Below are 57,149 nucleotides of genomic sequence, written 5' to 3'. Positions count from 1 at the left end.
CATGGGCTGAGCTGGTCGGACCGTTCCGGCAAGGACGTGCAGATCGTCTACATGGCCTACGCCGACATGAACCAGGCCCTGCTGGCTGGCAGCATCGACGCCATGTCGCAGTCCGAGCCGCAATCGAGCCAAGCCATCAACAAGGGCTTCGGCGTCGAGGTGGTCAAGCCGTACGACACCGAACTGGGCGAGCCGGTGCGCTCGCTGGTCATCACCGAGGACTTCTACAAGAAGAAGCCCGACGTCGCCCAGCGTCTGGTCAACTGTTTCGTCGAGGCGACGGCGACCTTCATCGCCAACCCCGATCTGGCCGAGAAGTATGTCCGCGAACAGATGTTCAAGGGCCAGATCTCCAGCCAGGACTTCAAGGACGCTATCGGCAACTCGCCCTACAGCTACGACCTGTCGGTCCATCACGTCCAGGTCACGACCGACATGATGCAGAAGTTCGGCGTCGGCCGCATGGACAACCCGCCGAAGGCCGCCGATTGGGTGAAGCTGGACCTGCTGGAAAAGGCGAAGGCCACCAAGGCGGCCGCGAATGACGCCGGTACCGGCACCGTGAAGGCGAACTGAGCCCCACCCAGCGGAAGGAGGACGCCCCATGTCCCAAGCCAAGCCCCGTTTCTCGCCCGCGGCCCTGCTGCGCGGCTCCCTGGTGCCGGTCCTGGTGATCGCGCTGTGGCAGATCCTGTCCACCTCCGGCCTGATCAACCCGGTGGTGCTGCCGTCGCCGGTGCAGGTGGTCGTGCGCTGGTGGGCCTATCTGCTGCCGACCGAAGCCTACGATCCGGCGCAATCCAGTTGGATCCTGTGGGCGCTGTCGGGCGAGATGCTGTTCGACGCCTGGTCCAGCCTGTACCGCGTGGTGCTGGGCTTCGCCGTCGGCGCCGGGCTGGCGCTTCCGCTGGGGCTCGCCATGGGCGGCAACCCGCGCATCTACGCGCTGTTCGACCCGCTGATGCAGGTGCTGCGGCCGATCCCGCCCATCGCCTACATCCCGCTGGCGATCCTGTGGTTCGGGCTGGGCAATGCGCCGGCGGTGTTCCTGATCGCCATCGGCGCCTTCTTCCCGGTGCTGATGAACACCATCGCCGGGGTGCGCCATGTCGACGGCATCTATCTGCGCGCCGCCCGCAACCTGGGGGCCGGCAAGCTGACCATGTTCCTGCGCGTCATCCTGCCGGCCGCCACCCCCTACATCCTGGCCGGCGCCCGGATCGGCATCGGCACTGCCTTCATCGTCGTGATCGTGTCGGAGATGATCGCCGTCAACTCCGGCCTCGGCTTCCGCATCCTGGAAGCGCGCGAGTTCATGTGGTCCGACAAGATCATCGCCGGGATGTTCACCATCGGCCTGCTGGGCCTCGCCATCGACATCGGCATGAACCGCCTGAACAACCACCTGCTGCGCTGGCACCGCGGTCTTGAGAATTGATGGGGAGGGGATGGAGATGACGCCCATGCTGAAGAGTGTTGCCGACACCACGCCCGTCACCGAAGCGGCGTCTGTGCAGATCCAGGTGCGCGGGGTGGAGAAGACCTTCGTCGTCGGGGCGCAGAAGATCGTCGCCTTGCAGAACATCGATCTCGACATCCGCAAGGGCGAATTCGTCTGCCTGCTGGGACCCTCGGGCTGCGGCAAGTCCACGCTGCTGAACGCGGTCGCCGGGTTCCAGCCGCCGACGACGGGGACCGTCACCGTCGATGGCCGCACCATCACCGAACCCGGTCCCGACCGCGGCATGGTGTTCCAGGAATATGCCCTGTTCCCCTGGATGACGGTGGCGCAGAACGTCGCCTTCGGCCTGGAGATCAAGGGAATGTCCAAGGCGGAGATCGCCGAGCGGGTGGAGTGGCTGCTGCAGAAGCTGCATCTGCAGGACTTCCGCAACCGCTTTCCCAAGGATCTGTCGGGCGGCATGCGCCAGCGCGTCGCCATCGCCCGCGTGCTGGCGCTCGACAGCCCGATCCTGCTGATGGACGAGCCGTTCGGCGCGCTCGACGCCCTGACCCGCCGCACGCTTCAGGACGAGTTGCTGCGCATCTGGGAGGAGGTCGGCAAGACCATCCTGTTCGTCACCCACTCCATCGAGGAGAGCATCTATCTGGCCGACCGCATCATCGTGATGACCTACCGGCCGGGCACCATCAAGCGCGACGTCGCCGTCGACATGCCGCGCCCGCGCGACGGCTCCGCCCCGGAGTTCAACCGCCTGAAGCGCGAGCTGTCGCAGATGGTGATGGAGGAGCAGCAGCGCTTCAGCCAGGACGAAATCCGCTCCGTCACCGCGGATTGACGGGAAGAAGGTTCAACCGGACAGGAAGGGGCGCCCCGCCGTGGGTGCCCCTTCTTCGTGTCAGAGCTTTGCCGCCTCTTCGCTCAGGCGCTGGCGCAGCCAGCCATGCGAGGGGGAGCCGGTGTTGCGGCGGTGCCAGATCATCGACATCTCGTAGTCGCCGATGTCGAAGGGCAGCGGGCTGGTCGCCAGCCCCAGCGCGTCGGCGTACAGACGGGCCAGCCGGGCGGGCAGCGAGGTCAGCATCGGCACCTGCATCAGGATCATCGGGATCGCCAGGAACTGGGTGGTCGAGGCGGCGACCCGCCGGCTGGTGCCGAGTGCCGCCAGCTCTTCGTCGATGAAGCTGGTCATCCCGCCGCGCAGCGACGGCATCAAATGCGGATAGCGGGTGTAGTCCTCCAGCCCGATCGGCGGGGTGACCGGCACGAGTTTCGGATTGTACAGACAGGCATGGGTTTCCCGGTAGAGCACCTGCCCGTCGTGCCAGCGCCGCAGATCCGGCAGATAGCCGATGGCGAGATCGAGGGTGCCGTCGTCCAACGCGTTCAGCATGGCGTCGGGGTCGAGGTTGAGCAGCGACACCGACACGCGCAGGTTGCCTTCCGCCGCATCGCGCAGGATGCCGGTCAGCAGGACCGCCTGCATGGAATCGGTGGTGGAGATGGTGAAGGTCCGTTCCTCCCGCTGGGGATCGAAATCCTCCTCCGCCGACAGGGCGCGGGCCGCACCCACCAGCAGGTCGCGCAGGGGCTCGGCCAGACGCTGGGCGCGCGGGGTCGGTTCCATCCGGTTGCCGGTGCGCACGAACAGCGGGTCGCCCACCAGCGTGCGCAGCCGGCCCAGCGCATGGCTGACCGCCGACTGGCTGACGCCCAGCGCCTCGGCCGCGCGGGAAACGTTGCGGGTCTCCAGCAGCGCGTCGAACACCTTTACCAGGTTGAGGTCGAGCGCAGGGTTATGAATAGCTTTCATGACGATATGAACCAAAGCGTTCTAGTTCATTGTGCACTGGACGGTGTATTCTGTCTAGCCAGCGCTGATCCAACAGCCATCAATCAAAAAAACCATATTCCGTAGCCAACGCCCGCAACCGGGCAGCGGACCTGTCGTCGTCCTTCCTCCAATCGTCGGGGCAGGCCGGTGGTTCCGTTCAGGGAGAAAGAGGCAAGAGCCATGGTTCGCATCAACGTCAACGGCGAGGAGCGTCAGGTCGACGTTCCCGAGGACATGCCGCTCCTGTGGGTTCTGCGGGACGAGCTTAACATGACCGGCACCAAGTTCGGCTGCGGCATCGCCCAGTGCGGCGCCTGCACCGTCCATGTCGACGGCACGCCGACCCGCGCCTGCCAGACCCCGGTCGGCATGCTGACGCCGGACAGCAAGATCACCACCATCGAAGGCGTCAAGGGCAAGGCCGCCCAGGCGGTCCAGGCGGCGTGGCAGAAGCTGGACGTCGTCCAGTGCGGCTATTGCCAGTCGGGCCAGATCATGAGCGCCGTGGCGCTGCTGACCGACAACCAGAACCCGACCGACCAGGACATCGACGCGGCGATGGACGGCAATGTCTGCCGCTGCGCCACCTATGTCCGCATCCGCGCGGCGATCAAGGATGCCGCCCAGACGATGAGGGCCTGATCCATGCTGCATCATCTGATCCGTCAGGCCGCACAGAATGGTTTTGGCGACGGGCTGTCGCTCACGCCGCTGCCCGCCCCGTCGCGCCGTGGTTTCCTGAAGGCCATCGGCGCCGGTGCCGGCGTTCTGGTGGTCGGCGCGCATCTGCCGATGCCGGCGCTGGCCGCCGAAGCGGCGCCCAAGATCATCGGCCCGGCCGACCCGCGCCCGCACGCCTTCGTCATCGTGGCGCCGGACAATACCGTTACCGTGCTGGCCAAGCATCTGGACAAGGGCCAGGGCATCGTCACCGGCATCGCCACCATTGCGGCCGAGGAGCTTGACGCCGATTGGGCCCAGGTGCGCGGCGCCTTCGCTCCGGCCGATGCCAAGCTGTACGCCAATCATTTCTTCGGCATCCAGGGCACCGGCGGCTCGACCGCCGTCGCCAACAGCTGGGACGAGCTGCGCATGGCCGGCGCCGCCGCCCGCGCCATGCTGGTTGCCGCCGCTGCCGTGCGGTGGAAGGTTCCGGCCGGCGAAGTGACGGTGTCGAAGGGCGTGGTCCGCCATGCCGCCAGCAACCGCAGCGCCACCTTCGGCGAACTGGCGGAGGAGGCATCCAAGCTGCCGGTGCCGCAGCAGGTCAAGCTGAAGGAGCAGAAGGACTATGTGCTGATCGGCAAGCCGGACCTGCACCGGCTGGACCACATCAGCAAGACCAACGGCACCGCCATCTTCTCGATGGACATCCGCCGCCCCGGTCAGGTGACGGCGGTGCTGGCGCGCAGCCCGCGCTTCGGCGGCACGGTGAAGAGCGTCGACGATGCCGCCGCCCGCAAGGTGCCGGGCGTCATCGAGGTGATCAGCCTGCCGGTCGGCGTCGCGGTGATCGCCAAGAATACCTGGGCCGCCATGAAGGGCCGAGAGGCGCTGACGGTCGCCTGGGACGATGGCAAGGCCGAGACCCGCGGCACCGACGCCATGCTGGCCGACTACCGCAAGGCGGCGGAAAAGCCGGGCTCGGTCGCGGCGAGCAAGGGCGATGCCGACAAGGCGATCGCCGACGCCAAGGCCAAGGGCGGCCATGCGGTGGACGGCGAGTTCGTCTTCCCCTACCTCGCCCATGCGCCGATGGAGCCGCTGAACGCCGTGGTGGCGCTGAACCCGGAGGGTGGCTGCACCATCTGGGCCGGATCGCAGTTCCAGACGGTCGAGCAGATGACCGCCGCCCACATCCTGGGCTGCAAGCCGGAGCAGGTGAAGATCGAGACCCAATGGGCCGGCGGCAGCTTCGGCCGGCGCGCCACCACCAACGCCGACTACATCGCCGAGGCGGTGATGATCGCCAAGGCCTATCCCAAGGCCCCGGTGCATCTGGTCTGGACTCGCGAGGACGACATCAAGGGCGGCCGCTACCGCCCGCTGTTCCTGCACAGGATCACCGCGGCGGTCGACGCCAAGGGTGCGCTCGTCGGCTGGAAGCAGCGCATCGTCGGCCAGAGCTTCATGGCCGGCACGCCGTTCGAGGCGGTGATGGTCAAGGATGGCGTCGATGCGACGATGGTCGAGGGCGCCTCGGACATGGCCTATCCGGTGGCGAACCTCGCGGTCGATGCCCACACTGTCGCCTCGCCGGTCACCACCCTGTGGTGGCGGTCTGTCGGGCACACCCACACGGCTTATGCCAAGGAGGTGATGATCGACCGCCTCGCCAAGGCGGCCGGCAAGGACCCGGTGGCCTTCCGCATGGAAATGCTGAAGGACCATCCGCGTCTGGCCGGCGTGCTGAAGCTGGCGGCGGAGAAGGCCGGCTGGGGCCAGCCCTTGGCGCAGGGCAAGGGCCGCGGCGTCGCCGTCCATGAGAGCTTCAACACCTATGTCGCCCATGTCGCCGACGTGACGGTCGATGCCAAGGGCCAGATCAAGGTGGACCGGATCGTCGTCGCCGTCGATTGCGGCGAGGTCGTCAACCCGGACATCGTCAAGGCCCAGATGGAGGGTGGTGCCGGCTGGGGCATCGGCCATGCGCTGCGCGGCGAGATCACCATGACCGAGGGCGTGGTCGATCAGGCCAACTTCGACAGCTACCTGCCGCTGCGGATGTCCGACATGCCGGTGGTCGAGGTCCACATCGTGCCGTCGCACGAGCGGCCGACCGGCGCCGGCGAGCCGGGCGTCCCGACCGTGGCACCGGCGGTGGCGAACGCCGTCTTCTCGGTGACCGGCCAGCCCTTGCAGACGCTGCCCTTCAGCCGGGGCGGCATCGTCAGCTGAGACGGGGCGGCTAAGGCGAGGCTTTGTCCGAGACTGCAACGATTCCGGCCGTCCGCGCGGCGGCCGGGATCGTTGCGGGCGGGTAGGCGGGCCAGCCATGGTCGACCAGCAGCTTCACTGCGGGATCCAGCCGCACAGGGCCGGCGGGGACAGGAGTCTCCGCCGGCCCTTTTTTGTCGGGTGCATCGAGATGCAGAAGCCGGGCGAGCTGCCGGTAATGGGTGTCCGTCAAGGGTGATGGGGGAAGCCGCGGTCCCCAAGGGTCTTTCCAGGGTTCTGTCGCGGCGGTCGCAGGCGTCAGCACCGTGAGATAGCAGGCCGCCCGCAGAACCCCTGCCATCAGCAGGACGGCCAGCGCCAGGATTGCCCAATGGCGGCGGCGCAGCCGCAGGGCGACCCTGTCGGTCTGCGGTGCCTGTTGGTCAACGGGACGGGTTCGGGCGGTCGCGGTCATGCGGGGCACAGCATGGCTCAAGCCGGTATCGGCCTGCCCGGCCTTTCCCGGCGAAATGCCGGGGCAGGGGGGGTGCCCCCCGCGTCCCGTCCTGACCGGCCGGCATTCTCCGTCCGGACAACAATCCCTGCCGCCTCCCCAGGAATTGCAACGGAGGCGACATCTCCGTCGGCGACGGGTTCAGGCAGGCCGGCGACGCCCGATTTCCGCCCGTACCTCGCGGAACCAGCGCAGCTTGTCCTCGAAGGGCAGGCGGGCGAGGCCGCTCGGCGACGGCACGACCACATCGGCGACGCCGTCGAACAGGCTGCGCTCCTGCACGCCCCAGGGCGCGTCGGGCAGGCCGGTCGCCGCCAGATAGACGCCCTTGCCGGTATAGGCCAGCACCCGCGGCCGGACGAAGCCGACGATCCGCGCCAGCCGCGGCACCCCGCCGCGCAGTTCCGCCCGCGATAGTTCGGCGGCGCTGGCGGTGGCGCGGGCGACGAGGTTGGTGGAGCCGAGCCCGATGGCCGGCAGGGTGATGTCCTCCTCCGGCCGGTAGAGGCGCGGCGTCAGCCCGGCCTCATGCAGCAGGCGCCAGAACTGGTTGCCGCGCCCGGCATAGTGATGGCCGAGCGCGCCGGAGCGCAGGCCGGGGTTGAAGCCGACGAACAGGCAGTCGAGCCCCGGCGCCACGATGTCCGGCAGCGGCCCGGCGGGAGGCGGCAATCCCGGCGGGGCCGGGGTCAGGGGCGGGGCCGGAACATCGTCGAACAGGTCCATGGCAATCGAATCCTCTCCGCAAGGGAGAGCAATATAGGACGCCGCCGCCCCGCTCAAAGCGAGGCGGCGACCGCGGGTGCGGGGGGGCTGCCGCGTTCATCCTGCAACAGGGCCAGGACGCGGTCGGTCAGGCGCAGGGCCAGCGCCACGATGGTCATGGTCGGGTGGTCGGCGCCCATGGTTGGGAAGACGGAACTGCCGGCGATGTAGAGGTTGCCGACGCCATGGACGCGCCCATCGGGATCGACCACGCCGTGGCGCGGCGAGTCATGCATCCGTGTGGTGCCCATATGGTGCCAGCACCAGCCGACGTCGGCCATCGTCGCCTCGGCCGTGTTCTCCCCGTCCTCCACCGTGATCAGACCGCGGCGCAGCAGGTCCTCGCGCAGCAGGCGCTGAGTTTCGCTGGCGCCCCAGCGGTCCTGCGCGGTCAGGCGCCAGTCCACCTTGGGCAGGTTGCGGCCGAACGGATCGGTGGCGTGGTCCAGCGTCACCCGGCTTTCTGGGTTGGGCACAGGCTCCAGCACCGTTTCCAGGGTGAAGCGGCGGGGCAGCCAGCCCGGATCGATGGTGCTGTCGAACAGCGCGTGGGCCAGCTGCGGCATGCTGCGCAGGATGCGCGGGCCGGCGTTGCGCAGCAGGCTCGCCGCCTCGTCCTCCGACACGCCGAAGCGGCGGCAACGGTGGCGCGACGGCAGGAGCCGCAGGTCGCGCATCGCCTTGAAGGCGTCCAGTGCCGCCGAATGGTAGGAGGCGACCAGATATGTCCGGGAATTGGGCAGCGCATGCCGTTCCTGGAGATCCTCGGTCGGCGACAGCGCCAGCGCGATCGACGGGTGCGGCCGCCGCAGCCGCCGCCGGGCGAGGCACAGGCTGACGTCGTAGAGCGTGCGGTGATGCCCCTGCCGGGTCAGGCGGATCGGCGAGGTCTTGAAGCGCGGGTGATCGGCGAAATAGCGGCCGACCAGATCGCTGCCGTTGCCCAGACCGGCAGCCTGCACCTTGTTGGACAGCAGCAGGATGCGCGCATTCTCGATGCCGCCGCAGCCCAGCACGAACAGCCGGGCGCCGACGGTGAAGCCGGGGCCGTCCAGGGTGCGGACCTGCACCCGCTCCACCGCCGTTGCCGAATGGTTGGTGTCCAGCCCGGTGACGTTGGCGTTCAGGAAGGCGGTGATGTTGGCGGCCCGTCCGATCTCGGCGCGATAGGCCTCGCCCATGCGGATCGGCGGGCTGAGCTGGGCGACGCGGTTCTCGAAGGCGCTGGCGCTGCCGTCCTCGTTCTCCACCGGAATAAGCTCGGTCTTCGGTCCGCGGACCTGCTCCATCCAGTAATCGCTGTCGTACTCGAAGGGGCCGAGGCCGAGCACGCTGTGCGAGCGCTCGTAATAGGGCATCATCGTGTCGCGCGGGATCGGCCAGCCGCTGCCGGGGATCCAGGGGCGCTCGGCGAAGTCAGTCCGCTCCAGCGGGCGGGAGAAGCCGCCCCAGCAATTGGTGCTGCCGCCGAGATAGCGGCTGCGCGCGGTGGTCAGCCGCTCATAGGGCAGGCCGACGTTGCGGCCGGCATACAGCGCCTGGGAAATGCCGTCGACCTCCAGCCCGCCGCCTTCCAGCAGGACGACGCTCAAGCTGCCGCCCGCCAGTTCGCGCGCGATGGTCAGGCCGGCGGCACCGCCACCGATCACGCACAGATCGCAGTCGATGTGCGTGCCGTTCAGGACATGGCGGGCATCACGAAGCAAGCGGGCCTCCGTACTGGGAACATAAGCATACCGGGGTCATCGGGGTCATAAGCCCCCCTTCTTGCCCCGGACACGTGGCCTAGACCGAGCACTCATTCGGATATACCCCCGGCGCGTCCCCCTTGGTCCGGAGGTCGCAAAAGCGCGGCACCCCGGACGAACCGGACGGCCCTCGACCGGGAGGGAACGACCGCCGCGCCCAACGGTTGAGAAGGGCAAGAGGGGTGCTTCGGCCCGGCCGCAGGCTTGGCCGCCCGGCACCGGAAACCTTGCAAGTCCCAATGCAATTCGAGGAACCGCCGCCATGAAACGCCACCATCTTCTCGCGACCGCCGCTGTGCTCCTGTTCACGGCGCCGGCACTCTCGCTGGCCCAGACGCCGGCCCCGGCCAAGACCGTGACCGAGAAGGGCCAGTTGGCGCAGCAGGACATGACCTTCGCCGAAAAGGCGGCGATCAGCGACATGTTTGAAATCCAGGCGGGTAAGCTGGCGCAGGATCAGGCGAAGGAACAGGGCGTCAAGCAGTTCGGCAGCCACATGGTGGCCGACCACACCAAGACCTCCGACGCTATGAAGACCATGGCCCGGGAAAAGTCGATGACCCTGCCGACCAAGCTCGATTCCGAACACCAGCAGAAGCTTGACAAGCTGCGCGGCCTGAAGGGCGACCAGTTCGATTCCGCCTATCTCCAGGGCCAGATGGACGCTCACCAGACCGCCGTCACCCTGTTCCGCCAGCAGGCGGAGAACGGCAAGGACGCCGACCTGCGGCGCTTCGCCGAACAGAGCCTGCCGACGCTGGAGCAGCATCTGCGTCAGGTCCGCGACCTGCGCCCGAATGTCGCTTCCGCTGCCGGCGGTGCCGCCCAGCAGAGCACCAGCTTTGAGAAGATGATGGGCAAAGATGTCTATGGCGAGAACGGCAAGAAGCTGGGCGACGTCGCCGACATCATCCTCGACGCCCAGAGCGGCAAGGCCACCCAGGTGATCCTGAACCGCGGCGGCGTGCTGGGCATCGGCGCCAAGCATGTGGCGCTGGACTACAACCTGCTGCGTTCCGACAGCGACCGCCTCGTCGCCCGGCAGGTGACCGAGGATCAGGTCAAGCAGATGGCGGAGTTCAAGTACGACGACACCACCGTCTCGCTGGGCAAGCGCCATGGCACCAGCAGCGGCAGCAGCGTCGACCACAACGCCACCGGCCACAACACGGGCGCTGCCGGCGGCGACGCGGCGCATGGCACTGCCAACAGCCTGGACAGCACCCAGCCGCGCAACCCTCAGTAATCCCGCTTGCCGAGGTCCGTTAGCGATTTCCCAAACCCAGCCGCCCGCCGCCGGGAGTCCACGTCCCGGCGGTCCGGGTGGTCAACCGATGGAGAACACGCCATGGCGAACGCCAGCAAGAAGCACATGAGCCCCAGCGGGCAGGGCAAGGGCACCGGCACCGGTGCCACCACCGACCTGCCGGCCGGCGCCATCGGCGACAACATGGTGCTGTCGAACCGCGACAAGTCCCGTCACTCCGACGCTCGCGGCCTGGACAGCAAGGCCGTGCAGACCGAACAGATGCAGGACCACGCCGCCAACCACAATCCGGACGACGACCGTCCCGAGCAATGACGGACAGGTCAGCCTGATGGCGCCTGTTGAGCGGGACCGGCTTGTGCCGGTCCCGTTTTTCATGTCTGCACCGCTGGAAGTGATCCGTCAGAACTGCTTCAGCAGCCGGTCGATGTAGTTGCGTTCCTCCTGCGGGCGCCCGTACTGGCCGGAGCGGCGGCGCAGCTCGTCGAGGATCTCGCGGGCGCGCTGGAGTTCCGACTGCTCGGGGATCTTCACGTCGTTGGAATCCTGCATGCCGTAGCCGGACGGACGGCGTCCGAGCGGGTCGCGGCCCCGGCCCTGGCGCGGCATCTGGCCCTGCTGGCCCATCATCGCCGGCCCGCCCTGGCCCATCATCTGCTGGGCCATCTGCTCGGCCATGCCCTGCATGCCTTGCTGAAGCTGTTCCATCGCCTCGGTCTGCGACGGAACCGCGGCACCGGGGGCGCCCTGCTGCAAGGCCTGGGCGGCGTCGCGCATGGCGCGCTCGGCGCGGCCCAGCGGTTGCGGGATCTCGCCGCCCTGCTGCTCGCCCATGCGCCGCATCAGCTCGCCCAGCTGGCGCCGCAGCGCCTCCTGCTGCTCGGCCTGCTTCTGTATGGTCGGGCTTCCCGAGTTCTGCTGCTGGCCCTGCTGGTTCCGGCGCTGGTTGGGCTGGCGGCCGCGGGGCTGGTCGCCCTGCTGCCCCTGCTGGTCCATCGACTCCTGCGACTGGCGGAAGCTCTGGTCGAGAAGCTGCTGCTGCTGCTGCGCCAGCTTCTGCAACTGCTGCATCATCTCCCAGGACTGGTTCTGCTGCTGGCCGTTCTGCTGGTTCATCTGGGCCATGGCGCCGGAGCGCATGTTCTCCAGCATCTGCTGGAGCTGGGACAGCATCTGGCGGGCGGCGTCGCGCGACCCCGTCTGCGCCATCTCGCGCATGCGGTCGAGCATCTGCTGGAGGTCGCTGCGGTCGGTCATCTTGTCCGCCATCTCCGGCGGGACCATCGGGATCTGCTCGCCGCGCTGCATGGCTTCCAGCATCCGCTGTTCCATGGCGTCCATGAACTTGTCGAGCGCCGCCTGCAGCTCGTCCATCAGGCGGTTCAGCTCCTCGTCGGAGGCGTTCTTGTCCAGAGCCTCGGACAGCCGCTTTTCGGCGTCGCGCAGGTCCTTCTCGGCCAGCGACAGGCCGCCATCCTCAATGCGCAGCGCGGTTTCCCACAGAAGCTGCTGGAGGGCGGGGACGGACTCCGCGCTCTGGTCCAGCATCAGCCGGGCCAGGGCAGTGCGCAGGGACAGGAAGGCGACGATGTCGTTGCCGTAGCTGTCGGGGCGGGCGGAGATCTCCGCCAGCGCGCGGGCGACCTGGACTCGGGACTCCTGCGGGCTGCGGGTCAGGATCTTGCGCTGATTGACGATGGCGCGGGCGACGGGGTGGTTGAAGGTGCGCTCCGGCAGGATGATCGCGGCATCCTCCGAACGGCCGGTCTGGCCGGCGCCGTCTGCTGCGGTCAGCCGCACCGTCACCGGCATGCCGGCCCAGGGATGGGCGGTCAGGTCCTGGAAGGCGGTGCCGCGCGCGTCCTTCGGGCGAACGCCGGGGAGCGACAGCGGGAATTCGAGCACCTGCTCGGTGCCGGGCTTGTCCGGCTTGGGTGCGGCATCCGGCTTCGCCGCGCCGGGAGCAGGGGCGGGCGGCGTCTCCGGGGCGAGGCGGATTTGCGCCTTCACCTCGGTCAGGCCGTAATCGTCGCGGGCGGCATAGTCCAGCTTCAAGGCACCGCGTTCGCCGGCGGCGGGCGGGCTGGCGTGGGCGATGATCGGTGCGCGGTCGGGCACCACCTGGATCGGCCAGGAGCCCAGCGTCCGCCCGCCCTGGGTGACGGCGATGCGGGTGCCGCCGGTCACCGGCTTCTGCACCTGGAAATTGCTGGAGTCCACCGCCTCGAACGGGCCGGTCTGGTCGCCGGCCTCCAGGCTGGGGGTGCCGCTGCCGCCGGTGACGCGGGCGAGCACCAGGCTGCCCTGCGGAATGTGGACCGGCTGGTTCGCGGCAGGTGTGCCGGCGGCAGTCTGCTGGGCTGCCGGCTGGGCTCCTGGCTGGGCGGTGGGCTTCGCGGAGGAGCCGGATTTCAGGAAGACCGGCGGCAGGCCGGTGTAGTCGGGCGGGTTGATCCAGAGGTCCAGCGTCGCCGCCGCGGTGACGGTGCCGCCCGAGAACTGCGGGGTCAGCGCGGCGGCGATCCGCGGGCGCCAGTCGCCCCAGGCGGCGGCTCCGGCGACCACCAGCGTCAGGATCACCAGGGCGCGCAGGGCATAGCGGTCGTGCGACGGCACCTCGGTTCCCGGCCACGCCACGCGCAGGCCGCGCATGGCGGCGCGCGTGCGCTCCTGATGCAGGCGCCACAGCGCCTGTGCGGTCGGGTCATTGCCGGCGGGGCGGTCGCGCAGGGTGTGCAGCGGACGATGGGCAAGGCCGCTGTCCCGCTCCAGCCGGCGGCGGGCCTCATCCTCGACCGGGGCGCGGAAACGCCGGACTCCGACGGTGAGCGACCACAGGAAGGCGGCGGCCATCACCAGCAGGGCCAGCCCATGCAGCCAGCCCGGCAGCAGGATCAGCAGGTTGAGCAGGGCGAGCGCCAGGAAGCCGCCCAGCACCGACAGCGGTGCCCACGATGCCGGCCCCAGCCGTTCCCACAGCAGCGCCGCGCGCGCCTGGGCAAGGCGGAACCGGGGCTCCGTCACGCCGTCCGCCGGGTCCGCGTTCCGGCTCCGCTCGGATCCGGCCCGCTCGATCCCGGGTTCGCCGCGTCGCTCGTTCTGCTTCATGCCGCCCCCTTCGCGCCGTAAGGCAGCCGGTCCGGCGGGTCGCCTGCCGTGGACCGGTGTGCTCGCGCGAACCAATCATATAGGCGTCGCCGGCGGATTTCGCCCGCCGGTTCGCTCACCTCGAAGTCGATGGTACAGCCCATCATCGCGGGATGGCGAAACTATGACGCGCGACGGTCGGCTGAAATTTCGGAGGGTTGGACCCTCAGTCGCCGTCGCCGGCCGGCAGCGGCTTGGTCACGGTGGTGCGGCGCCGGGTCTCGCGGTGCAGGATGTAGAGGCCGCTCGCCATCACCACGGCGGCGCCGGCAGCCATGGTCGCGGTCGGCACCTCGCCCCACATGAACCAGCCGAAGACGACCGCCAGCAGCAGCGAGGTGTAGTTCAGCGGCGCCACCACGGCCGCCGGGGCCAGCGAATAGGCGCGGGTCAGCATCAGCTGGCCGCAGCCGCCGAACAGGCCTGTCACCAGCAGCAGAAGCCAGTCCATCGGGTCCGGCGTGACCCAGGAGAAGGGCAGCGACAGCCCGAGCAGGACGGTGGTCAGCAGGGTGAAGTAGAAGACGATGGTGTCCGGCCGCTCCGTCCGGCTCAGCTGGCGGATGGCGATCATCGCCAGCGCGTTGGTCAGCGCACCGCACAGCGCGATGATGGCGCCCAGGTTCAGCACGTCGCCGCTCGGCCGCACGATGATCAGCACGCCGGCGAAGCCGACCAGAACGGCGCTCCAGCGATGGATGCCGACCTTCTCGCTGAGCAGCGGCACCGACAGGGCGGTGAGGAACAGCGGCGCTGCGAAGTTCAGCGCGATGGCGTCGCCCAGCGGCAGCAGGTGGAAGGACCAGAACATGGCGACCATGGTGGTCAGCCCGATCAGCGACCGCCCCATATGGCCCCAGGGATAGCGCGTGCGCAGCGTGGTGGCGAAGCCGATGCCGAGATGGATCGACAGGCAGACCGGGATCAGTGCGAACAGGCTGCGGAAGAACATCACTTCGGTCACCGGGAAGCGGTCCATCAGGAGCTTCGCCAGGACGTTCATCAGCGAGAAAAACAGCACCGACATCAGCATCGCGGCGATGCCGCGGGGCGTGTTGTCGACGCGCTTGTGCGTGGGGGGAGTGGATCGAGGCGGGGCTGTCACGGTGCGCCGAGCCTACCAAGCGTTGCCGCCCGCGTCACGGTGTCGCGACGCGGGCGGTCATGCCGGTGGGGAATGGCGGTGTTGCGTAAACCCGCTTCGGTTGTCCGTCAGGACTGGGCCTTGAACAGGCCGGAGACCTCCGCCTCGGCGCGCAGCCAGTGCTCCTGCTCGCGGCCCTCGGGACGGCCGTCCTCTTCCCAGATCTGGTAGGCGCGTTCCTGGATCATGCGGTTGCGGTGGCCGCTCAGCAGCCCCTCGGCGATGTTCATGTTCAGGCGGGCGAGCGAGACCAGCTTGGCCGTCTCGATGGCGCCCTGGGTCGCCAGCATGGTGGTGGACACGACATACTGCGCCAGATTGCGCAGGTTGGCCTTCACCTCCGGCTCCACCGGGCAGTCGCTGTTCAGCAGGACCGTCTTGATGGCGATCCACAGCTTCAGGTTCTGGTCCAGCGTGACGGTCACCTTGTCCGGCGAGTCCGACTCCAGAAGGGCGCCGGCCGCCTGCAGCAGGACGATGCTGTCCTGTTCCACCGACGCGAAGTTGGTGCGCAGGATGGTGTCGGCCCAGCTTTCCACCGGAGCCTCGAACACCGGCGCAGCAGAGGCAGCGGCGGGAGCGGTTGCGGGAGCGGCGGAAGAAGCGGTCTTGCGCTTGGTGGCCATGGTGGGTTCCCCAGGGAGCGTTCGGTCCGCGTCCACTTGAGCCAACCATGTTTAAAATGCGGTTAAGACGCTACCGCTGCGCGCGTTTTCACCGCACCGGACGCCGCGGCACGATGTCCCGGCCTTGTCCCGGCCCTGTTCGGGCGGTCATGGGCCGCCGAACGGCAGGCGGTAGTAAAAGCCGAAGACGTTGTTGGTGCCGGCCGCCGGGTCGCCCGCCGCCGCGTCGTTGACGATGCGGCTGTAGCCCAGGCTGAAGCGCGACTTGTTGTCGAACTCATAGCCCAGCTCCAGCTGCGAGCGGAATTCGGTGGTGGGCGCGCCTTCGCGCCGGGCGGTGGGCAGGGTGCCGGCGCCGACGCTGGGGGTGAAGACGAAGGAACCGAGCGGTACGTCGACCAGCACGCCGCCGCTCAGGCCCCCGGAAAGGCCGCCGGAAAGACCGGTCACGGCGCTGCGCGGGGTCAGGCTGCTGCCGGTGGCCGGTCCGATCCAGGGCTGGATGTTGACATAGGGTTCGATCTGCGGGACCAGCGACGATCCGATCCGCACCTTGCTGTTCAGCACGGTGAGGTTGCTTTCCGGCGGTGGCTGCAGGCTGTAGGCGAGGCCGCCCAGCGCCCAGTTGCCGAACCGGCCGTCGGCGTCGATCGACTCCGCCCGCGCAACTCCGCCCCCCGTCAGGGCGAGCCAGAGCAGACTGGCGGCCAGGACGGCCGGCAGGCGGTTCTTCTGGTGGCTGCTGCGCAGGCGTTTCACGGGCACCCCCCTCCCCAGCCCTCTTCACGGCAAATCGGGTCGGACCATGAGGTCCGGCCACTATAACGAAGGGGCGTGGCAACTGACCCATGGAGTATCGGCACTACCCCTAGGATGTCGTCATCGCCATCTGCGTTTCAACCATGAAAGCAGGAGCGCGGCGGGATCATGCTCTGTTATTCTAACGTCATGACCGCGCATCCCGCCGAACCGTCCGCCGGCCGGTGTTCCGCCGCCGGGCAGCAAGAGGAGGTGATCGCCTTTCTCGGCGATCCGCACACCCATGGCGGGCTGGCGGTCGAGCGGATCGACACCCATGCGGCATCGGTGTTCCTGGCGGGGGACCGGGCGCTGAAGCTGAAGCGCGCGGTGCGCTATCCCTATCTCGATTACTCGACTGTCGGGAAGCGCCACGCCGCCTGCGTCGAGGAACTGGCGATCAACCGCCGCACCGCGCCGGCGCTCTACCGCGGCGTGGTCGCCATCCGCCGCGGCGACGATGGCCGGCTTCGGCTGGACGAGAGCGGGGGTGCAGATGGAGCCGTCGATTGGCTGGTGTCGATGGCGCGCTTCCCGGACGAGGCGCTGTTCGACCGCATGGCGGAGCGGCAGGCGCTGACCCCCGTGCTGATGCGCCGCCTGGCCGAGCGGATCGCCGCCTTCCATCGCGATGCCACGCCCCGGCCGGATGGCGGCGGGGTGGAGGCGATGCGGGCGGTGGCCGACGGCAATGTCATGGATCTGCGGGCCGCTCCGGATCTGTTCCCCGCAGCTGTGGTGGACCTGCTGGCGGAGCGCACCGGCGATGCGCTCGACCGGCTGGCGCCGCTGCTGGAGGAGCGGCGGCGGGCGGGGTTCGTCCGTCATGGGCATGGCGACCTGCATCTGCGCAACATCGTCCTGCTGGATGGCGAGCCGACCCTGTTCGACGCCATCGAGTTCGACGAGGCGCTGGCGGTCGCCGACGTCTTCTACGATCTCGCCTTCCTGCTGATGGACCTGGATCACCGCGGACTGCGGCCGTTGGGCAATGCCGTGCTGAACCGCTATCTGGAGGAGACGGGTGATTACGGCGGGCTGGCGGCGCTGCCGCTGTTCCTGTCGCTGCGCGCGGCGGTGCGGGCCAAGGTGTCGGCCGCGGCATTGCGGCTGGAGGGGGCGGCGGACGAGGCTTTGGCCGGGGAGGCGCGGCGCTATCTGGAGCAGGCGCTTGCCGTGCTCGACCCGGCGCCGGCGCGGCTGGTCGCGGTCGGCGGGCTGTCCGGCAGCGGCAAGACGCGGCTGGCCCAGGCGATCGCGCCGGACTTGGGGCCGCCGCCCGGTGCGGTGGTCCTGCGCAGCGACGTGCTGCGCAAGCGGCTGTGCGGGGTGGCCGACGGCGACCGGCTGCCGGCCGAGGGTTATGGCCCGGCGATGACGGAGCGGGTCTATGGCGAGCTTTACCGGCGGGCCGCGGTGGTGCTGGCCGCCGGTCAGGCCGTGGTGGTCGATGCGGTCAGCGCCCGGCCCGACGAGCGCAACCGGATCGCGGAGGTCGCGGCCGGGGCCGGAGTCCGCTTCGACGGCATCTGGCTGGAGGCACCGCTGACGGAGCGGGTGGAGCGTGTGACCAATCGTCGCAACGATGCCTCAGACGCCACCGCCGAGGTGGTGGAACGGCAGGAATCCTACGATCTGGGGAGCATCGGCTGGGCGCGCGTGGATTCTGGCAGGGTTGCGTCGGATGTGCTGGACGACGCCCGTGCAAGCTTGGCCTAATTCCAGGTGAGACAACGCGTTAAGGGCCATATCTCAAAGGTTGGCGGCCTCCGCCCCGGGCCGCGGACCGCAGCGACGACGGGGCAAATGACGGCAAGGGCGAGAATTGCCCGCCACACCGGCGGGTGGGCCGCCGCCGTCCGGGAAGGGCCGCTCGAACCGGTCCGGGAGGAGTCCATGACCTACAAGACCATCCTTGTGCCGCTGTGCGGCAGTGACAACGATCCGGTCGCCCTGAAGGGCGCGGTGGCGGTGGCGCGGGACTTCGACGCCCACCTCGTCGGCCTGTTCGTCCGCCTCGACCCGCGCGACGCCGTGCCGATGCTGGGCGAGGGCATGTCCGGCGCCATGGTGGACGAGATCATGCGCGCGGCGGAGACGGAGTCGAACAACCATCGCGCCGCCGCCCGCCGCCATTTCGACAGCGCGGTCGCCGAAGCCGGGTTCGAGATTCGCGACGTCCCCGGCGGGGTCGAGGCGCCGTCCGCCTCCTGGCGCGAGGTGATCGGCCGGATCGAGGACGTCGTGCCGGCGGAAGGCCGCCTGTCCGACCTGATCGTCTGCGCCCACACCTCCATCGAGGCCGACACGCAGGGCTACACCACCATGGAGACGGCGCTGCTGGGCTCCGCCCGGCCGGTGCTGCTGGTGCCGAAAAACCTGCCGGCGGAGATCGGCCACACCGTCGCCGTCGCTTGGAACGGCAAGACGGAGGCGACGCGCGCCGTCGCCGCGGCTCTGCCCTTCCTGCGCAGCGCCGACCGCACCCATGTGCTGACCGCCGAAACTTCAGTGACGGAAGGCGCGACAGGACGTCGCATTGCCCAATATCTCGCTTGGCAAGGAGTTAACCCGGAGTTAACTGTATTGCATCCGGGATCGGAACCCGTTGGGGAGACGGTCACCAAGAAAGCCGTTGAGCTGGGCGCCGACCTGCTTATCATGGGCGGCTACGGCCACAGCCGGATGCGGGAAATGATCCTGGGCGGTGTCACGCGCTACGTGCTGAACCACGCCGGGCTGCCGGTTCTGATGGCTCACTGATTTTTGCCGGTCTTCGGCCGCGCGGTTTTCCCCGTCGCCCACAGTTGGCGGGGGCCCGTGCGGCTCCGGCATTTGCAGGGATGCCGTGTCAAGCAGGACCGTTTTCCGACCCTGCCAGCAGGGCAGTCCGGCCGTTCCCGGGAGGAACGCGCCATGTTGACGATCAAGGACTGCATCGCGCTGAGCGATCTCACCGAAGCCGAGATCGACGCGATTGCCGAACACGAACATGTTCCGGAGATGGTCGCCGTGGAGATGGGCCATTGCCTTGCCCATTGCCCGGGCGGGGCCGACCGCATCGCCCACATCATCGCCGACGACATCGCGGAGGCCTGCGCCCATGGGCAGGTCGGCCATGCGGTGGATTTGATGCACACTCTGCGCGAATTCGTGGAAACGCACCCGCGCGGGTAAAGGTGTAAGGCGATGGCGAAAGGGACGCGGCCGGGAACAGTCCGGCCGCGACGGGGTTCTATCGGCAACCGTTCACCACGTTCCCAGAACGATTGCCCTCAATTGCCAAGGACCCCGACGATGGCCAGCAAGACCACCGGTACCCAGGCCGACATCTTCGCCCGCATCAAGACCGACCACGACACCATCCGCAGCCTTTTGGACAAGACCGAGAAGGCCAACGGCAGCGGCCGTGCCGTGTTCGAGGAACTGCAGCGCGAGCTGTGGGCCCATTCGAAGGTGGAAGAGGGCGTCTTCTACGCCTCCCTCAAGAAGGTGAAGGAAGCGAAGTCGGAAACCGTCGAGGGGCTGAACGAGCATCACCTCATCAACGGCCTGCTGGATGAGTTGAACGCGATGAAGACCACCGACAGCGGCTGGAAGGAAAAGCTCCAGGTGCTGGGCGAACTGGTCCGCCACCACCTGGACGAGGAGGAGGAGGAGCTGTTCGAGGAGGCCAAGGACGCTCTGGACGACGACCGCGCCGCCGAGCTGGGCAGCGCCTATGCCGAGCGCAAGACCCACATCATGGCCGGTCTGGCGCCGTTGTAAGCCGGTTGGCTCCGCCCTCTCCCACCGGGGAGGGGGCTGAGTCCGTTTGGTTGCCGTCGGCCGGCAAAGGGGCCATATCAGGGGCTTCTTTGATTTGGCCGGCGGTGTCGATGTCCAAGCGTGTCAGCCTCTTGCGAATGCTCCCACGGCGAGGAGAGCGGTTCGGCCGCACCACCGTCGCGGCGGTCTTCCTTGGAGTTTACGCCCTAATGTGCGGTTCGGGGTCGGCTGCACCGGTCCCGCCGGCGAAGGAGCTGGCGCAGAAGACCTGCGGCACGCTGGCAGCGCGCGTCGACGAGGTGTCCGGGCGCGGGCCGCTGTTCCTGCGCAGCTACGACAATTCCTATGCGCCCGGCCCGACCTCGGAGCCGGCACTCTCCAATGCGGCCTTCACCTACGACAATGCGCTGGCGATCATGGCGCTGACCGCTTGCGGCCAGCGCGACAAAGCCCTGCGCATCGGCGAGGCGCTGCTCGACGCCGTGTCGCTCGACCGTGCCGGCTGGAAGGGGCGGCTGCGCAACACCTATCGGGCTGGCGCGCAGAAGCAGCGGCCGATTCCGCCCAACGGCTGGTGGGATGCCGTCGGCAATCATTGGGGCGAGGACCCCTATCAGGTCGGCACCGCCACGGGGAATGTTGCCTGGGCCGGTCTTGCCCTGCTGACTCTGGGCGACGCCACCGGCGAACAGCGCTTCCGCGACGGTGCGGTCGAGTTGGCGCGCTGGGTGGTCGAGCACACCCGCGACCCGCGCGGTCCCGGCGGCTTCAACGGCGGCGTCCAAGGCTTCGACGACGCGCCGCAGCCGCTGACCTGGAAATCGACGGAGCACAACACCGATCTGGTCGCGCTGTTCGCCTGGCTCGGCAAGAGTTCCGGCAAGGGCTCCGGAGACAGTTCGGGCGACGATTTCGCCGGGCCGGAGCGCGAGGCGCGCGCCTTCCTCGACACGCTGTGGACGGCGGGCGGCGACCATTTTCCCATCGGCACCGCGCCGGACGGCGTGACGATCAGCACCTCGACCTCCGGCCTCGATGCGCAGCTCTGGCCGCTGCTGCTGCCGAAGGCGCCGGAGGCATGGCGGGCGGCACTCGCCTATGCGGAGCGCGCCCATGGCGCCGACGGCGGGTTCGACTTCAACGACGACCGCGACGGCATGTGGGTGGAGGGCACGGCGCAGGCGGCACTCGCCTACCGCAGCGTCGGCCGCCGCGGCGATGCCGACCGGCTGTTCGGCGAGATTCTGAAGGAAGTCAGCCCTGGCGGCTATCTCTACGCCACCCGGCCGCAGGTGCTGACCACCGGGCTCGCCATCGGGCCGGACAGCAAGACCGACGATTTCCTCTACTACCGCCGGCCCCATCTGGGTGCCACCGCCTGGGCGGCGCTGGCGGCGCTGGGCTGGAATCCGTTCACGGGGAAAGCGGTGCCGTAACCGTCTATCCGTGGAAATGCTCGTAGAGCTTCCGCGCGATGGTCTCGCTGATGCCGGGGGCGGCCTCCAGATCCTTCAGTCCGGCGGACGCGACGGCGGTGGCGCTGCCGAAATGATGCAGCAGGGCCTTCTTGCGGGCCGGGCCGATGCCGGGGATGCCGTCGATCCGGCTGTGCGAGATCGCCTTCATGCGGCGGGCACGGTGGCTGTCGATGGCGGTGCGGTGGGCTTCGTCGCGCAGCCTTTGCAGGAAATGCAGCACCGGATCGTTGGGCTCCAGGGTCAGCGGCGGCAGGCCGGGACGGAAGAAGCGCTCCCGTCCGGCATTGCGGTCCGGTCCCTTGGCGATGGCGACAAGCGGGATGTCGGTGATCTGAAGCATCGCCAGCTCGTCCTTCACCGCATTCAACTGCCCCAACCCGCCGTCGATCAGGACGAGGTCAGGCCATTGTCCGGAATCCCGGCCAGCCTCGTTGCTGCGGTGGAAGCGGCGGGTGAAGGTCTCGCGCAGCATGGCGTAATCGTTGCCGGCGGCCTCGGGATCACGGATGTAGAAACGGCGGTAGGCATTGCGCTGGAACCCCTCCGGCCCGGCCACCACCATGGCGCCGACCGGGAAGGATCCCTGGATGTGCGAGGTGTCGTAGATTTCGACCCGGCGCGGCGCGTCGGGCAGGCCGAAGACGCGCGCCACCCCCTCCAGCAGCGTCGCCTGGGTGGAGCGCTCTGCCAGCCGGCGGCCCAGCGCGTCACGGGCGTTGGTCTGCGCATGTTCGACCGCGCGGCGCTTGGGTCCGCGTTTCGGACATTCGACGGCGACGTGGCGCCCGGCGGACAGGCTCAGCGCTTCCTCGAGCAGTTCCGCTGACTCGACCGGGTCGCTCAGCAGCAGCAGGCCCGGCGGCGGGGTGTCGGCATAGAGCTGGGCGGCGAAGGCGGCCAGAATGTCGCCCGGCTCCTCCTCGGCATCCACGCGGGGGAAGAAGGCGCGGGTGCCCTGGTTGCGGCCGCCGCGGAAGAAGAAGACCTGGACGCAGGCCGCACCGCCGTCCCGGTGCAGGGCCAGCACGTCGGCATCGCCCAGCGTGTCCTCCAGATTGATGTCCTGGCGGCTTTGCAGTGCGGTCAGGGCGCGGATGCGGTCGCGCCAGCGGGCGGCGTCCTCATATTCCAGCCGGTCGGAACTGTCGAGCATGTGGCGGGCGAACTCCGCCTGCACCTCCGCGCTGCGACCGGACAGCACGTCGCGCACGCCCTGGACCTGGGCGGCGTAGTCCTCTTCGTCGACGCGGCCGACGCAGGGGGCGGAGCAGCGCTTGATCTGGTGTTGCAGGCAGGGCCGGGTGCGCGAGGCGAACACCCCGTCGTCGCAGGTGCGCAGCAAGAAGGCGCGTTGCAGGGCGGCGATGGTCATGCCGACCAGATGCGGCGAGGCGTAGGGGCCGAACAGGTCGGACTCGCGGCGGTTGCCCTTTCCCGAGCTGCCGCGCCGCTCGGCGCTGCCGCGGTGATGCATCAGGCGAGGGAAGTCGTGTCCTTTTCCAATGACGATGTAGGAGAAGGAGCGGTCGTCCTTCACCAGGATGTTGAAGGGCGGCAGCAGGCTGCGGATCAGGTTCGCTTCCAGCAGGAGCGCCTCGGCCTCGGTGTGGGTGGTGACGAACTCCATGGAGCGGGTCAGCGACACCATCCGCCGGGTGCGGCCGGGCAGCCCGTCGGTCCGGGTGTAGCTGGCCACCCGCCGCTTCAGGTTCTTGGCCTTGCCGACATAAAGGACCGACCCGTCGGCCGCCAGCATCCGATAGACGCCGGGCGTGTCCGGAAGGGTCGGCAACTGGGCGCGGATCACGTCCGCTCCGCTGCCGGGCACCCCGTGCATAAGCTCCCTCGTTCCCGCAAAGCTCCGATTCGCCGCTCACTCAATCAGTAGAACGGAACGGGACCAAGAGACAAGAGTCGGACGAGGCTGCCGGGGCCTCATGCTCCGGTGCTTCTTTTGCGCCATTCGGTCGGAGGCATTCCGAAGGCCTTGCGGAATCGGGCGGTGAAATGGTCGGCATTCACGAAGCCGACAAGGAGAGCGATCTCCGCAACCGTCTTGGCGTCATATCTGCGGTCCTCCAGGAACGAACGGGCCCGGGCAAGGCGCATGCCGAGCAACTCCCGCATGAAGCTGTTGCCTGAAACGGTGAACACCGCATGGAGGGTTCGGACGGAAATTCCATGCTCGGCGGCAAAGCTTGTCGGGTTCAATGACGGATCGAACAGGCGGTCGCGCATATCCTGGCGAAGCCTTTCACGCAACGATCGTTGACTGCTGGTCAGGTGATCGATTTCGGGACCGATCGACAGGGCCAGCAGTCCGAGGACATGATCCGCAACGGTGCTGGGAGGGAGGGCAAGATGGTCGATGGTCCGTGGCGTGATCTCCCTCATCATGGATGCCAAAGCCCCGCCCCACCCGGTCGCCGTGGGCATTTCCTTCAGATGCAGGATGTCGGGATTGGGGATGATGGATTTCATGTAAGAAATGTCGAAATAGATCGCAGTGAAAACCAGTTCGCGGTCTGTAACAAAATGATAGGGAATTGAGTTCCCTCCGCAATAAATGCCTCCCCCCTTCCATGTGAGGTCACGGCCACCACAAGACACTTCTGCATTGCCATCCAATGTCATGGCAATGCAGATCGATTCTGAGCTATCCCTCGATATATAATAGGGAGTTCGGTCAACTTCATGAGAACCATTCAGACGAAAATGAGTCAGGGTTCCAAAATTAAATCCCTTGTAATCAACTTCCGCTTCAAACAGGTCGTCGTTTTTATAATTAATTTGCACATTGTAGCACGCGCTACCAACATGATCTGCCCAATATTCTTTTGCTTTATTTTGATTCAATCCTTTCGTGGTTAACTTCCGAAAGTTATCAGCGGTCATTGTCTTCCCCGTAAGCGCCTTTCGAAACTCAAGGGCCTATACAATCTATAAAGCTTTGATGAAAAAATTATGAAACTGACTTTTCTGTTGTTAAAAAATGCAATACCCATACAAAGTTTAACGATAATGAATGCCGCATTGTAAGCATTTTTATATAATTTTGAAATAGAAATTGTGAATCTTGTTGCGGTTTTGGTTTCAAAGCCACACAAGATATAGCCTTGGTGAGGTATCGTCAGTTCTTGGCATGGTGGTAATTCGAGAGAAGTCTCGTATAATCATCGAATTCAAGCGGAAAGGCAAGCAGATAGCCCTGACCGAATTGGCAGCCCGATGCCCGTAGCCAGTCCAATTGACATTGTGTTTCTATGCCCTCGGCAATTACCTTGAGATTAAGGGAATCTCCAAGTGTCACTATGGACCGGATGATCGCTTCATCTTCATATGTCCGGCCTATGCCGGAAATGAAGCTCCTGTCGATTTTGATCTCCGATGGGATGCGATGTTTGACATAGGAAAAGGACGAATATCCAATGCCAAAATCATCGACGGAAATTTTGATTCCGGCCTGTTTCATAGACTCCATTCGTGCCAAAGACACGGGATTGATTTCCAAAAGTGCACGTTCCGTAATTTCAACTATCAAAGAATGATGGGGAATGCCTGCATCCTCGACGCTTTGGACAAGCCCGTCGATGAAACCGGGGATACAGAAAGACAGGGGCGATATGTTGATGCTGATCGGTGGGAAATTGAGCGCGCACGCCTGCCATGCCTGGATCAGCGCAACAATCCGCCTGTAAACAAATCGATCCAGATCGACGATCAGGTTGGTCATTTCGGCAATGGGGATGAATTCGGCTGGCGACACTTCTCCCAGCCGCGGATGTCTCCACCGGACCAAAGCTTCCGTACCGATCAATCGACGACTGTCGTCCAGGGCGTATTGGGGTTGGAACACCATTCTCAGCCATTGGCTGGGGGTGGCGAGGGAATCCCGCAGGGCGTCGGCGATGGCGGTATGCATTTAGGGTCTACCTTGACTTCTTCGTTTTTCAGCGCGCCAGTATCTGCGCCGCATCCCTGGTCTTCAGCAGCGCATTGGCACTTTGACTGATGGCGGCCGAGATCTGGGCAATGTTGCCGGTGATCGTTTCGACGGCGATGGCTGCGCTCTGCATGTTGAAGGACATGTCGCGGGTCACGGCCGTCTGCTCTTCGACGGCGGACGCTGTGACCGATACGTTCTGGCGCACTGCCTCGATGGCGCTTGTGACCCCGTCGAGAGCGCAAACAACGTCATGCGACGTCGATCGGACTCTTTCGATTTCATGTCCGATCTGCTCGGTGGCTTTGGCTGCCTGGCCGGCCAAATTCTTCACCTCGTTGGCCACGACGGCAAAACCCTTGCCGGCTTCACCCGCGCGGGCGGCCTCTATGGTGGCGTTCAGGGCCAGAAGATTGATTTGCGCGGCGATCGATTGGATCAGGCCGAGGATGCTTCCCATATCGTCGGCTGTCTGGGCGAGGCGTTGCGCCGACGTGTCGGCGGAAAGGGTTTGCTCCACGGCGCGATCCGTGGCGGATTGGGATTTGACCATACTGTGTGAGATTTCGCCGATCGATGCAGACAGTTCTTCGGCGCTGGCGGCGACGGTTTGAACGTTGCCGAATGTTTGCCCCGCAGCCGATCCGACGGACAAGGCGAGAGAGTCGGATTGCGAGATTGCGGCTTCGATTTCGGTAAAATTCACATCGATCATTTTGTTGAGATCTGTCAGAAGTTTTATTTGGTCAGTGACATTGGTGGCAAACTTCACGACCTTGAAAGGAATGCCATTCAGGTCATAAATCGGATTATAGCTGGCTTCCAGCCAGATAATTCTATTTCCTTTTCCAATCCGTTTCCATTGTTTTGTTTGAAACTCTCCATTGCGAAGCTTTTCCCAAAAAACTTTGTATTCTGAATTTTCTCTGTGTCCATCTTCAACGAAAATGCTGTGATGCTTTCCTTCGATTTCTTGCAAACTATAACCAACTGTGGATAAAAAATTTTCATTGGCCGTGAGGATCGTTCCATCAAGATTGAATTCGATCACGGCCTGGGATTTTCTGATCGCATTGATCTGTCCAAGAAGATCGGCGTACTGCCGCTTCTGCGCGGTTACGTCCGTCGCATACTTGATCACCTTGCGGGGGGTGCCGTTCTTGCGCAAGACAGGGTTGTAGGACGCTTCAAGCCAGACTTCCCGACCGTCCTTGCCGATGCGTTTGAACTGCGTACGTATGAACTGGCCATTTTTCAACGTATTCCAGAAATCCTGGTATTGGGGGCTATCGCGGAAGGCTTTTTCCACGAACATGCTGTGATGTTTTCCTTTGATTTCTCCGAGGGTGTAGCCGACCGTTTCAAGGAAATTCCCATTGGCGGCCAGAATTGTCCCGTCCATATTGAATTCGATGACGGCTTGCGAGCGATCCAGTGATGCCAGAACCGCTTCGGCGTCACTTTTCTTTGACAACTGAGAAAACATGCGAGGCCCCTTTTGCTTATCGACCGGTAAGGCTTGGTTTTGCTCTCTGCCGGATATTGTGCCTGCGTCCATGGACGCCCTTTGCTGCTTCACTCAACCCTGTCCGTCCGCGTGACATCAAGAGTATGCAGATGCTCGGTCAAGGCGGCTGAGACTGTGCTTCAGGTCCGCCGGAAACAAGACGGTGGTCAGGGTTGGGGCCTGTATTGTGCAATCCCGATGCGGGAGCGGGATTTTCCGATACTACCGCCCTGTATTCTTCTTAGAAACCAGAAATGACTTTTCTGCATGTCTTTTAGTCTTTCCGCCTGACGCCATCGGCACAGCCAGTATGTTCTTCCGAGAAATTGATATTCCAGTCTTTTGGTCCAGAAATCATCCAAATGTATGGTTTCCGCGCTGAAGGAATGTGTTTCATGCACTGGCAAAAAGGGCGCTTTAAAATAGTGCAAAAGAACTATCATATGATGAAGGTATGATTCATTATCCACTAAGTTAAATTCCGTAATTATGTTTTTTACAGCGCTTATTTTATTGCTGATGTGCTTCGAAATTTGTTAATAAGAACTATTCAAAATTATGACGGGTTGGATTGGCGAATCTTCAGCGGCGGGGCCGACGCATGGTGCGTTTCTAAAAGAGGTCTTCGGCCTTCGATTGGGGGAGCAGGATTGCGGTGATATGCGCTCTCAGGATAGCGGAGATTCGCATGTGTCGTGCTCGGCGGCATCGCCGTCCCACTACGCTTCAAATATCAAACAGGCTCTTGAGTGCGCTTCATTGACACTCAAAGAGCATTTTCTGGCCGGAGACCGTGCTTTGAACCGACCCCGATTCCAGGTGACCCGAAGCCACTCTGTCGCACCCTATGGATCGTGAGGCGGCTTATGATATAAATAGCGGATTCAATTCATGAACTTTATTGTTCGCTGGCTGGGTGACCAATTTTTTCAAAAAGGTACTTTCCAGATTTGATATTGCGGACATTTATACTGTATAGGTAGTTTTTTCCTTTTAAGAAGCTGTCTATAAAAAAGGCAATTTCCTTCAAGGAGTATTCCGAAGATTCTTCTGGTTCATCGGATGAAATTACGCACTCTATGTAGTATTCCATGTGGTTTCCGCTCATACACTGAAAAAGTTATTGGCCTTTCAAGGCCATGCAGGTTCCTGTCCATTTTTTGAACAGGATCGATTGTTTCTTTTGAGGATTTACATCCCTGCCTCCATCTGGTGTTCGCAACGTTCATTGCTGCCGATCTCATTGTTGCTGATATGTCAGGGCAAATCATTCAAATGTACGATGTCTGCGCTGACCGGATGTGTTTCGTGCGTTGAGAGAAAGTGGGATGTTGGAAGGCCCGGCAATAGCCGTCTCAAATGAAACCATTCGAGGTTCTGCTTGTATGGAAAACCAGAAGATATGGTTCCGTCCGTTTGTTGCAGGATGTACGGAACCATAGCTTCGAGCTCGGCAATCCGAGCGGCGCCTCTGCCCGGGTGCAATTCTCAGGCGATCCAAACTGGAAGTTCGCTGCGGCGAGCTCCCGGAGGCCGGTCAGCCTCCGAAGACGGTATTCAACTGGGCGCCGACGCGGACGAAGGTGGTGCGCTTGGGCACTTCCTTCAGCCGGGTGGCGCCGATGTAGGTCATCATGCTGCGCACGCCGCCCATGATCTCCTGCATCGTGTTCTCCACCGGGCCGCGATAAGGGACATCCACGGTCTTGCCTTCCGACGCACGGTAGGAGGCGACGCCCCCCGAATATTTGTGCATCGCGGTGTCCGACGACATGCCGTAGAAGGTCATGGCGACAGGCACCCGGTTGCCGTCCCGGTCCTCGTAGCGGATCTCGCCCTCGCACTCGTCATGGCCGGCCAGCATGCCGCCCAGCATGACGAAGTCGGCGCCGGCGCCGTAAGCCTTGGAGATGTCGCCCGGCACGGTGCAGCCGCCGTCGCCGCAAACCTGTCCCTTCAGCCCGTGGGCGGCGTCGGCGCATTCGATGATGGCCGACAGCTGGGGATAGCCGACGCCGGTCATCTTGCGGGTGGTGCAGACCGAACCCGGCCCGATGCCGACCTTGACGATGTCGGCGCCGGCCAGCAGCAGCGCCTCCGTCATATCGCCTGTGACGACGTTGCCGGCCATGATGACGGCCTCCGGATTCTCCTGGCGGAGGCGGGAGATCACCTCGACGAAGCGCTCGGTATAGCCGTTGGCGACGTCCAGGCAGATCTTGCCCACCGGCGCCTTGGCCTTCACCGCCAGGAACTTGTCGTGGTCGGCCTCGGCGATGCCCATCGAGTAGAAGACGTTGGACAGGGTGGCCAATTCAGCCTCGGCCCGGAAGAAGTCGGCCAGCTCGTCAGCCTTGTAATGCTTGTGCAGGGCGGTCATCGCGCCGAAGCGCGACAGCGCACGGGCCATGCCCATGCTGCCGGTGACGTCCATGTTGGCGGCGATCAGCGGGAAGCCGGTCCAGTCGCGCTGGGTGTGCAGGAAGGTGAAGGTCCGGTTGACGTCCACGTCGTTGCGGCTCTGCAGCGTGCTGCGTTTCGGCCGGATCAGCACATCCTTGAAGTCGAGCTTGAGGTCGCTTTCGATGATCACCGCACACCTGCTCATCTCTGTTCGGTGGGCCAACCGCTTTTCACAAGGCCCAACACCACAGAGTGGAGGCGATGATGCGGTTCGGCAAGCGGCGTTGGGGCTGCGGTGAGGGGTGCCGCGTTTGAAGCTGTTTCGCCGAAACGAGGGGTATCCGCCTACTCCTCCGCCTCCTCCCCATCGCCGTTGGCCGCGTCGCTGCCGTCGGCGACATGCACCTGGCAGTCGGCGTTGCTCAGCACCTCCATCAACTCGGCCGGCGGCAGGCGGTCGGTGAACAGCGCGTCGAGCACGCTGACGTCGGCCATGCGGATCATGGCGTTGCGGCCGAACTTGGTGTGGTCGGTGACCAGGAAGACCCGGCGCGAGCTTTCGATGATGGCGCGGGCGACGCGGACCTCCTGCTCGTCGTAATCCAGCAGGTCGCCTTCGCTGTCGATGCCGCTGATGCCGATGATGCCGATGTCCACCTTGTAGCGGCGGATGAACTCCACCGTCGCCTCGCCGATGATGCCGCCGTCGCGCTCGCGCACGAGGCCGCCGGCGATGGACAAGGCGAAGTTCGTGTTCTTGTGCAGGATGGTGGCGACGTTCAGGTTGTTGGTCAGCACCCGCAGCCGCTTGTGGCCGAGCAGGGCCTGGGCCACCGCCTCCGTCGTCGTGCCGATGTTGAGGAACAGCGAGGCGTCCTCCGGCACATGGCGGGCGACCAGTTCGGCGATGCGGCGCTTCTCCTCCGCCATCAGGGTCTGGCGGGTGGAGTAGGCGATGTTCTCCACGCTGGACGGCACGGTGACGCCGCCGCGGAAGCGCCGGACGGCCGACTGGCCGGCCAGATGCTCGATGTCGCGGCGGATGGTCTGCGGCGTGACGTCGAAATGTTCGGCCAGCCATTGGATCTGCACCATGCCTTTGGCATGGACCAGGGCCACGATTTCCTGCTGGCGGCGTTCGGCGTCCAGGCGCGCATCCATCGGTGGGCTGTCTCCGGTCTCGAAAGGGGGGCGCTGAGTGAATCAGATGCGCGCGATGGGTCAAAGCGAAAAGGCGACGGTTCCGGCGCCCGGCTGGAGTTGCGGCACCGTACGCCGGATATTGTTCGTAGCACAAGCATGTTTCTTTACGAAAATGAACGCGCATGCTATGACAGGATCCACGCGGTTCCGATGTCTGGCCGATGCCGTCAGCCCGATCAGGGTTTGCCGCGACTGACGGCTGTCGCCGCCATCCTTCAAACTTGTCGCGACGCTCAACGGTCCGGCCTGCCGACATAAAGATAACGTATAGGAGAGGAATATGACGCAACTGACGCCAGCCGGGGGGCGGCGGGGTGTTCGGCTCGGCATTCAGGGGCGGCTGTTTCTGGCCTTCGGCGGGGTGGCGATGCTCGCCGCCTTCGCCAGCGTGATGGCATGGTGGTCGCTGACCGAGACCGGACGGTCGATGGACCAGATCGGCCGCAGCAGCGTGCCGGCCATCGTCCGCTCGCTCAATCTGGCGAAGGACAGCACCGCGATCGCCGCCGACGCGCCTGCGGTGGCGGCCTCGCGCGATGCGGCGGAACTGACGGAGCGGATGGATGGCCTGACCAGGCGGCTGGCGGCCCTGCGCGACCGCATCGGGGCGATGCGCAGCCAGTCCGGCGGAGGAAATGGCGGGCCGGCCGGCGGTATGGAGGCCGGCGGCATGGCCGCGGATGCGGATGCGGTCGCCAAGCTGCTGGAGCGCATGGGGGCGGCACTCGACACGCTGGGCAAGCGCACCGCCGAACGGCTGGCGATGGAGGAGAAGCTCAACACGCTGGTTGCCGACGCGGTGATGGCGCACGAGGACTTCACCGATCTGGTGGCGCCGCTGCTGGAGGTGTCGACCCTGTCGGTCAACAATGTGGTGGGCGATCTGGCCGCCGCGCAGGCGGTCGAAACCGCAACCGGGCTGGGCCGCCGGCTGGCGCAGGAGGAACTGCCGGTCATCACCCAGCTGATGAACGTGCAGGCCAACGGCAACCTCGCCTTCGGCATGATCGCCGCCGCCTCCAGCGTGCCGCATGGGGCGACGCTGAACAACATCCGGTCGAAGTACAATTGGGCGCTGCTGCGCGTCGACAACGCCATCGGCGCCTTGCCGAAGGACAACCAGGACCGGCCGTCGCTGGTCAAGGCGCGCGATGGGCTCGCCGCTTTCGGCGGCGGCGCCGGCAGCGTCTTCCGCCTGCGCGACGAGCAGGCGCGCATCACCGCCGACATCGAAAGCGCGCTGGCCGAGACGGTGCGGCTGACCGCCGACCTGAACGGCACCATCGATGCGGTGGTCGCGCACCAGCAGGAGCGCACCGATGCCGATGTGACGCGGACCGAAACGGCGATTTCCGGTGCGGTCGCGGTGCAGGGCGGGGCTGCGGCGGTCGTGGTGCTGTCGAGCCTGCTGACCGCCTGGTTCTATGTCCGCAACCGGCTGACCCGGCGGCTGATGCGGGTGATCGACGCCATGCGCGCCGTGGCCGGCGGCGATCTGGCCGTCGACGCCGCGGTCGGCGGGCGCGATGAGATCGCCGAGATGGCGGGGATCGTCGGCGTCTTCCGCGACAAGAGTGCCGAGATCGCCCGCTTGCAGGAGGACCAGGACGCGATGAAGCAGGCGGCCGACGCCGAGCGGTCGCGCACCATCCAGTCGATCACCGCGAGCATCGAGGCCAGCGTGAAGGAGGCGTCCCGTCACATCAGCACCGCATCGGCCGATATGCGCGAGGCTTCGGAGGGGATGTCCACCACCGCCGAGCAGACCTGCCGCCGGATGACCGACGTGCGGTCGGCGGTCGCCGACACCGCGACGAACGTGCAGACGGTGGCCGCCACCGCCAGCCAGCTTTCCGCCTCCATCGGCGAGATCACGCGGCGGGTCGGCGATTCCAGCCAGATCGCCCGCAGTGCCGTGGCGGAGGCGCGCAGCACCAACGACCTGATGGTTGAACTCGCGGCCGCCGCGCAGAAGATCGGCGACGTGGTCGGCATGATCAACGCCATCGCCGGACAAACCAACCTGCTGGCCCTGAACGCCACCATCGAGGCGGCACGGGCGGGCGAGGCCGGGCGCGGCTTCGCCGTGGTGGCGGAGGAGGTGCGCAGCCTTGCCGGCCAGACCGCCAAGGCGACGGAGGAGATCGCCCAGCAGGTCCAGGCGGTGCGCACGACGGCGCAGGGAGCGGTGTCGGCCATCGACGACATCGGCCGCACCATCAGCCGCATCGACGAGATCACCGCGATGGTCGCCGCCGCGGTCGAGGAGCAGTCCGCCGCCACCGACGAAATCGCGCGCAGCATCAACCACGCCTCCGACGCGGTGCAGAGCATCGCCGACACGGTGGTTTCGGTTGACGATGCGGTGAACCGCACCGGCAGCGCCGCCGCCCAGGTGGTGGACGCCACCCGCGCGCTTTCGCAACGGTCCGAAAGCCTGAGCGAGGATATCGACCGCCTGCTGGGCCGCATCCGCGCGGCGTGAGCCTGGTGCGGGGAGGGGAGCCGGATCAGCCTTATTTCCGATAGGAAAGACGCTCGATCCGGCGTAGCCTCAGAAACATGGTCCGCTGAACAAACATTTTCCTTTTCAAACGCGAACGAACATTCTATGTTCCGAAACGAAAGCGGCCGGGTTCGAGAAGGAACCGCCGCGGTACGGAGAGGAACCCATGGCAAACAAGTCCGCGGTTACCGACCTTCTGATCGTCGGCGGCGGCGTCAACGGGGCGGGCATCGCCCGCGACGCGGTCGGGCGCGGGATGTCGGTGGTGCTGTGCGAACAGGGCGACCTTGCGTGCGCCACCTCGTCGGCCAGCACCAAGCTGATTCACGGCGGCCTGCGCTATCTCGAATATTACGAATTCCGTCTGGTGCGCGAGGCGCTGCAGGAGCGCGAGGTGCTGCTGCGCGCTGCGCCGCACATCATCTGGCCGCTGCGCTTCGTCCTGCCGCACGACAGCAGCATGCGCCCGGCCTGGATGGTCCGCATCGGCCTGTTCCTTTACGATCATCTGGGAAAGCGCAAGCTGCTGCCGGGCTCGCACGGTGTCGACCTGACCAGTGCGCCGGCGGGAAAGCCGCTGGCGGGCGGCTTCACCAAGGCGTTTGAATATTCCGATTGCTGGGTCGAGGACAGCCGGCTGGTCGTGCTGAACGCGATGGACGCGCGGGCCCGCGGTGCGGAGATCCTGACCCGCACCCGTTGCGAGAAGGCCGAACGGAAGGGCGGCCTGTGGGAAGCGACGCTGGTCGACACCTACACCGGAGCCACCCGCACCGTCCGTGCCCGTGCGCTGGTCAATGCCGCCGGCCCCTGGGTGCGCGAGATGATCGCCAAGCGCACCGGCGTCACCGTCGACAAGTCGGTCCGTCTGGTCAAGGGCAGCCACATCGTCGTGCCGAAGATGTTCGACGGCGACCATGCCTACATCTTCCAGAACGATGACCGGCGCATCGTCTTCGCCATCCCGTACGAGCGCGATTTCACCCTGATCGGCACCACCGACCTCGATTATTCGGGCGACCCCGGCTTGGTGGCGATCTCCCCTGAGGAAATCGCCTACATGTGCCGGGCGGTGTCGCGCTACTTCGCCAAGCCGGTGCGCGAGAGCGACGTGGTGTGGACCTACAGCGGCGTCCGGCCGCTGTTCGACGATGCCAGCGGCAACGCCTCGGCCGTCACCCGCGACTATGTGCTGGAGATGGACGAGCCGGCCGGCGACGCGCCGATGCTGTCGATCTTCGGCGGCAAGATCACCACCTTCCGCCGGCTGGCGGAGGAGGCGACGGAAAAGCTCGGCAAGGCGCTGGGCAAGGGCGGCATCACCTGGACCGCCGACGTGGCGCTTCCCGGCGGCGACATCGCCAACGCCGATTTCGCCGGCTTCCTGGCGGGGCTGAAGCGCAGCCGGCCCTGGCTGCCCGATGCGCTGGCCCTGCGGCTGGCGCGCGCCTACGGCACGCGGGTCGAGCGGCTGCTGGGCGACGCCAAGGGGCTGGACGATCTGGGCATCGATTTCGGGGGCGGCGTCTTTGAGGCCGAACTCGACTATGCCGCGCGGGAGGAGTTCGCCATGACCGGCGACGACTTCCTGTGGCGGCGCTCCAAACTTGGGCTGCACCTGGACGCGAATGTCCGGGAGGCCATCGGCGGCTGGTTCGACCGGCGCCGCGAAGCAACGGCCAACAGGGGTACGGGCGGCGATACCGCCACCCTGCGGTCGATGGGAGGAACGCGGTGACACTCACACTGGAAGGCGTGGCGAAGCGCGTCGGCGCCGAGCAGCATCTCCACCCGCTGTCGCTGGAGCTGCAACCCGGCAGCTTCAACGTGCTGCTGGGGCGGACGCTGGCCGGCAAGACGACGCTGATGCGGCTGATGGCCGGGCTGGATGCGCCGACCGCCGGGCGCGTGCTGGAGAACGGCAAGGACGTGACCGGCACATCGGTGCGCCATCGCGACGTGGCGATGGTCTATCAGCAGTTCATCAATTATCCGGCGATGACGGTCTTCGAGAACATCGCCTCGCCGCTGCGCCGCCAGGGCAAGGACAAGGCGGAGATCGACGCCAAGGTGCGGCGGACCGCCGCCATGCTGCGGATCACGCCGTATCTCGACCGGCTGCCGGCCGAACTGTCGGGCGGCCAGCAGCAGCGCTGCGCCATCGCGCGGGCCCTGGTGAAGGGGGCCGGCCTGCTTCTGCTCGACGAGCCGCTGGTCAACCTCGACTACAAGCTGCGCGAGGAGCTGCGCGCCGAACTGCGCGAGATCTTCGCCGACGGCAAGACCACCGTTGTTTACGCCACCACCGAACCGCAGGAGGCGCTGATCCTCGGCGGCAACGTCACGGTGCTGCATGAGGGGCGGATGTTGCAGACCGGGGCGACCGGCGAGGTGTTCCACACGCCGGCCTCGCTGGAATGCGCCCAGGTGTTCAGCGACCCGCCGATGAATGTGGTGGACGCGATCCTGACCAACGACCGCGTGGCGCTGTCGGACGGAACAAGCCTGCCGCTGTCCGCCCACGACCGCAACCTGCCGGCCGGTCCCTGCAAGGTCGGCATCCGCGCCAACCACCTGACGGTGCTGCGGCGGAACGAGCGGCTGGTGCCGGTCAAGGGAAAGGTCGCCCTGTCGGAGATCAGCGGGTCGGAGACCTTCGTCCATCTGCGCCACGGCGACAGCACGCTGATCGCGCGGGAGGAGGGGGTGCACAGCCACCCGATCGGCAGCGACATCCAGGTCTATGCCGATCCCGACCGCATCTTCGTCTTCTCCGCAGCCGGGCAGCTGGTGGCGGCACCCAACTGGCGGCGCGGCGCGCTGCGCAACATCGCTTAAGGGGGCGGGAGCGATGGCGACCATCCAATTCGACAATCTCGGCCACTCCTATCACCCGCACCCCAGCAAGCCCGAGGACTACGCGCTCCGCCGCCTGTCGCAGGAGTGGGAGGACGGCAAGGCCTATGCGCTGCTGGGGCCGTCCGGCTGCGGCAAGTCCACGCTGCTGAACATCATCTCCGGCCTGCTGGTGCCCAGCGAGGGGCGGGTGCTGTTCGATGGGCTGGACGTGACCCGCTGCACGCCTGAAGAGCGCAACATCGCCCAGGTGTTCCAGTTCCCGGTCATCTACGACACCATGACGGTGTACGAGAATCTCGCCTTCCCGCTGCGCAACCGCAAGGTTCCGGCGGCGGACGTCGACCGCCGCGTGCGGCAGGTGGCCGAGGCGCTGGATCTGACCGCCGATCTGAAGAAGCGCGCCCAGCGGCTGACGCCGGACGCCAAGCAGAAGATTTCCATGGGCCGCGGTCTGGTGCGGTCGGACGTGGCGGCCATCCTGTTCGACGAGCCGCTGACCGTCATCGACCCGCACACCAAATGGATCCTGCGCCGCAAGCTGCGCCAGATCCATGAGGAATACCGCCTGACCATGATCTACGTGACCCACGACCAGGTGGAGGCGCTGACCTTCGCCGACAAGGTCGCGGTGATGTACGAAGGCGCCATGGTCCAGCTCGGCACCCCGCAGGAGCTGTTCGAGAACCCCGAGCACACCTTCGTCGGCTATTTCATCGGCAGCCCCGGCATCAACCTGATGCCCTGCACGCTGGGCAGCGACCATGCGCTGGTCGACGGCATCGCCATTCCGCTGCCCGACCGCGCCGTGTCGTCGGCCGGCGGCCGGGTGGGCGGCAAGTTCGAACTGGGCATCCGGCCGGAATTCCTGGAGCTGACCCGCAGCGGCAATGCCGGCGCCATCCCGGTGCAGGTCACCGGTGTGGACGATCTCGGCACCTCCAAGCTGGCGACGGTGCGGTTGAACAATCACACCTTGAAGGTTCGGCTGAGCGAGGAACAGGAGATCCCGGCGCTGGACGCCGCCATACGTTTCCCCACCCGGTGGACCAAGCTCTACCGCGACAGCCATCTGATCGGTTGAGGAGGCACGAAGCCATGGATAAGGTCCAGGACAACCGGGCTTGGTTCCTGATCATCCCGGTCTTTCTGATCGTCGCCTTCAGTGCGGTGATCCCGCTGATGACGGTGGTCAATTATTCGGTGCAGGAGATCTTCGGCCCAGGCCAGACTTTCTTCGTCGGCACCGAATGGTTCGAGGCGGTGCTGAAGGACGAGCGGCTGCACGACGCGCTGGTCCGCCAGATCGTCTATTCGCTGGCGGTGCTGGCCATCGAGATCCCCTTGGGCATCCTGATCGCGCTCGGCATGCCCGGCGGTCGCAGCGCTAAGACGTCGCTGACGCTGGTGCTGCTGGCCCTGCCGCTGCTGATCCCGTTCAACGTGGTCGGCACCATCTGGCAGATCTTCGGCCGCGGCGACATCGGCCTCCTGGGCGCCACCTTCCGCGCCATCGGCATCGACTACAACTACACCAACAATTCGGCCCATGCCTGGGTGACGGTGCTGGTGATGGATGTCTGGCACTGGACCAGCCTGGTGGCCCTGCTGTGCTACGCCGGCCTGCAGTCGATCCCGCCGGCCTTCTATCAGGCGGCCAAGATCGACGGCGCCTCGAAATGGGCGGTGTTCCGCTACATCCAGCTGCCGAAGATGCGCGGCGTCCTGATCATCGCGGTGCTGCTGCGCTTCATGGACAGCTTCATGATCTACACCGAGCCGTTCGTGCTGACCGGCGGCGGTCCCGGCAACTCCACCACCTTCCTCAGCCAGTATCTGACGCAGATGGCGGTGGGTCAGTTCGACATCGGCAAGGCTGCGGCCTTCTCCATCGTCTACTTCCTGATCGTGCTGCTGTTCAGCTTCATCTTCTACACCATCATCACCCGCACCGGCGAGGGAGAGAAGAAATGAGCAAGGCTGCGGTTCTCGCTCCCGGTTCGCTGGCGATGCCGGCCAACATCCGCCGGTCTTCCGCGCGGGTATCCAAAAGGACGATCATTCTCGTCTGCTATGTTGTCTTCCTCATGCTGCCCATCTACTGGATGGTCAACATGTCCTTCAAGACGAACGAGGAGATCCTGTCGGGCCTGACGCTGTACCCGCACAACCCGACGCTGCGCAACTACGCCATCATCTTCACCGATCCCAGCTGGTACAGCGGCTACATCAACTCGATCTATTATGTGACGCTGAACACCATCATCTCGCTGACGGTGGCGCTGCCGGCGGCCTACGCCTTCTCGCGTTACCGCTTCATCGGCGACAAGCACGTCTTCTTCTGGTTGCTGACCAACAAGATGGCGCCGCCGGCCGTGTTCCTGCTGCCCTTCTTCCAGCTCTACCAGACGGTCGGTCTGTTCGACACGCACATCGCCGTGGCGCTGGCCCACTGCCTCTTCAACGTGCCGCTGGCGGTCTGGATCCTGGAAGGCTTCATGTCGGGCGTGCCGCGCGAGATCGACGAGATGGCCTACATCGACGGCTACAGCTTCCCGCGCTTCTTCGGCACGGTGTTCCTGCCGATGATCCGGGCTGGCGTCGGCGTCACCGCCTTCTTCTGCTTCATGTTCAGCTGGGTCGAGCTTCTGCTGGCCCGCACGCTGACCTCGGTCGATGCCAAGCCGATCGCCGCCACCATGACCCGCACCGTCAGCGCGTCGGGCATGGACTGGGGTCTGCTGGCCGCCGCCGGCGTGCTGACCATCCTGCCGGGCGCGCTCGTGATCTGGTTCGTCCGCAACTACATCGCCAAGGGCTTCGCCCTGGGCCGCGTCTGAGGGAGATCGCGTCATGGATATGGACTGGATGGCGTGGACCACGCCGACCGCGATCTTCTTCCTGTGCATCGCCCTGATGCTGGCCGGCATGACGGTCTGGGAGGTGGTGTCGCCGACGGTGGAGGCCAAGGGCTTCCTGCCGATGCGCACCACCCGAGGCGACCGCCTGTTCATCGGCCTGCTCGGCAGTGCCTTCATCCATCTGGGGTGGCTCGCCGCGACCGACGCGTCGCTGTGGGGCGCCTCTGCGGTCGCGCTGGTCTGGATCGCCCTGGTCATCCGCTTCGGCTGAGGGAAAACAGAGTTTTCAAGGGATTCGTCACTGCCGCCAAGACGGCATCTGACGAGGTGAGCGGCAGTTTCCGCCGGTAAGAGCAATACGAAACGTCAACCCGACATCAAGTCGATCAAGTGGGAGGAAGCATGCTTCAGCAACAGACTTCGCGTCGTTCTCTGCGGCGCCGCCTGACCGGGGCCGTGATGGCCGGTGGCATCGGCGTTCTGCTGGCGATGGCCTCGGCCGGCCCGTCCGCCGCCATGACGCCGGACCAGGAAGCCGTCGCCAAGCGCATCATCGAGGAACTCCAGCCCTCCACGCTGTCCAAGGACGAGCAGATGAAGGAGCTGGAGTGGTTCGTGAAGGCCGCCGAGCCCTACAAGGGGATGGAGATCAACGTCGTCTCCGAAACGCTGACGACGCACGAGTTCGAATCGAAGACGCTGGCCAAGCTGTTCAGCGAGCTGACCGGGATCAAGCTGAAGCACGACCTGATCCAGGAAGGCGACGTCATCGAGAAGCTGCAGACGCAGATGCAGTCGGGCCGCAACGTCTATGACGCCTACGTCAACGACAGCGACCTGATCGGCACCCATGTCCGCTACGGCCAGGCCATCGCGCTGTCCGACTTCATGGGCGGCGAAGGCAAGGACGTGACCCTGCCGACGCTGGACGTGAAGGACTTCATCGGCACCAGCTTCACCACCGGTCCGGACGGCAAGCTCTACCAGCTGCCCGACCAGCAGTTCGCCAACCTCTACTGGTTCCGCGCCGACTGGTTCGCCCGTCCCGACCTGAAGGAGAAGTTCAAGGCCAAGTACGGCTACGACCTGGGGGTCCCGCTCGACTGGTCGGCCTACGAGGACATCGCCGAGTTCTTCACCAACGACGTGAAGGAAATCGACGGCGTCCGCGTCTACGGCCACATGGATTACGGCAAGAAGGACCCGTCGCTCGGCTGGCGCTTCACCGACGCCTGGCTGTCGATGGCCGGCGCCGGCGACAAGGGCCTGCCGAACGGCAAGCCGGTGGACGAGTGGGGCATCCGCGTCGAGGGCTGCCGCCCGGCCGGCGCCTCGGTCGCCCGCGGCGGCGACACCAATGGCCCGGCCGCCGTCTATTCGCTGGTCAAGTACATCGACTGGCTGAAGAAGTACGCGCCGCCGGAAGCCGCCGGCATGACCTTCTCCGAAGCCGGCCCGGTTCCTGCCCAGGGCAACGTCGCCCAGCAGATCTTCTGGTACACCGCCTTCACCGCCGACATGACGAAGCCGGGCCTGCCGGTGGTCAACGCCGACGGCACGCCCAAGTGGCGCATGGCCCCCTCGCCGCACGGTCCGTACTGGGAGCAGGGCATGAAGCTCGGCTACCAGGACGTGGGCTCCTGGACGCTGCTGAAGTCCACCCCGGCCGAGCGCCGCAAGGCGGCGTGGCTCTACGCCCAGTTCACCGTGTCGAAGACCGCGTCGCTGAAGAAGACGCTGGTCGGCCTGACGCCGATCCGCGAAAGCGACATCAAGTCCGACGCGATGACCCAGGTGGCCCCGAAGCTGGGCGGTCTGGTCGAGTTCTACCGCAGCCCGGCCCGCGTCGCCTGGACGCCGACCGGCACCAACGTGCCGGACTATCCGAAGCTGGCCCCGCTGTGGTGGCAGAACATCGCCGAAGCCGTGACGGGTGAGCGCACCCCGCAGCAGGCGATGGACAATCTTGCCGAGCAGATGGAGCAGGTGCTGGCCCGCATGGAGCGTGCCAACATCGGCGGCGAGTGCGCGCCGAAGCTGAACCCGAAGAAGGACGCCAAGGAGTGGTTCGCTGCCCCCGGCGCCCCGAAGGCCAAGCTCGACAACGAGAAGCCCAAGGGCCAGACCATCGCCTATGACGACCTGCTGAAGGCGTGGAAGGAAGGCCGCGCCCAGTAACGGGCTGGCGGAACGGTTCTCCTCCTGGCGCTTCGTCCTGGTTGGGCCAGGGGTAAACTGTGGGGCGGCGGCATGCTGCCGCCCCACTTTTATCTTCGATCACCTTGCTATTCCCTCTCCCCCCGCTCACGCGCAAACGAAGTTTGCGGGGGAGAGGGGGAGACGCGCGATAATTGAATAAGTGAGGGATACACAGCATGAGCAAGGCCGGCCACATCCTCGCCATCGACCAGGGCACCACCTCGTCGCGGGCGATCCTGTTCGACGGCCGGGGGACGCCGCTGGCCGAAGCACGGCGCGAATTTCCCCAGCATTATCCTGGCGACGGCTGGGTCGAGCATGATCCCGCTGACATCCTGCGCGACGTGCGCACCGTGGCGCGCGAAGCGGTGGAGAAGTCCGGGGTCGATGCGTCCGCCATCGCCGCCATCGGCATCACCAACCAGCGCGAAACCGCCGTGGTGTGGGACCGCGCGACCGGCGAGCCGATCCATCGCGCCATCGTCTGGCAGGACCGCCGCACCGCCGCGCTCTGCCACGATCTGGTGGCTGCCGGCCATGCCGAACTGGTGCGCTCCCGGACCGGCCTGCTGATCGACGCCTATTTCTCCGCCACCAAGATCGCCTGGATCCTCGACCATGTGCCGGGCGCCCGTGCTCGGGCTGAGCGGGGCGAGCTGTGCTTCGGCACCATCGACAGTTTCCTGATCTATCACCTGACCGGGCGGCAGGTGCATGCGACCGACGCGACCAACGCCTCGCGCACCATGCTGTTCGACATTCATGCCCAGGATTGGGACGACGAACTGCTGAGGCTGTTCCGCGTGCCGCGCGCCATGCTGCCGCGGGTGCTCGACAGCTCCGACGATTTCGGCGCCACCGAGCCGGACCTGCTCGGTCGGCCGATCCCCATCGCGGGCGTTGCCGGCGACCAGCAGGCGGCGGCCTTCGGGCAGGCCTGCCTGACGCCGGGCATGGCGAAATCGACCTACGGCACCGGCTGCTTCGCGCTGATCAACACCGGGGAGACGCCGGTGGTGTCGAAGAACCGGCTGCTGACCACCGTCGCCTACCGGCTGAACGGCAAGACATCGTATGCGCAGGAAGGCTCGATCTTCGTGGCCGGCGCCGCGATCAAGTGGCTGCGCGACGGCATCGGCATCATCACCCATGCCAGCCAGACCGACGACATGGCGACCCGCGTTCCCGACAGCCACGGTGTTCTATTTCGTCCCGGCCTTCGTGGGTTTGGGCGCGCCGCACTGGGATTCGGATGCCCGCGCCGCGATCTTCGGCATGACGCTGGACGTCGGTCCGGCCCACATCGCCCGCGCAGCACTGGAGGCGGTGGCCTTCCAGACCCGCGACCTGATGGAGGCGATGGCCGGCGACTGGGGCGGCACCATCAACGCGCTGCGCATCGACGGCGGCATGGCGGCCAACGACTGGCTCTGCCAGTTCCTGGCCGACCTGCTGAACATGCCGGTCGAACGGCCGAAGGTGATCGAGACCACGGCGCTGGGGGCCGCCTGCCTCGCCGCGCTGAAGGTCGGAGTGTTCGATGGGCTGGAGTCGGTGTCGGACGCCTGGCGCAGCGAGCGCCGCTTCGAACCGCGCATGGAGCAGGGCAAGCGCGTCCGTCTCTATGCCGGCTGGCGCGACGCCGTGGCGCGGGTGCGGTCGGAGCGTTGACGGCTTCGGTGGCGGAAATTCGCAGAGACTTTGGCGCAGACGGGCAAGTGGCCCAGATCGCCTGCCGGTAATCTGACCTTGGTTGCGCGCTCCTCCCTCGGGTGCGTCGTCCTCGCCGGTTCAGCGGGGACACTGGGCCGGACGGTCGATACCGTCCGGCCCTTTTCTTTTCCGGTCACACCCCTTCGCGGTCGGCCAGCATGTGGCGGATTTCGCTCTTCAACAGCTTGCCGGTGGCGGTGTGGGGCAGGCTGTCGACGAAGCGCACGTCGTCGGGGATGCACCATTTCGCCACCTTGCCGTCGAAGACCGCCAGCAGTTCCTCGCGGGTGACGGTGGAGTCCGGCTTGCGGACGACGACCAGCATCGGCCGCTCGCCCCATTTCTCGTCGGGCACGGCGACGGCGGCGGCTTCCTGGACGCCCGGATGGCCGACGGCGATGTTCTCCAGGTCGATGGAGCTGATCCACTCTCCGCCCGACTTGATGACGTCCTTGGTGCGGTCGACGATCTGGATATAGCCGTCGGCGTCCATCGTCACCACGTCGCCGGTCTCGAACCAGCCCGGCACCGTCTGGTGGGCCGGGCTTTCCGTCACGCCGAAATAGCCGGAGCAGACGGTCGGGCCGCGCACCAGCAGCCGGCCGAAGCTGGTGCCGTCGCGTGCCACGTCGTTGCCGGAGCCGTCGACGACGCGGAACTGCACGCCGCAGATCGGCCGCCCCTGCTTGGACGCCAGCGCCAGGGCGGCCTCGGCATCCTGTCCCCGATGCTTGCCCTTCGGCGTGTTGGCGAGGCCGAGCGGGCTGGTTTCCGTCATGCCCCAGGCATGCAGGACCTCCACCCCCATCTCCTGGAAGCGCTGGATCATCACCGGCGGGCAGGCGGAGCCGCCGATGGCGATGCGGCGCATGCTGGTCAGTTTCTTCTTGTTGGCGTCCAGCCAGTTCAGCAGCGCCAGCCAGACGGTCGGCACACCGGCGCTGTTTGTGACCTTCTCGGCCTCGAACAGCTCATAGAGGCTGGCGCCGTCCAGCTTGCCGCCGGGGAACACCAGCTTGGCGCCGACCATCGGTGCGGCATAGGGCACGCCCCAGGCGTTGACATGGAACATCGGCACCACTGGCAGCACCACGTCCGATGCCGACAGGCCAAACACGTCCGGCACGCAGGCGGCGATGGCATGCAGGTAGGAGGAGCGGTGGCTGTACAGCACGCCCTTCGGGTTGCCGGTGGTGCCGGAGGTGTAGCACATGCCGCAGGCGGTGTTCTCGTCCAGTTCCGGCCAGTCGAAGCCGTCCGGCTGCCCGGCCAGCAGTTCCTCGTAGCACAGCAGGTTGGGCAGGCTGGAGTCCGGCATGTTGGCGCGGTCGGTCATCACGACGATGCCCTTCAGCCCGGTCAGCTCGTGGGCGATGCCCTCCAGCAGCGGCACGAAGGTCAGGTCGGTGAACAGCAGCCGGTCTTCGGCGTGGTTGACGATGTAGGCGATCTGTTCCGGGAACAGGCGCGGGTTGATGGTGTGGCAGACCATGCCCGAGCCGCCGATGCCGTAATAGCATTCCAGATGGCGGTAGCCGTTCCAGGCCAGCGTGCCGATGCGGTCGCCCGGCTTCATGCCCAGCGCCGCCAGCGTGTTCGCCAGCTTCTGGGCGCGGACCCAGGCGTCGGCATAGGTGTAGCGGTGGATCGGCCCCTCGGTGGTGCGCGACACGATCTCGGTGTCGGCATGGTAGAGCGCTGCGTGACGCAGGATCGACGTCACCAGCAAGGGGCCATTCATCATCATTCCGCGCAGCATCGTTTCACTCCCGGTTCGGTCGCTTCTGGTTTTGGGCCGTCTGCTCTTGGGTCGTCTGGTGGTGGGGTATCGTCATCCGTGCAGGTGGCGAGGCGCCGTTCGGCATCGGTTTCCATCGCCTTCAATTCACCGATCACCTCGCTGATTTCGGAGCGCATCCGCTCAAGCTCGACGAGGCGGGCGCGGATTTTGCGCAGCCCGTCGCGGTATTGCCTGGCGCTGGGCCGGCCGGAGCGGTAGTGGGCGAGATACTCGGCGATCTGCTCCAGCGAGAAGCCGACCCGGCGGAACTTCAGGATCATCATCAGCCGGGCACGGTCGCGGTAGGTGAACACCCGCCGCCCTCCGGCCCGTTGCGGCGCCAGCAATCCCTTTTCCTCGTAATAACGCAACGCCTGCGGCGTGAGGTCGAACTCCGCCGCCAGCTCCGTCACGCCATACACCCGGTCCCGTTCGGCCATGGACAATCCCCTGTGCCGACGATTTCGCCACGGCTGCCGGAGGGAAGTCAACGTCAATGAGCTAAAGCAGGCTTTACCTTGTGCCAAGCCTCCTGTCGTTTGCCGCGACGTTCGGTCTGCGGACGGCGCGGTGCGACTGTGGCAGAGATTTCACATGACAAGCCGCGGCGGCCGGTGCTTCCTGCGCTCGGCTTTGGGGATGAGCGGCAGCGAGGTTGGGGGAGTGGGTGTGACGGGAAGGACCAGCCTTTTGCGCCGTCTGATCGGCGAGCCGTGGGACCTTGCCGTGGCGTTGGGACTGCTGGCCCTGCTGGTGCTGGTCGCCGTCACCTTCCGCCAGTACGGCATCTCCAATGACGAGGAGGTGCAGCATGTCTATGGCGCCAAGCTGATCGACTGGTACCGCAGCGGCTTCAGCGACAATTCCGCCTTCACCTACAAGAACCTCTATCTCTATGGCGGGCTGTTCGACATGGCGGCGGTGGCGCTGGCGCCGCTGCTGCCCTTCGATCCGTACGAGACGCGGCATCTGTTGTGTGCCCTGATCGGGGTGGCGGGGGTTGCGGTGGTCTGGGCTGTGGGGCGCCGGCTGGCCGGACCGCGCGCGGGGTTCCTCGCCGGGGCGCTGCTGGCGCTCTGCGGTCCCTGGTATGGCGGGCTGTTCAACCACACCAAGGACGTGCCCTTCGCCGTGCTGATGATGGCGGCGGTGGCGCTGCTGGTGCGGCTGGCCGGGCAGATGCCGCGGCCGCGCCTGCCCACGGTTCTGGGATTCGGCGTTGTCGTCGGGCTGGCGCTGGGCATCCGGGTCGGGGCGCTGCTGCTGATCGGCTATGCGGCGGCGCTGCTGGCGGGGTGGCTGCTGCTGGGTGGCATTTCCGTCGCCCGGCTGCGCGAGACCGGGCGGGGGGCGCTGCGCCTGCTGCCGGCGCTGCCGGTCGCCTATGGGCTGATGGCTGTCTTCTGGCCTTGGGCGGTGCTGGAGCCGCTGAACCCCTTGCGGGCGCTGGCCGATTTCTCGCACTTCCATTACCCGATCCGCACCCTGCTGGGCGGCACCGACTATTGGATGTACGAGGTTCCGCGCAGCTATCTGGTTCTGGTATCTCGGGATCAAGCTGCCGCTCGTGATGCTGGGCGGTGCCGTGCTGGGACTGCTGGCTCTGCCGGCGGCGATCCATCGGGACCGGCTGGCGGGCAGGGAGGGCATCGCCCGCGCGGTCGGCTGCGGGCTGGTGGCGCTGGCGGCGCTGTTTCCGGTGGTCTGGTTCACCGTCACCCATGCGCCCGGCTATACGGCGATCCGCCATTTCCTGTTCGTGCTGCCGCTGCTGGCCGTGCTGGGCGGAATCGGGCTCGACCGGCTGCTCGGCTGGGCCGGCGCCTGGAGGTTTGGCGTGTCCCAGCGCAGCGGGCGCGGGCTGTCGGCCGCCGTGCTCGCCGGGCTTGCGCTGGCGCTGGTCCTGGGGCGCGAGGCGGTAATCCTGGAGTCGCTGCACCCCAACGAATATGTCTATTTCAACGAACTGGTCGGCGGCGTCGCCGGCGCGGTGCGCAAATACGATGTCGATTACTGGGCCAACAGCCTTCCCGAAGCGGTCGAGGATCTGTCGGAGGTCATCGCCGCGGAGGAGGCGCGCACCCACCGCCACCGCAGCTACAGCGTTGCCGTCTGCGCCGAGCCGCTGGCCTTCGAGAAGCTGGCGCCGGCCAACCTGCATTGGGTCACCGACTGGACCCGTGCCGACTTTTTCATCGCGCCGACGCAGGAGGATTGCGACACGCTGATGACCGGCCCGACGGTGGCGGAGGTCGAGCGTGACGGCGCCCTGCTGGCGGTTGTGAAGGATCTGCGCAAGCCGGAGGAACCGGCGACGACCGTCGAAATGGCCCGCCTGCGCACCGGCCGCCAGCAGCGCCACTGGTGGTGACGGTCGGCTATCCCCGCGGCAGGAAGCGCGTGCGGTCCAGGCCGTGTCGGGCCATCTTCTCGTTCAAGGTGCGGCGGGGGATGTCCAGCAGGTCGATCACCGCCTTGATGTCGCCCTTGCAGCGCTCCAACGCCTGTTCGATCGCCCGTTTTTCGAAGGCATCGACCTGATCGGCCAGGGCGCGCGGCGGTGTAGCCGCCTCTCCCCCGACGGGGCGGCGGCGCAGCAGGCCAGCGATGCCACTACGCCCGACCGACAGGACATGGCGTTCGGCCAGATTGCGCAGCTCCCGCACATTGCCGGGCCAGTCGTGGGCGAGCAGGGCGTCGAAGTCGGCCGGCTCCAGCGGACGCGGTTCGCGGTTATGGCGGGCGGCGAACTCGGCGGTGAAATAGTCGAACAGCAGCGGAATATCCTCCGCCCGTGCCCGCAGCGGCGGGATGTGCAGTTCCGCCACGTTCAGCCGGTAATAGAGGTCGGCGCGGAAGCGTCCCTCCTCGCTGAGGTCGAGCAGGTCGATCTTGGTCGCCGCGACCAGCCGCAGATCGACCGCGACCTGCTTGTTGGAGCCCAGCCGTTCGATGGTGCGTTCCTGGAGCGCGCGCAGCAGCTTGACCTGGATGGCGAGCGGCATGCTCTCGATCTCGTCGAGGAACAGGGTGCCGCCGCTGGAATGCTCCAGCTTGCCGGCGCGGCGCTGGGTGGCGCCGGTGAAGGCGCCGGGCTCGTGCCCGAACAGCTCGCTCTCCGCCATGCTGTCGGGGATGGCGCCGCAATTGACGGCGACGAAGGCGCCCTTCTGAGCCCGCGAGCCGAAATCATGCAGGCAGCGGGCGACCAGTTCCTTTCCCGTGCCGGTCTCGCCATGGATCAGCACGCTGGCGCTGGTGGCGGCGAGGTCGATCAGGTCGCGCCGCAGTTCGGCGATGGCGGGGGAGGTGCCGATCAGCCGCGCCTCGATCCCGCCGCCCGCCGCGCGGCGGCGCAGGCCGCGATTCTCCAGCACCAGACGGCGCTTCTCCACCGCGCGGCGGAGGACGGCGACCAGATTGTCGGGCTCGAAGGGCTTCTCGATGAAATCGTAGGCGCCGCGCCGCATCGCCTCCACCGCCAGGGCCACGTCGCCATGGCCGGTCACCAGGATCACCGGCAGGTCGGCGTCGCGCTCCAGCGCCCGTTCCAGCACCGCCATGCCGTCCATCCGCGGCATCCGCACGTCGGTTACCAGCACGCCGGGAAAGTCGGGCGACAGCAGGTCCAGCGCCGGCTGCGGCGTCTCGAAACCCTGCGCCGCGAAGCCGGCCAGTTGCAGCCATTGCGTCACCGACACGCGCATCGCCAGCTCGTCGTCGATGAAAAGTACGGGGGTGGCAAGCGGATCGGTCTTCATTCGGCCCTCACTGTGCCTCCGGCAGTTGGACGACGAAGCAGGCGCCGCCCTCGGGATTGTTCTCCGCCCGCAGCGTGCCGCCGAAATCCCGCACGATGCCATAGGACAGCGACAGCCCGAGGCCAAGCCCCTGCCCGACCTCCTTGGTGGTGAAGAAGGGGTCGAACAGCTGGAACTGGTGCGCCTCGGCGATGCCGGTGCCGGTGTCGCGGATGCGGATCTCCCAACCCTCGGCGGTGCGGACGGCGGTCAGGGTCAGGCGGCGCTCATCGCTCCCGTCCATGGCGTCGGCGGCATTGCGCAGCAGGTTGACGAAGACCTGCTCCAGCCGCACCGCATCGCCGCGCACGCGGGCGTCGGGCGGGATCGATCGGTCAACCTGCACTTCCTCCTCGCGCAGGCGGGAGGTCAGCAGGGCCAGCGCGCGGTCCATGGCGCGGGCGACCGGAACGGCCTGCACCCGTGCCGGCCCCTTGCGGGCGAACTCCTTCAAATGGCCGGACAGCAGCGCCATCCGCTCCGCCAGATCGCCGATCATGGCGAGGTTGTCGCGGACCATCGCCGTTTCCCCCCGTTCCGCCAGCAGTCGGGTGGAGGCGACGAAGGTGCGGATGGCGGCCAGCGGCTGGTTGATCTCATGGGCCAGCGCCGCCGACATCTGGCCAAGGGCCGCCAGCTTGCCGGCCTGCACCAGCTCCTCCTGCGCGTCGCGCAGGATGCGGTTGGCGGTCACCAGCTCGGCCGTGCGCTCCTCCACCCGGCGCTCCAGCGTCACCCGCGCCTCACGCTGGAGCCGCAGGGTCTGGCGCCGCTGCCAGCCCAGCGCCGCTGCCGCGGCCAACAGCAGGATGCCCATGGCGGTCAGTGTGGCGGCCCCGGCCGCTTGCGCCTTCACCGGCTCCAGGTCGGACAGGAAGCGGATGGTCCAGCCGAACTCTGGCAGGGCAAGCTCCTGCATCAGAAAGGCGCGGCGGGTTGCACCCGGATCGGAGGTTCCCGGAACCGAGAACCGGCAGGCTGACCAGCCGGGCGCCGTTTTCCATCGGCGGGCCGTCACGCAGGCCGAGCGGGGGCAGGTCGCTGCGGTCATACTGGCGGGTCTGGGCCAGCCTGTCCGTCACCGCATCGGGCAGCGGACGCAGGGCGCGGTATTTCCATTCGGCATGGCTGGACAGGAAGACGATGCCGTTCTCGTCGGTCACCAGCACCCGCTCGCCGCCGGCGGCCCAGTCGCGCTGGACCGTTTCCAGATCGATCTTGACCACGGCGACGCCGGTCAGTGCCTCGCCCTGACGCACCGCGTGCGACAGGAAATAGCCGGGCAGGCCGGTGGTGACGCCGATGCCGAAATAGCGGCCGCTGCCGGTCTCCACCGCCTGACGGAAATAGGGGCGGAAGTCGTAAGTGTGCCCGACGAAGCTTTGCGCCGGATCGGCCCAGTTGCTGGACGCCAGCGCCAGGCCGGAGCGGTCCACCACATAGAGCGCCGCCGAACCCGCCGCCGTGTTCGCCATCTCCAGCCGGCGGTTTACGGCGTCGCGCCGCTGATCGGAAGGAGCGTCGAGCAGGTCGAGCACCTCATGATCGCGGGCGAGCAGGAAGGGCAGATAGTCGTAACGGCCGACCGCGCTGCGGATGCTGCTGGCATAGAGGCCGAGACGCTGGTCGCCGTCGAGGGTCAGCGCCGCCCGCGCCTCCGCCTCCGCCCAACGAAAGGCGCCCCAGCAGGCCAGTGCCGTCACCGTGGCCAGCGCCGCGACGAGGAGCGCCAGCCTGCGGCGGCGCAGCGGACGGGGGAGGACGGAGTCGGCCATGCCTGTCTATGGAGCCGCCGGGGCGACGCTGTCCAGCGCCTTTTCCGATGGAGCGGCGGAGCGGTGAGACAGCACCGGATTTTGAATGAACGTTCAATCAAAAAAGCCGGCGCAGGAAATGCTGGAGAACCATTTCTATGCCTATGTCAAATGAATGCCTGTCCAATGCGTGACATTGACCGGGTTTTGTTGTTTGCGTCACTTTCATGATGCACGAAAGCCGGCTATGGTGCGCCGCCGACGGCTTGGACTTGACCTTGCCGCACCTGCCGGCAACGGGATCGAAACGGGGGGACAGGATCATGGACGCCGAATCCATTCGCGCCGCTTATCGCCGCTATGCCGGCTTCTACGACCGCGTGTTCGGGGTGCTTCTGGCATCGGGCCGGCATGCGGCGGTGGAGTGGCTGAACCGTCGCGGCGGTCTGCGCATCCTGGAGGTCGGCGTCGGCACCGGCCTGTCGCTGTCCGATTACCGCAAGGACAACCGCGTCGTCGGCATCGACCTGTCCACCGACATGCTGAAGGTGGCGCAGGACCGGGTGGCGCGCGAGAAGCTCGACCATGTAGAGGGGCTGCTGGAGATGGATGCCGGCAAGCTGGCCTTCGCCGACGGCAGTTTCGACGTGGTGGTCGCCATGTATGTGATGACCGTCGTCCCCGACCCCCAGGGCACGATGGCGGAGCTGGAGCGCGTCTGCAAACCCGGCGGCGACATCGTGATCGTCAACCACTTCGCTGCGCCCGAAGCCGGTGTCCGCCGCGCGGTGGAGGGGTGGCTGTCGCCCCTGTCGAAGAAGCTGGGCTGGCGGCCGGATTTCACGCTCGATGCGATGATGACCGGGTCGCGGCTGGCGGTGGAGAGCATCCGCACCCTGCCACCCTTCGGGCTGTTCAGCCTGCTGCACTGCCGGCGTGGCTAGTGTGTGACGGCCGCGATGGTCAGGCTGGGACGCGCTCGGCACGGTCGTTCCGACGCAGGGCGCGGCTCCGCCGGCCGGCCATGATCGCCGGCCGCTCGATCGCCAGATGGACGAGGCTGGCGACTGCCACGACGAGGATTCCTGCCCCCGCCAGCGCCAGCGTGTAGAGCCCTGCATCCTCCCCGACAAGGGCACGGACGGGCGCGTTGGCGGTGATCGCTGTCCAGATCACGATCCCGTGCAGCAGATAAACGCCATAGCTGATGTCTCCCAGCCAGAGGATCGGCTGACAGGTCAGGGCTCCGCGAAAATTCTGACCGGCGGCAACGGCGATGAAGAACAGGCCGAGCCCCAGCACGGGGAGCGGCGCATAGGCGGTGTCGAAGCCTGCCACAGCCGCCGACAGGCCGGCGAGCGCCACCGCCAGACCGCGGTCCGACCGCGCGAACCGGGCGAGGCCGGGCCGGCGGATCGCATAGGCGGCGGCGATGCCGCCCAGGAAGCACTCCAGCACCGCAAGGCTGAAATTGCGGAAATAGAGCAGAAGGATCAGCGTCGCCGCGACCGAGACGAGGGCCGGCCGCAGCCGGCGGGCCGGCGTGACCAGGAAGGCGACTGCGGGCAGTGCCGCGTAGAACAGCAGCTCGTAGGGTAGGGACCAGGTGGCATAGGCGACGATCTGCCCGGTATTCTCCAGGCCGTTGATCGGCGGCGCCTTGAAGGTCGCCCAGCCAACCAGCCGGCGCAGCAGGTCGAGCGGACCGGTTTTGAGTTCGAAGCCCGTCGAAGCCAGCGCCAGCACCGCGACCAGCAGCACGGCGACGGCATAGACCGGATAGACGCGGTAAATGCGGGACGATACGAAGCCGGGCCAATCCATGCCCGGCCCTGTCTTCAGCAGCTTGTCCCAGAACAGGAAAGCCGTGACCATGAAGAACAGCGCCACGCTGGCCTGTCCCATCTGGATGTAAAGCCTGGAAGGCGGCAGCGCCCAAAGGCCGGTGTGGAGATACTGCCAGGTGATGATGCCGTGATGGATGAACACGGCATAGGCCAGCAGCCCGCGCATCCCGTCGATGGCGGCATAGCGGCCACCATATTGGCCTTCGGTGCAGACCCGCGGGCGAAGCGGACGGGGAACGAGGCGCAGAATGGCCCAGGACGCGCAGATCGCCACCGCGAAGAGGAAAACCGCCAGGAGCGGGGAGAAGGCCATAGCGTCGTTCCGGGTCATCATGCGCAGCCCTCGTGGGGCTGCGTGATGGGGAGATACCTGCGGATCGCTTGTCAAGGCCGTTCGCCGGTCTCCGGCTGGGGCCACCGCTCCATCCCGCGTGACCGCGCCCGCCGCCTGCTGTTAGTCTCGGCGTCACCACACAGGCGATCACGGGAGCGGGACCATGGCCGGACAGAGCGGCGATCTGGCGGGGAAGCGGATTCTGGTGCCGGAAAGCCGGGACCTCGACCTGTTTGCCGGCATGATGGAACAGCATGGGGCCGAGACGATCCGCTGCCCGATGGTGAAAATCCTCGACCTCGACGATCCGGCACCGGCACGGTCGTGGCTGGATCGGCTGCTGACCGAGGGGTTCGACGACATCGTCCTGCTGACCGGCGAAGGGTTGCGGCGGCTGATGACCGTCGCCCGCGCCATGGAGCGCGAGGCCGAGGTGATCGCCGCCATCGGCCACGCGCGGGTCTTCGTCCGTGGCCCGAAGCCGGTGAAGGCGCTCCGCGAGATCGGTTGCGCCCCCTACAAATCCGCCCCGGCCCCGACCACCGACGGCGTCATCGCCATGCTGGGGGAGGAGGATTCTGTCCGGTCGCCGCGTCGGTATCCAGCTCTATCCCGACAACCCGAACGAACCGCTGCTGGAGGCGGTGCGCGCGCGGGGCGGCCAGCCAGTGGCCGTCACCCCCTACCGCTACGCCAACGATTCGGAGACCGGCGCCGTCCAGGCGGCGATCCGCGACATGGCGGAGGGGCGCATCGACTTCGTCGCCTTCACCGCCTCCCCCAGGTGCGGCGCCTGCACGAGGTGGCGGAGGCCTGCGGCCTTGGCGACGCCTTCCGCCAGGGCTTCGCCAGGACGCGCATCGCCGCCGTCGGTCCGGTGGTGGCCGAGGCGGTGGAGGCGGCCGGCGGAACCGTTGCGGTTTCTCCCGAATCGACCTTCCATATGAAGCCGCTGGTCAACGCCATCCGGCGGCTGCTGACGGAGGGGGAGGGAAACGGGCCGGCTTGATCGGGCCGGGGCCTGTGGTGGTCAGCGACCTTTCGCCCCACCCCTCTTCTGCGCAGGTCAATTGATAACAATTCTCACTCTCGTTTAATCTTTGACGCTCAGTGTCGGCCTCAGTCAGCGGCCGTTGCCAGGAGCGTCATCATGTCCATCCCCTCTCTTTCCGTTCCCCGTGCGTTGGCGCTGGCGCTCTTGTCGGCCGGTCTCTCGGGGGGCGGGACGGCGCTCGCTGCCGATCTCTCAAACAAGGAAAAGCTGGGGGAAGCGCTGTTTTCCGAAACGGCCCTGTCGGCCAACCGCACCCAATCTTGCGCCGACTGCCACAACCCGGATTTCGGCTTCGCCGATCCGCGCACCGGCGGGGCGGGCGGGGCGGCGTCGGTCGGGGACAACGGCAAATCGGTGGGCGACCGCAACGCGCCGACGGCGAGCTATGCCGCCTTCACGCCGTCTTTCCACATCAAGCCCGACGGCAAGGCGGTCGGCGGGCAGTTCTGGGACGGCCGTGCAGCCACCCTGAAGGATCAGGCCGGCGGTCCGCCGCTGAACCCGGCGGAGATGGGGCTGGTGTCCAAGGAGCAGGCGCGCGCCCGGCTGGCGGAGAATCCCGACTATGCCCGCGCCTTCGTGGCGCTCTACGGTGCCGGTGTGCTGGACGACGCCGAGCGCGCCTATGACGCGATGAGCGACAGCATTGCCGCCTTCGAGAAGACCGAGCGCTTCGCGCCCTTCGATTCGAAATACGACCGTTCCCTGCGCGGCGAGTACAAGATGACAGCGGAGGAGGATCTGGGGATGACCCTGTTCTTCTCCACCCAGTTCACCAACTGCAACCAGTGCCACAAGCTGAAGCCGATGCCGGCTGCCGTGGGAGAGACCTTCACCAATTACGAACACCACAACATCGGCGTGCCGGCCAATCCCGCCCTGCGCGACGCCACCGGCAAACCGGACTTCGCCGACCGCGGGCTGCACGACAATCCGGCGGCGGCCAAAGCCGCCTATGAGGGGAAATTCAAGACGCCGACCCTGCGCAACGTCGCGGTGACCGGCCCCTACATGCACAACGGGGTGTTCAAGGATCTGGAAACCGTGGTCCGCTTCTACGACCACTACAACAACCGGACGGAAAAGGCCGCGCTCAACCCGGAGACGGGCAAGCCGTGGGGACCGCCGGAGGTGGCGGCGAACCTGTCGTCAAAGGAACTGGAATCGGCGCCCGCCCTGGATACCCGCCGCGTCAAGGCGCTGGTCGCCTTCATTAAGACGCTGACCGATGCGCGGTACGAGCATCTGCTGAAATAGCGCAGTCACCGAATGGGGCCGGACGGCAGCCTTCAATGGCGGCCCTCAGTGGCCTCCCTCAATGGCCGATGTCGATGCGGAAGAGTTCCAGGTCCAGCAGTTCCATCGACATCCGGGGGCGCCCGGTTGCCTTGCGGGAGGCCAGCTTGCGGGCCAGCGGCTGGCTGAGCCAAGCGGCGCGGGCACGGTCGAACAGGGAGGTGCAGCGGTTGGACAGTCTGGCGTTCATGGCTGGTCGGACTCTCTCGCAAAGGGTTTAAGTCGGCGGCAGCATGGCTCCTGTGAGCAGTTGCGATAAGAATGTCCTGGCACTGTGACAGTTTCTATCGCCCGAAGGTCTAGTCCCTACGCCATTGGGCGGGGAATCGGTCCTATTCGCCGCGATCTTCGACCAAAGACGGAGGGGCAGGGCGTCACATCGCCACGCCGACCAGCCGGCGCAGAGCGTCGCGCGCCTCGCTGTCCAGAACGGGGATGCCGTTGCGGGCCTCCAGCATGAAGGCGCCGGGATCGGACAGGGTACGCATGGCGAAGCCGGCGACCGCCGGCGGTTCGCTGCTGAGCGGCTGCTGGTCGTAGACGGGGGTGAAGCTGCAGCCGGCGAGCAGGGCGCGGATCATCAGCGACTCGTCGGACGTGGCGCCGGCCGCCGGCGTGTTGATGCCGAACAGCAGCCGTTCCGCCTCCGCCTCGGTCACCATTCCGCGATCCAGCAGGATGTCGACCATGGCCGAGCTGGTCATCACCGGCGCCGCGCGCCCCTTCCAGCAGAAGCGGCCATCGTCCCAGCCGACATCCAGGCTGCGGAAGATCATGTAGGGCTCGCTGCTGCCGGGGGCGCCGGCCACGATGTAATTCACCCGGACAAGCCCGTTCCATGCCCCGGCCGGCGCAACGATGCAGGACAACCCGTTGCGTGTCAGGCGCAGGTAGGTGTCGTTGATGCCCGATGGTTCGAAATCAAAAAGCATGGGACCTTCACCTCGCTGCCACCCGTCACCACGCTGCCGGGCGGCACGGTGTCGCCGTAGCCCAGCCTGCGTTCGCTTGAGTCAGGTGAGTGGCTCGGGTGCCCGCGCAAACTGTCCATGCGGGCGTCCCCCCTTTGCGCAGAAAAGCGAAAGGCGGTAGGCCGTTCCGACGGCCACCGCCTTTCGCGCTCATGCCAAGGTGCTGGCGACCGTCAGTTGGCGGGGCCGAGGAAGACGCTGTCGCGGCTGTTCTTCTCTGCAGTGCCGGTGTCGGACAGTTGGAAGGTCAGCGGAAGCGAGGCGGCGGTGAGTGCCGCGCGCGGGGCCGTCACATAGACGCGATAGGTGGCGACGCTGTCGGGCTCCGCCGAGATGGTGGCGGTGTGGGCGGCTGCCTCATCCCCCGCCTCGCCGATCACCTTGATGTCGGCAGTGCTCAGGCCGGCGACGCTGAGGGTGTAGGAGCGGTTCTGCCGGGTCTTGTTGGCGACCTTGAAGGTGTAGGCGTTGCGGATCGACCCGTCGGACAGCGTCACGAACAGCGGGGCGCGGTCGCGCAGAACGGTGATGCTCAGGCTGGGGCGGAGCGCGAAGCTCCAGGCCATCGCGCCGCCGATGACCAGCATCATCAGGGCATAGACGATGACGCGCGGGCGGAACAGGCGCCACTGGTAGCTCTTGCCGGACGCCCGCGTATCCTGGGCGGCCAGCGAATCGAAGGCGATCAGGCGAGTGGGCAGGCCCTGCTGGATCATGATGCTGTCGCAGGCGTCGACGCACAGGCCGCAGTTGATGCAGTCCGACTGCTCGCCGGTGCGGACGTCGATGCCCATCGGGCAGACCTGCACGCACTGGCCGCAGTCGATGCAGTCGCCGAAGCCTTGGGCGCGGCGCTCGTCCCAGCTCTGCGATTTGCGCTTCGGGCCGCGGTTGTCGCCGCGGTCGACCTGATAGGTGACGACCAGCGAATGTTCGTCCAGCATCGCGCTCTGGATGCGCGGCCACGGGCACATGTACATGCACATCTGCTCGCGCGTCCAGCCGGCCATCACATAGGTCATGCCGACGAAGATGCCGAAAAACGATGTCGCCTCGTAGCTGGCCTGGAAGGTGGCCAGATCGTGCAGCAGGGCAGGGGCGTCGGTGAAATAGGCGAGGAAGCCGAAGCCGGTGACGAGGCTGAGCGCTATCCAGCCGGCATGCTTGCCGGCCTTGCGCAGGATCTTGCGCGTCGTCCAGGGCTGCTTTTCCATGCGGATGCGCTCCGCCCGGTCGCCTTCAAAGACGCGCTCGATCCACACGAACAGGTCGGTCCACACCGTGTGCGGGCAGGCGAAGCCGCACCAGACACGCCCGGCCAGCGCCGTCGCCAGGAACAGGCCCAGCGCCGCAACGATCAGGATGCCGGTGAGGTAGTAAATCTCCTGCGGCCAGATCTCGATCCAGAACAGGAAGAAGCGCGGCGTGGTCAGGTCGAACAGCACCGCCTGGGCCGGCGCATCGGGACCGCGCTCCCAGCGGATCCAGGGAGCGATGAAGAACAGTGCCAGAAGAACGGAGAAGGTGACGGTCTTCAGGCGGCGATAGAGGCCCTTGACCGCCTTCGGATGAATCGTCTTATGGTTTTCGTACAGCGGAACCTTGGCGGGTTGGGCGGGGCCCTGCTGAACGATGCTTCCGTCTGGCATGTCGATGCGCCTGATTTCCGGTTCCACGTTGGCGCGGAGCATAGT

General features: G+C 66.4%; 47 protein-coding genes and 2 pseudogenes (1 of these 49 running past the window's edge). 26 read left to right on the top strand and 23 right to left on the bottom strand.

The genetic code is table 11. The features are described from left to right. The 3 genes in view from ACWPN8_RS01760 to ACWPN8_RS01750 are tightly spaced (at most 28 nt apart) and all read left to right on the top strand, a layout consistent with a single transcriptional unit that may run on beyond the window. Positions 1–576, top strand: the 3' portion of a protein-coding gene (locus ACWPN8_RS01760) for an ABC transporter substrate-binding protein (protein ID WP_109448338.1). 435 nt of this gene lie to the left of the window's left edge; the window shows 576 of its 1,011 coding nt (coding positions 436–1,011); its start codon lies off the left edge, out of view; the stop codon is at positions 574–576. A 28-nt stretch (positions 577–604) separates the two neighbouring features. Continuing rightward, positions 605–1,438 (top strand): ABC transporter permease, encoded by an 834-nt coding sequence (locus ACWPN8_RS01755; RefSeq protein WP_109448339.1) that lies wholly within the window; start codon positions 605–607, stop codon positions 1,436–1,438. A 25-nt stretch (positions 1,439–1,463) separates the two neighbouring features. After that, the gene (locus tag ACWPN8_RS01750) at positions 1,464–2,300 is read left to right on the top strand and encodes an ABC transporter ATP-binding protein (RefSeq protein ID WP_492239697.1); all 837 of its coding nucleotides are present in this window, start codon (positions 1,464–1,466) and stop codon (positions 2,298–2,300) included. A gap of 60 nt (positions 2,301–2,360) precedes the next feature. Here ACWPN8_RS01750 and ACWPN8_RS01745 read toward each other — a convergent pair whose 3' ends face one another. Then, positions 2,361–3,275: a LysR family transcriptional regulator gene (locus ACWPN8_RS01745; RefSeq protein ID WP_109448341.1), complete on the bottom strand. Its 915-nt coding sequence runs from the start codon at positions 3,273–3,275 to the stop codon at positions 2,361–2,363. Positions 3,276–3,476: 201 nt separating this feature from the next. On the opposite strand from ACWPN8_RS01745, the gene ACWPN8_RS01740 reads away from it, so the two are divergent. Continuing rightward, positions 3,477–3,938: a (2Fe-2S)-binding protein gene (locus tag ACWPN8_RS01740; RefSeq protein WP_109448342.1), complete on the top strand. Its 462-nt coding sequence runs from the start codon at positions 3,477–3,479 to the stop codon at positions 3,936–3,938. Between the two features lie 3 nt (positions 3,939–3,941). After that, complete coding sequence (locus tag ACWPN8_RS01735) at positions 3,942–6,194, top strand: xanthine dehydrogenase family protein molybdopterin-binding subunit (protein ID WP_492239696.1); 2,253 nt, start codon at positions 3,942–3,944, stop codon at positions 6,192–6,194. 10 nt (positions 6,195–6,204) lie between these two features. Here ACWPN8_RS01735 and ACWPN8_RS01730 read toward each other — a convergent pair whose 3' ends face one another. The 3 genes from ACWPN8_RS01730 to ACWPN8_RS01720 all read right to left on the bottom strand — a co-directional run bounded on the left by ACWPN8_RS01730 (position 6,205) and on the right by ACWPN8_RS01720 (position 9,158). Further along, complete coding sequence (locus ACWPN8_RS01730) at positions 6,205–6,648, bottom strand: hypothetical protein (RefSeq protein ID WP_492239695.1); 444 nt, start codon at positions 6,646–6,648, stop codon at positions 6,205–6,207. A 180-nt stretch (positions 6,649–6,828) separates the two neighbouring features. Then, entirely contained in the window at positions 6,829–7,413 is a 585-nt protein-coding gene (locus tag ACWPN8_RS01725) for a mismatch-specific DNA-glycosylase (RefSeq protein ID WP_492239694.1), read from the bottom strand. Between the two features lie 53 nt (positions 7,414–7,466). Beyond that, positions 7,467–9,158, bottom strand: coding sequence for an FAD-dependent oxidoreductase (locus tag ACWPN8_RS01720; RefSeq protein WP_109448348.1), 1,692 nt, complete (start codon positions 9,156–9,158; stop codon positions 7,467–7,469). Positions 9,159–9,462: 304 nt separating this feature from the next. Here ACWPN8_RS01720 and ACWPN8_RS01715 point away from each other — a divergent pair, with 304 nt between their 5' ends. Continuing rightward, positions 9,463–10,446 (top strand): DUF4142 domain-containing protein, encoded by a 984-nt coding sequence (locus ACWPN8_RS01715; protein WP_109448350.1) that lies wholly within the window; start codon positions 9,463–9,465, stop codon positions 10,444–10,446. A 102-nt stretch (positions 10,447–10,548) separates the two neighbouring features. Further along, entirely contained in the window at positions 10,549–10,782 is a 234-nt protein-coding gene (locus ACWPN8_RS01710) for a hypothetical protein (RefSeq protein ID WP_109448352.1), read from the top strand. Between the two features lie 87 nt (positions 10,783–10,869). Here ACWPN8_RS01710 and ACWPN8_RS01705 read toward each other — a convergent pair whose 3' ends face one another. From ACWPN8_RS01705 to ACWPN8_RS01690, 4 genes are all read right to left on the bottom strand, one after another. Continuing rightward, positions 10,870–13,491 (bottom strand): TIGR02302 family protein, encoded by a 2,622-nt coding sequence (locus ACWPN8_RS01705; protein ID WP_492239693.1) that lies wholly within the window; start codon positions 13,489–13,491, stop codon positions 10,870–10,872. Between the two features lie 289 nt (positions 13,492–13,780). Continuing rightward, positions 13,781–14,719 carry a DMT family transporter gene (locus ACWPN8_RS01700; RefSeq protein WP_492239692.1) on the bottom strand — a complete coding sequence of 313 codons (939 nt, stop codon included), beginning with the start codon at positions 14,717–14,719 and terminating at the stop codon, positions 13,781–13,783. A gap of 107 nt (positions 14,720–14,826) precedes the next feature. Continuing rightward, a complete protein-coding gene (locus tag ACWPN8_RS01695) occupies positions 14,827–15,384 on the bottom strand; it encodes a DUF2934 domain-containing protein (RefSeq protein ID WP_109448358.1) in 558 nt (185 codons plus the stop codon). 147 nt (positions 15,385–15,531) lie between these two features. Beyond that, complete coding sequence (locus ACWPN8_RS01690; RefSeq protein ID WP_247873092.1) at positions 15,532–16,143, bottom strand: hypothetical protein; 612 nt, start codon at positions 16,141–16,143, stop codon at positions 15,532–15,534. A gap of 168 nt (positions 16,144–16,311) precedes the next feature. Here ACWPN8_RS01690 and ACWPN8_RS01685 point away from each other — a divergent pair, with 168 nt between their 5' ends. The 5 genes from ACWPN8_RS01685 to ACWPN8_RS01665 all read left to right on the top strand — a co-directional run bounded on the left by ACWPN8_RS01685 (position 16,312) and on the right by ACWPN8_RS01665 (position 21,386). Continuing rightward, positions 16,312–17,901: a bifunctional aminoglycoside phosphotransferase/ATP-binding protein gene (locus ACWPN8_RS01685; protein WP_492239691.1), complete on the top strand. Its 1,590-nt coding sequence runs from the start codon at positions 16,312–16,314 to the stop codon at positions 17,899–17,901. A 177-nt stretch (positions 17,902–18,078) separates the two neighbouring features. Continuing rightward, positions 18,079–18,945 (top strand): universal stress protein, encoded by an 867-nt coding sequence (locus ACWPN8_RS01680; protein ID WP_492239690.1) that lies wholly within the window; start codon positions 18,079–18,081, stop codon positions 18,943–18,945. 153 nt (positions 18,946–19,098) lie between these two features. Next, entirely contained in the window at positions 19,099–19,359 is a 261-nt protein-coding gene (locus ACWPN8_RS01675; RefSeq protein ID WP_492239689.1) for a hypothetical protein, read from the top strand. Positions 19,360–19,479: 120 nt separating this feature from the next. Beyond that, positions 19,480–19,950 carry a hemerythrin domain-containing protein gene (locus tag ACWPN8_RS01670; RefSeq protein ID WP_109448366.1) on the top strand — a complete coding sequence of 157 codons (471 nt, stop codon included), beginning with the start codon at positions 19,480–19,482 and terminating at the stop codon, positions 19,948–19,950. 209 nt (positions 19,951–20,159) lie between these two features. After that, positions 20,160–21,386, top strand: a complete 1,227-nt coding sequence (locus ACWPN8_RS01665) for a hypothetical protein (protein WP_492239688.1) — start codon at positions 20,160–20,162, stop codon at positions 21,384–21,386. A 4-nt stretch (positions 21,387–21,390) separates the two neighbouring features. On the opposite strand, the gene uvrC is transcribed toward ACWPN8_RS01665, so the two are convergent. From uvrC to ACWPN8_RS01635, 6 genes are all read right to left on the bottom strand, one after another. Further along, complete coding sequence (gene uvrC, locus ACWPN8_RS01660) at positions 21,391–23,265, bottom strand: excinuclease ABC subunit UvrC (RefSeq protein WP_109448368.1); 1,875 nt, start codon at positions 23,263–23,265, stop codon at positions 21,391–21,393. A 98-nt stretch (positions 23,266–23,363) separates the two neighbouring features. Continuing rightward, positions 23,364–24,323, bottom strand: coding sequence for an AraC family transcriptional regulator (locus tag ACWPN8_RS01655; protein WP_492239687.1), 960 nt, complete (start codon positions 24,321–24,323; stop codon positions 23,364–23,366). A gap of 235 nt (positions 24,324–24,558) precedes the next feature. Next, a complete protein-coding gene (locus ACWPN8_RS01650) occupies positions 24,559–25,350 on the bottom strand; it encodes an EAL domain-containing protein (protein ID WP_492239686.1) in 792 nt (263 codons plus the stop codon). Between the two features lie 28 nt (positions 25,351–25,378). Beyond that, a complete protein-coding gene (locus tag ACWPN8_RS01645; RefSeq protein ID WP_492239685.1) occupies positions 25,379–26,929 on the bottom strand; it encodes a methyl-accepting chemotaxis protein in 1,551 nt (516 codons plus the stop codon). A 1,486-nt stretch (positions 26,930–28,415) separates the two neighbouring features. Then, a complete protein-coding gene (locus tag ACWPN8_RS01640; RefSeq protein WP_492239684.1) occupies positions 28,416–29,471 on the bottom strand; it encodes a GMP reductase in 1,056 nt (351 codons plus the stop codon). A 155-nt stretch (positions 29,472–29,626) separates the two neighbouring features. Continuing rightward, entirely contained in the window at positions 29,627–30,442 is an 816-nt protein-coding gene (locus ACWPN8_RS01635) for a DeoR family transcriptional regulator (RefSeq protein WP_109448376.1), read from the bottom strand. A gap of 322 nt (positions 30,443–30,764) precedes the next feature. Here ACWPN8_RS01635 and ACWPN8_RS01630 point away from each other — a divergent pair, with 322 nt between their 5' ends. The 9 genes and pseudogenes from ACWPN8_RS01630 (at position 30,765) to glpK (ending at position 42,577) form a co-directional block, all read left to right on the top strand. Next, a complete protein-coding gene (locus ACWPN8_RS01630; RefSeq protein ID WP_492239683.1) occupies positions 30,765–32,969 on the top strand; it encodes a methyl-accepting chemotaxis protein in 2,205 nt (734 codons plus the stop codon). Between the two features lie 187 nt (positions 32,970–33,156). After that, positions 33,157–34,728 (top strand): glycerol-3-phosphate dehydrogenase, encoded by a 1,572-nt coding sequence (gene glpD / locus ACWPN8_RS01625; protein WP_492239682.1) that lies wholly within the window; start codon positions 33,157–33,159, stop codon positions 34,726–34,728. Then, positions 34,725–35,828 (top strand): ABC transporter ATP-binding protein, encoded by a 1,104-nt coding sequence (locus tag ACWPN8_RS01620; protein ID WP_109448382.1) that lies wholly within the window; start codon positions 34,725–34,727, stop codon positions 35,826–35,828. The genes glpD and ACWPN8_RS01620 overlap by 4 nt, the downstream gene beginning before the upstream one ends. Before the next feature lie 13 nt (positions 35,829–35,841). Next, positions 35,842–36,930 carry an ABC transporter ATP-binding protein gene (locus ACWPN8_RS01615; protein WP_492239681.1) on the top strand — a complete coding sequence of 363 codons (1,089 nt, stop codon included), beginning with the start codon at positions 35,842–35,844 and terminating at the stop codon, positions 36,928–36,930. Between the two features lie 14 nt (positions 36,931–36,944). Next, positions 36,945–37,820 carry a carbohydrate ABC transporter permease gene (locus tag ACWPN8_RS01610; protein WP_098735304.1) on the top strand — a complete coding sequence of 292 codons (876 nt, stop codon included), beginning with the start codon at positions 36,945–36,947 and terminating at the stop codon, positions 37,818–37,820. After that, positions 37,817–38,686, top strand: a complete 870-nt coding sequence (locus ACWPN8_RS01605) for a carbohydrate ABC transporter permease (RefSeq protein WP_492239680.1) — start codon at positions 37,817–37,819, stop codon at positions 38,684–38,686. The genes ACWPN8_RS01610 and ACWPN8_RS01605 overlap by 4 nt, the downstream gene beginning before the upstream one ends. A gap of 13 nt (positions 38,687–38,699) precedes the next feature. Next, on the top strand, positions 38,700–38,978 hold the full coding sequence (locus tag ACWPN8_RS01600; RefSeq protein ID WP_244592272.1) for a DUF2160 domain-containing protein: 279 nt from the start codon (positions 38,700–38,702) through the stop codon (positions 38,976–38,978). Positions 38,979–39,109: 131 nt separating this feature from the next. Further along, positions 39,110–40,885 carry an ABC transporter substrate-binding protein gene (locus ACWPN8_RS01595; RefSeq protein ID WP_109448388.1) on the top strand — a complete coding sequence of 592 codons (1,776 nt, stop codon included), beginning with the start codon at positions 39,110–39,112 and terminating at the stop codon, positions 40,883–40,885. Positions 40,886–41,082: 197 nt separating this feature from the next. After that, a pseudogene (glpK, locus tag ACWPN8_RS01590) lies at positions 41,083–42,577 on the top strand (glycerol kinase GlpK). Positions 42,578–42,752: 175 nt separating this feature from the next. On the opposite strand, the gene ACWPN8_RS01585 reads toward glpK, so the two are convergent. Beyond that, entirely contained in the window at positions 42,753–44,378 is a 1,626-nt protein-coding gene (locus tag ACWPN8_RS01585; RefSeq protein WP_492239679.1) for a 3-(methylthio)propionyl-CoA ligase, read from the bottom strand. Beyond that, positions 44,363–44,839: a MerR family transcriptional regulator gene (locus tag ACWPN8_RS01580; RefSeq protein ID WP_492239678.1), complete on the bottom strand. Its 477-nt coding sequence runs from the start codon at positions 44,837–44,839 to the stop codon at positions 44,363–44,365. Before ACWPN8_RS01580 ends, ACWPN8_RS01585 begins: the two co-directional genes overlap by 16 nt. On the opposite strand from ACWPN8_RS01580, the pseudogene ACWPN8_RS01575 reads away from it, so the two are divergent. Continuing rightward, positions 44,838–45,650, top strand: a pseudogene (locus ACWPN8_RS01575) (glycosyltransferase family 39 protein); the annotation flags it as partial. The gene ACWPN8_RS01580 and the pseudogene ACWPN8_RS01575 overlap by 2 nt on opposite strands. A gap of 319 nt (positions 45,651–45,969) precedes the next feature. After that, positions 45,970–46,770 carry a hypothetical protein gene (locus ACWPN8_RS01570; RefSeq protein WP_492239766.1) on the top strand — a complete coding sequence of 267 codons (801 nt, stop codon included), beginning with the start codon at positions 45,970–45,972 and terminating at the stop codon, positions 46,768–46,770. 7 nt (positions 46,771–46,777) lie between these two features. On the opposite strand, the gene ACWPN8_RS01565 is transcribed toward ACWPN8_RS01570, so the two are convergent. Genes ACWPN8_RS01565 through ACWPN8_RS01555 form a run of 3 tightly spaced genes read right to left on the bottom strand, consistent with a single transcriptional unit; the run spans position 46,778 to position 49,974 of the window. Beyond that, positions 46,778–48,160, bottom strand: coding sequence for a sigma-54-dependent transcriptional regulator (locus ACWPN8_RS01565; RefSeq protein WP_492239677.1), 1,383 nt, complete (start codon positions 48,158–48,160; stop codon positions 46,778–46,780). Between the two features lie 7 nt (positions 48,161–48,167). Further along, positions 48,168–49,055 carry a sensor histidine kinase gene (locus ACWPN8_RS01560; RefSeq protein WP_492239676.1) on the bottom strand — a complete coding sequence of 296 codons (888 nt, stop codon included), beginning with the start codon at positions 49,053–49,055 and terminating at the stop codon, positions 48,168–48,170. After that, positions 48,943–49,974: a cache domain-containing protein gene (locus ACWPN8_RS01555; protein ID WP_492239675.1), complete on the bottom strand. Its 1,032-nt coding sequence runs from the start codon at positions 49,972–49,974 to the stop codon at positions 48,943–48,945. Before ACWPN8_RS01555 ends, ACWPN8_RS01560 begins: the two co-directional genes overlap by 113 nt. Positions 49,975–50,276: 302 nt before the next feature. Between ACWPN8_RS01555 and ACWPN8_RS01550 the strand changes: the two genes are divergently transcribed. Next, positions 50,277–50,897: a class I SAM-dependent methyltransferase gene (locus tag ACWPN8_RS01550; RefSeq protein ID WP_109448403.1), complete on the top strand. Its 621-nt coding sequence runs from the start codon at positions 50,277–50,279 to the stop codon at positions 50,895–50,897. Positions 50,898–50,916: 19 nt separating this feature from the next. Here ACWPN8_RS01550 and ACWPN8_RS01545 read toward each other — a convergent pair whose 3' ends face one another. Next, positions 50,917–52,134 (bottom strand): acyltransferase family protein, encoded by a 1,218-nt coding sequence (locus ACWPN8_RS01545; protein WP_492239674.1) that lies wholly within the window; start codon positions 52,132–52,134, stop codon positions 50,917–50,919. A gap of 163 nt (positions 52,135–52,297) precedes the next feature. Here ACWPN8_RS01545 and ACWPN8_RS01540 point away from each other — a divergent pair, with 163 nt between their 5' ends. Both ACWPN8_RS01540 and ACWPN8_RS01535 read left to right on the top strand, forming a co-directional pair. Beyond that, positions 52,298–53,143 (top strand): uroporphyrinogen-III synthase, encoded by an 846-nt coding sequence (locus ACWPN8_RS01540; protein WP_492239673.1) that lies wholly within the window; start codon positions 52,298–52,300, stop codon positions 53,141–53,143. A 141-nt stretch (positions 53,144–53,284) separates the two neighbouring features. Then, positions 53,285–54,445 carry a cytochrome-c peroxidase gene (locus ACWPN8_RS01535; RefSeq protein ID WP_492239672.1) on the top strand — a complete coding sequence of 387 codons (1,161 nt, stop codon included), beginning with the start codon at positions 53,285–53,287 and terminating at the stop codon, positions 54,443–54,445. 58 nt (positions 54,446–54,503) lie between these two features. Here the strand turns inward: ACWPN8_RS01535 and ACWPN8_RS01530 are convergent, their stop codons facing one another. The 3 genes from ACWPN8_RS01530 to ccoG form a co-directional block, all read right to left on the bottom strand. Then, entirely contained in the window at positions 54,504–54,674 is a 171-nt protein-coding gene (locus tag ACWPN8_RS01530) for a hypothetical protein (RefSeq protein WP_492239671.1), read from the bottom strand. 184 nt (positions 54,675–54,858) lie between these two features. After that, positions 54,859–55,416, bottom strand: coding sequence for a hypothetical protein (locus ACWPN8_RS01525; RefSeq protein ID WP_492239670.1), 558 nt, complete (start codon positions 55,414–55,416; stop codon positions 54,859–54,861). A 212-nt stretch (positions 55,417–55,628) separates the two neighbouring features. Next, positions 55,629–57,104: a cytochrome c oxidase accessory protein CcoG gene (ccoG, locus tag ACWPN8_RS01520; RefSeq protein WP_247873095.1), complete on the bottom strand. Its 1,476-nt coding sequence runs from the start codon at positions 57,102–57,104 to the stop codon at positions 55,629–55,631. Positions 57,105–57,149 lie beyond the last annotated feature (45 nt).

This window comes from Azospirillum sp. UENF 112521, from assembly GCF_058780665.1.
Note: the sequence above shows the minus strand (reverse complement) of the source record. Positions and strands in the feature narration are given on the sequence as shown.

What these genes read in the sequence shown, in the direction of transcription:
- ACWPN8_RS01630 (WP_492239683.1), top strand. Translation starts at nt 30,765, where the DNA reads ATGACGCAACTGACGCCAGCCGGGGGGCGGCGGGGTGTTCGGCTCGGC.
- ACWPN8_RS01585 (WP_492239679.1), bottom strand. Translation starts at nt 44,378, where the DNA reads ATGCTGCGCGGAATGATGATGAATGGCCCCTTGCTGGTGACGTCGATC.
- ACWPN8_RS01545 (WP_492239674.1), bottom strand. Translation starts at nt 52,134, where the DNA reads ATGATGACCCGGAACGACGCTATGGCCTTCTCCCCGCTCCTGGCGGTT.
- ACWPN8_RS01580 (WP_492239678.1), bottom strand. Translation starts at nt 44,839, where the DNA reads ATGGCCGAACGGGACCGGGTGTATGGCGTGACGGAGCTGGCGGCGGAG.
- ACWPN8_RS01745 (WP_109448341.1), bottom strand. Translation starts at nt 3,275, where the DNA reads ATGAAAGCTATTCATAACCCTGCGCTCGACCTCAACCTGGTAAAGGTG.
- ACWPN8_RS01635 (WP_109448376.1), bottom strand. Translation starts at nt 30,442, where the DNA reads ATGGATGCGCGCCTGGACGCCGAACGCCGCCAGCAGGAAATCGTGGCC.
- ACWPN8_RS01695 (WP_109448358.1), bottom strand. Translation starts at nt 15,384, where the DNA reads ATGGCCACCAAGCGCAAGACCGCTTCTTCCGCCGCTCCCGCAACCGCT.
- ACWPN8_RS01540 (WP_492239673.1), top strand. Translation starts at nt 52,298, where the DNA reads ATGGCCGGACAGAGCGGCGATCTGGCGGGGAAGCGGATTCTGGTGCCG.
- ACWPN8_RS01670 (WP_109448366.1), top strand. Translation starts at nt 19,480, where the DNA reads ATGGCCAGCAAGACCACCGGTACCCAGGCCGACATCTTCGCCCGCATC.
- ACWPN8_RS01725 (WP_492239694.1), bottom strand. Translation starts at nt 7,413, where the DNA reads ATGGACCTGTTCGACGATGTTCCGGCCCCGCCCCTGACCCCGGCCCCG.
- ACWPN8_RS01605 (WP_492239680.1), top strand. Translation starts at nt 37,817, where the DNA reads ATGAGCAAGGCTGCGGTTCTCGCTCCCGGTTCGCTGGCGATGCCGGCC.
- ACWPN8_RS01555 (WP_492239675.1), bottom strand. Translation starts at nt 49,974, where the DNA reads ATGGCCGACTCCGTCCTCCCCCGTCCGCTGCGCCGCCGCAGGCTGGCG.
- ccoG (WP_247873095.1), bottom strand. Translation starts at nt 57,104, where the DNA reads ATGCCAGACGGAAGCATCGTTCAGCAGGGCCCCGCCCAACCCGCCAAG.
- ACWPN8_RS01615 (WP_492239681.1), top strand. Translation starts at nt 35,842, where the DNA reads ATGGCGACCATCCAATTCGACAATCTCGGCCACTCCTATCACCCGCAC.
- glpD (WP_492239682.1), top strand. Translation starts at nt 33,157, where the DNA reads ATGGCAAACAAGTCCGCGGTTACCGACCTTCTGATCGTCGGCGGCGGC.
- ACWPN8_RS01535 (WP_492239672.1), top strand. Translation starts at nt 53,285, where the DNA reads ATGTCCATCCCCTCTCTTTCCGTTCCCCGTGCGTTGGCGCTGGCGCTC.
- ACWPN8_RS01715 (WP_109448350.1), top strand. Translation starts at nt 9,463, where the DNA reads ATGAAACGCCACCATCTTCTCGCGACCGCCGCTGTGCTCCTGTTCACG.
- ACWPN8_RS01710 (WP_109448352.1), top strand. Translation starts at nt 10,549, where the DNA reads ATGGCGAACGCCAGCAAGAAGCACATGAGCCCCAGCGGGCAGGGCAAG.
- ACWPN8_RS01655 (WP_492239687.1), bottom strand. Translation starts at nt 24,323, where the DNA reads ATGACCGCTGATAACTTTCGGAAGTTAACCACGAAAGGATTGAATCAA.
- ACWPN8_RS01650 (WP_492239686.1), bottom strand. Translation starts at nt 25,350, where the DNA reads ATGCATACCGCCATCGCCGACGCCCTGCGGGATTCCCTCGCCACCCCC.
- ACWPN8_RS01645 (WP_492239685.1), bottom strand. Translation starts at nt 26,929, where the DNA reads ATGGACGCAGGCACAATATCCGGCAGAGAGCAAAACCAAGCCTTACCG.
- uvrC (WP_109448368.1), bottom strand. Translation starts at nt 23,265, where the DNA reads ATGCACGGGGTGCCCGGCAGCGGAGCGGACGTGATCCGCGCCCAGTTG.
- ACWPN8_RS01550 (WP_109448403.1), top strand. Translation starts at nt 50,277, where the DNA reads ATGGACGCCGAATCCATTCGCGCCGCTTATCGCCGCTATGCCGGCTTC.
- ACWPN8_RS01530 (WP_492239671.1), bottom strand. Translation starts at nt 54,674, where the DNA reads ATGAACGCCAGACTGTCCAACCGCTGCACCTCCCTGTTCGACCGTGCC.
- ACWPN8_RS01665 (WP_492239688.1), top strand. Translation starts at nt 20,160, where the DNA reads ATGTGCGGTTCGGGGTCGGCTGCACCGGTCCCGCCGGCGAAGGAGCTG.
- ACWPN8_RS01610 (WP_098735304.1), top strand. Translation starts at nt 36,945, where the DNA reads ATGGATAAGGTCCAGGACAACCGGGCTTGGTTCCTGATCATCCCGGTC.
- ACWPN8_RS01755 (WP_109448339.1), top strand. Translation starts at nt 605, where the DNA reads ATGTCCCAAGCCAAGCCCCGTTTCTCGCCCGCGGCCCTGCTGCGCGGC.
- ACWPN8_RS01525 (WP_492239670.1), bottom strand. Translation starts at nt 55,416, where the DNA reads ATGCTTTTTGATTTCGAACCATCGGGCATCAACGACACCTACCTGCGC.
- ACWPN8_RS01740 (WP_109448342.1), top strand. Translation starts at nt 3,477, where the DNA reads ATGGTTCGCATCAACGTCAACGGCGAGGAGCGTCAGGTCGACGTTCCC.
- ACWPN8_RS01565 (WP_492239677.1), bottom strand. Translation starts at nt 48,160, where the DNA reads ATGAAGACCGATCCGCTTGCCACCCCCGTACTTTTCATCGACGACGAG.
- ACWPN8_RS01595 (WP_109448388.1), top strand. Translation starts at nt 39,110, where the DNA reads ATGCTTCAGCAACAGACTTCGCGTCGTTCTCTGCGGCGCCGCCTGACC.
- ACWPN8_RS01680 (WP_492239690.1), top strand. Translation starts at nt 18,079, where the DNA reads ATGACCTACAAGACCATCCTTGTGCCGCTGTGCGGCAGTGACAACGAT.
- ACWPN8_RS01730 (WP_492239695.1), bottom strand. Translation starts at nt 6,648, where the DNA reads ATGACCGCGACCGCCCGAACCCGTCCCGTTGACCAACAGGCACCGCAG.
- ACWPN8_RS01750 (WP_492239697.1), top strand. Translation starts at nt 1,464, where the DNA reads ATGCTGAAGAGTGTTGCCGACACCACGCCCGTCACCGAAGCGGCGTCT.
- ACWPN8_RS01675 (WP_492239689.1), top strand. Translation starts at nt 19,099, where the DNA reads ATGTTGACGATCAAGGACTGCATCGCGCTGAGCGATCTCACCGAAGCC.
- ACWPN8_RS01685 (WP_492239691.1), top strand. Translation starts at nt 16,312, where the DNA reads ATGCTCTGTTATTCTAACGTCATGACCGCGCATCCCGCCGAACCGTCC.
- ACWPN8_RS01570 (WP_492239766.1), top strand. Translation starts at nt 45,970, where the DNA reads ATGCTGGGCGGTGCCGTGCTGGGACTGCTGGCTCTGCCGGCGGCGATC.
- ACWPN8_RS01600 (WP_244592272.1), top strand. Translation starts at nt 38,700, where the DNA reads ATGGATATGGACTGGATGGCGTGGACCACGCCGACCGCGATCTTCTTC.
- ACWPN8_RS01735 (WP_492239696.1), top strand. Translation starts at nt 3,942, where the DNA reads ATGCTGCATCATCTGATCCGTCAGGCCGCACAGAATGGTTTTGGCGAC.